Source organism: Mucilaginibacter sediminis, from assembly GCF_051903035.1.
Classification (GTDB): domain Bacteria; phylum Bacteroidota; class Bacteroidia; order Sphingobacteriales; family Sphingobacteriaceae; genus Mucilaginibacter.
The window spans coordinates 4,553,124-4,610,794 of the sequence record NZ_CP170602.1; the positions used below are offsets into that span (position 1 = coordinate 4,553,124).

At 43.5% G+C, this 57,671-nt stretch carries 52 protein-coding genes (2 of these 52 cut by a window edge); 28 read left to right on the forward strand and 24 right to left on the reverse strand.

Annotated elements, in window-relative coordinates:
- From glmS to ACFGVS_RS18560, 3 genes are all read right to left on the reverse strand, one after another.
- Nucleotides 1-1,750, reverse strand: partial view of a glutamine--fructose-6-phosphate transaminase (isomerizing) gene (gene glmS / locus ACFGVS_RS18550; protein WP_439695098.1) — the 5' portion only. Its footprint begins 86 nt before the window's first position; 1,750 of the gene's 1,836 nt are visible here — the first part of the coding sequence; its start codon is at nucleotides 1,748-1,750; its stop codon lies off the left edge, out of view.
- Between the two features lie 187 nt (nucleotides 1,751-1,937).
- Complete coding sequence (locus ACFGVS_RS18555; RefSeq protein ID WP_439695099.1) at nucleotides 1,938-3,344, reverse strand: DUF4270 family protein; 1,407 nt, start codon at nucleotides 3,342-3,344, stop codon at nucleotides 1,938-1,940.
- 15 nt (nucleotides 3,345-3,359) lie between these two features.
- A complete protein-coding gene (locus ACFGVS_RS18560; protein ID WP_090651609.1) occupies nucleotides 3,360-4,184 on the reverse strand; it encodes a glycogen/starch synthase in 825 nt (274 codons plus the stop codon).
- 154 nt (nucleotides 4,185-4,338) lie between these two features.
- Between ACFGVS_RS18560 and panC the strand changes: the two genes are divergently transcribed.
- From panC to ACFGVS_RS18575, 3 genes are all read left to right on the forward strand, one after another.
- Nucleotides 4,339-5,169 (forward strand): pantoate--beta-alanine ligase, encoded by an 831-nt coding sequence (gene panC, locus ACFGVS_RS18565; RefSeq protein WP_439695100.1) that lies wholly within the window; start codon nucleotides 4,339-4,341, stop codon nucleotides 5,167-5,169.
- A gap of 116 nt (nucleotides 5,170-5,285) precedes the next feature.
- Nucleotides 5,286-5,636, forward strand: coding sequence for an aspartate 1-decarboxylase (panD, locus tag ACFGVS_RS18570; RefSeq protein WP_090651607.1), 351 nt, complete (start codon nucleotides 5,286-5,288; stop codon nucleotides 5,634-5,636).
- Between the two features lie 32 nt (nucleotides 5,637-5,668).
- On the forward strand, nucleotides 5,669-6,637 hold the full coding sequence (locus ACFGVS_RS18575; RefSeq protein ID WP_090651606.1) for an energy transducer TonB: 969 nt from the start codon (nucleotides 5,669-5,671) through the stop codon (nucleotides 6,635-6,637).
- A 6-nt stretch (nucleotides 6,638-6,643) separates the two neighbouring features.
- Here ACFGVS_RS18575 and ACFGVS_RS18580 read toward each other — a convergent pair whose 3' ends face one another.
- Nucleotides 6,644-7,174, reverse strand: a complete 531-nt coding sequence (locus ACFGVS_RS18580) for a hypothetical protein (protein ID WP_274210625.1) — start codon at nucleotides 7,172-7,174, stop codon at nucleotides 6,644-6,646.
- A gap of 95 nt (nucleotides 7,175-7,269) precedes the next feature.
- On the opposite strand from ACFGVS_RS18580, the gene ACFGVS_RS18585 reads away from it, so the two are divergent.
- The 4 genes from ACFGVS_RS18585 (at nucleotide 7,270) to ACFGVS_RS18600 (ending at nucleotide 12,466) form a co-directional block, all read left to right on the forward strand.
- On the forward strand, nucleotides 7,270-7,839 hold the full coding sequence (locus ACFGVS_RS18585) for a Crp/Fnr family transcriptional regulator (RefSeq protein WP_090651604.1): 570 nt from the start codon (nucleotides 7,270-7,272) through the stop codon (nucleotides 7,837-7,839).
- A gap of 73 nt (nucleotides 7,840-7,912) precedes the next feature.
- Nucleotides 7,913-8,632 (forward strand): sterol desaturase family protein, encoded by a 720-nt coding sequence (locus tag ACFGVS_RS18590; RefSeq protein WP_090651603.1) that lies wholly within the window; start codon nucleotides 7,913-7,915, stop codon nucleotides 8,630-8,632.
- Nucleotides 8,633-8,797: 165 nt separating this feature from the next.
- Nucleotides 8,798-11,614, forward strand: coding sequence for a carbamoyl-phosphate synthase large subunit (gene carB, locus ACFGVS_RS18595; RefSeq protein WP_439695101.1), 2,817 nt, complete (start codon nucleotides 8,798-8,800; stop codon nucleotides 11,612-11,614).
- A gap of 162 nt (nucleotides 11,615-11,776) precedes the next feature.
- Entirely contained in the window at nucleotides 11,777-12,466 is a 690-nt protein-coding gene (locus tag ACFGVS_RS18600; RefSeq protein ID WP_439695102.1) for a hypothetical protein, read from the forward strand.
- A 65-nt stretch (nucleotides 12,467-12,531) separates the two neighbouring features.
- Here the strand turns inward: ACFGVS_RS18600 and ACFGVS_RS18605 are convergent, their stop codons facing one another.
- Nucleotides 12,532-12,996, reverse strand: coding sequence for a DUF4920 domain-containing protein (locus ACFGVS_RS18605; RefSeq protein ID WP_439695103.1), 465 nt, complete (start codon nucleotides 12,994-12,996; stop codon nucleotides 12,532-12,534).
- Nucleotides 12,997-13,252: 256 nt separating this feature from the next.
- Here ACFGVS_RS18605 and ACFGVS_RS18610 point away from each other — a divergent pair, with 256 nt between their 5' ends.
- Nucleotides 13,253-14,629, forward strand: coding sequence for an NHL repeat-containing protein (locus ACFGVS_RS18610; RefSeq protein WP_439695104.1), 1,377 nt, complete (start codon nucleotides 13,253-13,255; stop codon nucleotides 14,627-14,629).
- Between the two features lie 96 nt (nucleotides 14,630-14,725).
- Here ACFGVS_RS18610 and radA read toward each other — a convergent pair whose 3' ends face one another.
- Complete coding sequence (gene radA, locus ACFGVS_RS18615; RefSeq protein WP_090651599.1) at nucleotides 14,726-16,201, reverse strand: DNA repair protein RadA; 1,476 nt, start codon at nucleotides 16,199-16,201, stop codon at nucleotides 14,726-14,728.
- Nucleotides 16,202-16,669: 468 nt separating this feature from the next.
- Here radA and ACFGVS_RS18620 point away from each other — a divergent pair, with 468 nt between their 5' ends.
- Both ACFGVS_RS18620 and ACFGVS_RS18625 read left to right on the forward strand, forming a co-directional pair.
- Nucleotides 16,670-17,248: a Crp/Fnr family transcriptional regulator gene (locus tag ACFGVS_RS18620; RefSeq protein WP_439695105.1), complete on the forward strand. Its 579-nt coding sequence runs from the start codon at nucleotides 16,670-16,672 to the stop codon at nucleotides 17,246-17,248.
- A gap of 121 nt (nucleotides 17,249-17,369) precedes the next feature.
- A complete protein-coding gene (locus ACFGVS_RS18625; protein ID WP_439695106.1) occupies nucleotides 17,370-17,924 on the forward strand; it encodes an isochorismatase family cysteine hydrolase in 555 nt (184 codons plus the stop codon).
- A 41-nt stretch (nucleotides 17,925-17,965) separates the two neighbouring features.
- Here the strand turns inward: ACFGVS_RS18625 and ACFGVS_RS18630 are convergent, their stop codons facing one another.
- Complete coding sequence (locus tag ACFGVS_RS18630; protein ID WP_439695107.1) at nucleotides 17,966-20,272, reverse strand: hypothetical protein; 2,307 nt, start codon at nucleotides 20,270-20,272, stop codon at nucleotides 17,966-17,968.
- Complete coding sequence (locus tag ACFGVS_RS18635) at nucleotides 20,202-21,194, reverse strand: hypothetical protein (protein ID WP_439695108.1); 993 nt, start codon at nucleotides 21,192-21,194, stop codon at nucleotides 20,202-20,204. The genes ACFGVS_RS18630 and ACFGVS_RS18635 overlap by 71 nt, the downstream gene beginning before the upstream one ends.
- A gap of 491 nt (nucleotides 21,195-21,685) precedes the next feature.
- On the opposite strand from ACFGVS_RS18635, the gene ACFGVS_RS18640 reads away from it, so the two are divergent.
- Nucleotides 21,686-22,129, forward strand: coding sequence for a DUF1569 domain-containing protein (locus ACFGVS_RS18640; RefSeq protein ID WP_439695109.1), 444 nt, complete (start codon nucleotides 21,686-21,688; stop codon nucleotides 22,127-22,129).
- Between the two features lie 409 nt (nucleotides 22,130-22,538).
- On the opposite strand, the gene ACFGVS_RS18645 is transcribed toward ACFGVS_RS18640, so the two are convergent.
- Nucleotides 22,539-23,792, reverse strand: coding sequence for a hypothetical protein (locus tag ACFGVS_RS18645; RefSeq protein WP_439695110.1), 1,254 nt, complete (start codon nucleotides 23,790-23,792; stop codon nucleotides 22,539-22,541).
- A gap of 5 nt (nucleotides 23,793-23,797) precedes the next feature.
- The gene (locus ACFGVS_RS18650) at nucleotides 23,798-24,067 is read right to left on the reverse strand and encodes a hypothetical protein (protein WP_439695111.1); all 270 of its coding nucleotides are present in this window, start codon (nucleotides 24,065-24,067) and stop codon (nucleotides 23,798-23,800) included.
- A 307-nt stretch (nucleotides 24,068-24,374) separates the two neighbouring features.
- On the opposite strand from ACFGVS_RS18650, the gene ACFGVS_RS18655 reads away from it, so the two are divergent.
- Genes ACFGVS_RS18655 through ACFGVS_RS18670 form a run of 4 tightly spaced genes read left to right on the forward strand, consistent with a single transcriptional unit; the run spans nucleotide 24,375 to nucleotide 26,811 of the window.
- A complete protein-coding gene (locus ACFGVS_RS18655; protein WP_439695112.1) occupies nucleotides 24,375-24,713 on the forward strand; it encodes a hypothetical protein in 339 nt (112 codons plus the stop codon).
- A 34-nt stretch (nucleotides 24,714-24,747) separates the two neighbouring features.
- Complete coding sequence (locus ACFGVS_RS18660; RefSeq protein WP_439695113.1) at nucleotides 24,748-25,398, forward strand: hypothetical protein; 651 nt, start codon at nucleotides 24,748-24,750, stop codon at nucleotides 25,396-25,398.
- The gene (locus ACFGVS_RS18665) at nucleotides 25,380-26,159 is read left to right on the forward strand and encodes a sensor histidine kinase (protein WP_439695114.1); all 780 of its coding nucleotides are present in this window, start codon (nucleotides 25,380-25,382) and stop codon (nucleotides 26,157-26,159) included. Before ACFGVS_RS18660 ends, ACFGVS_RS18665 begins: the two co-directional genes overlap by 19 nt.
- A complete protein-coding gene (locus tag ACFGVS_RS18670; RefSeq protein ID WP_090651590.1) occupies nucleotides 26,152-26,811 on the forward strand; it encodes a response regulator transcription factor in 660 nt (219 codons plus the stop codon). Before ACFGVS_RS18665 ends, ACFGVS_RS18670 begins: the two co-directional genes overlap by 8 nt.
- 216 nt (nucleotides 26,812-27,027) lie before the next feature.
- Here ACFGVS_RS18670 and ACFGVS_RS18675 read toward each other — a convergent pair whose 3' ends face one another.
- From ACFGVS_RS18675 to ACFGVS_RS18695, 5 genes are all read right to left on the reverse strand, one after another.
- Nucleotides 27,028-27,642: a hypothetical protein gene (locus tag ACFGVS_RS18675; protein ID WP_439695115.1), complete on the reverse strand. Its 615-nt coding sequence runs from the start codon at nucleotides 27,640-27,642 to the stop codon at nucleotides 27,028-27,030.
- Nucleotides 27,635-27,949, reverse strand: a complete 315-nt coding sequence (locus tag ACFGVS_RS18680; protein ID WP_439695116.1) for a hypothetical protein — start codon at nucleotides 27,947-27,949, stop codon at nucleotides 27,635-27,637. The genes ACFGVS_RS18675 and ACFGVS_RS18680 overlap by 8 nt, the downstream gene beginning before the upstream one ends.
- 199 nt (nucleotides 27,950-28,148) lie before the next feature.
- Nucleotides 28,149-29,699 carry an Rne/Rng family ribonuclease gene (locus tag ACFGVS_RS18685; RefSeq protein WP_090651588.1) on the reverse strand — a complete coding sequence of 517 codons (1,551 nt, stop codon included), beginning with the start codon at nucleotides 29,697-29,699 and terminating at the stop codon, nucleotides 28,149-28,151.
- 232 nt (nucleotides 29,700-29,931) lie between these two features.
- Nucleotides 29,932-30,777 (reverse strand): tetratricopeptide repeat protein, encoded by an 846-nt coding sequence (locus ACFGVS_RS18690; RefSeq protein ID WP_439695117.1) that lies wholly within the window; start codon nucleotides 30,775-30,777, stop codon nucleotides 29,932-29,934.
- Nucleotides 30,778-30,786: 9 nt separating this feature from the next.
- Nucleotides 30,787-31,080: an HU family DNA-binding protein gene (locus ACFGVS_RS18695; protein WP_259093777.1), complete on the reverse strand. Its 294-nt coding sequence runs from the start codon at nucleotides 31,078-31,080 to the stop codon at nucleotides 30,787-30,789.
- Nucleotides 31,081-31,430: 350 nt separating this feature from the next.
- Here ACFGVS_RS18695 and mutY point away from each other — a divergent pair, with 350 nt between their 5' ends.
- The 3 genes from mutY to ACFGVS_RS18710 all read left to right on the forward strand — a co-directional run bounded on the left by mutY (nucleotide 31,431) and on the right by ACFGVS_RS18710 (nucleotide 34,557).
- Complete coding sequence (gene mutY / locus ACFGVS_RS18700) at nucleotides 31,431-32,477, forward strand: A/G-specific adenine glycosylase (RefSeq protein ID WP_439695118.1); 1,047 nt, start codon at nucleotides 31,431-31,433, stop codon at nucleotides 32,475-32,477.
- 24 nt (nucleotides 32,478-32,501) lie between these two features.
- Nucleotides 32,502-32,918, forward strand: a complete 417-nt coding sequence (locus tag ACFGVS_RS18705; protein ID WP_090651585.1) for a single-stranded DNA-binding protein — start codon at nucleotides 32,502-32,504, stop codon at nucleotides 32,916-32,918.
- Between the two features lie 145 nt (nucleotides 32,919-33,063).
- Complete coding sequence (locus ACFGVS_RS18710) at nucleotides 33,064-34,557, forward strand: serine hydrolase (protein WP_439695119.1); 1,494 nt, start codon at nucleotides 33,064-33,066, stop codon at nucleotides 34,555-34,557.
- Between the two features lie 66 nt (nucleotides 34,558-34,623).
- Here the strand turns inward: ACFGVS_RS18710 and ACFGVS_RS18715 are convergent, their stop codons facing one another.
- From ACFGVS_RS18715 to ACFGVS_RS18725, 3 genes are read right to left on the reverse strand one after another with little or no spacing between them, the layout of a single operon-like run.
- Nucleotides 34,624-35,229 (reverse strand): hypothetical protein, encoded by a 606-nt coding sequence (locus ACFGVS_RS18715; protein ID WP_439695120.1) that lies wholly within the window; start codon nucleotides 35,227-35,229, stop codon nucleotides 34,624-34,626.
- The gene (locus ACFGVS_RS18720) at nucleotides 35,230-35,607 is read right to left on the reverse strand and encodes a hypothetical protein (RefSeq protein WP_439695121.1); all 378 of its coding nucleotides are present in this window, start codon (nucleotides 35,605-35,607) and stop codon (nucleotides 35,230-35,232) included.
- A gap of 40 nt (nucleotides 35,608-35,647) precedes the next feature.
- Nucleotides 35,648-37,831: a S9 family peptidase gene (locus ACFGVS_RS18725; protein WP_090651650.1), complete on the reverse strand. Its 2,184-nt coding sequence runs from the start codon at nucleotides 37,829-37,831 to the stop codon at nucleotides 35,648-35,650.
- A 104-nt stretch (nucleotides 37,832-37,935) separates the two neighbouring features.
- On the opposite strand from ACFGVS_RS18725, the gene ACFGVS_RS18730 reads away from it, so the two are divergent.
- Complete coding sequence (locus ACFGVS_RS18730; RefSeq protein WP_439695122.1) at nucleotides 37,936-39,465, forward strand: serine hydrolase; 1,530 nt, start codon at nucleotides 37,936-37,938, stop codon at nucleotides 39,463-39,465.
- Between the two features lie 100 nt (nucleotides 39,466-39,565).
- Here the strand turns inward: ACFGVS_RS18730 and ACFGVS_RS18735 are convergent, their stop codons facing one another.
- Entirely contained in the window at nucleotides 39,566-39,847 is a 282-nt protein-coding gene (locus ACFGVS_RS18735; RefSeq protein ID WP_090651582.1) for a hypothetical protein, read from the reverse strand.
- 266 nt (nucleotides 39,848-40,113) lie between these two features.
- Between ACFGVS_RS18735 and ACFGVS_RS18740 the strand changes: the two genes are divergently transcribed.
- A complete protein-coding gene (locus ACFGVS_RS18740; RefSeq protein ID WP_439695123.1) occupies nucleotides 40,114-42,450 on the forward strand; it encodes an efflux RND transporter permease subunit in 2,337 nt (778 codons plus the stop codon).
- Nucleotides 42,451-42,691: 241 nt separating this feature from the next.
- Nucleotides 42,692-43,468, forward strand: a complete 777-nt coding sequence (locus tag ACFGVS_RS18745; RefSeq protein ID WP_439695124.1) for an SDR family oxidoreductase — start codon at nucleotides 42,692-42,694, stop codon at nucleotides 43,466-43,468.
- A gap of 191 nt (nucleotides 43,469-43,659) precedes the next feature.
- On the opposite strand, the gene ACFGVS_RS18750 is transcribed toward ACFGVS_RS18745, so the two are convergent.
- Nucleotides 43,660-43,857 (reverse strand): hypothetical protein, encoded by a 198-nt coding sequence (locus ACFGVS_RS18750; RefSeq protein ID WP_439695125.1) that lies wholly within the window; start codon nucleotides 43,855-43,857, stop codon nucleotides 43,660-43,662.
- Nucleotides 43,858-44,045: 188 nt separating this feature from the next.
- Here ACFGVS_RS18750 and ACFGVS_RS18755 point away from each other — a divergent pair, with 188 nt between their 5' ends.
- From ACFGVS_RS18755 to ACFGVS_RS18775, 5 genes are all read left to right on the forward strand, one after another.
- Nucleotides 44,046-44,531 carry a hypothetical protein gene (locus tag ACFGVS_RS18755; RefSeq protein WP_439695126.1) on the forward strand — a complete coding sequence of 162 codons (486 nt, stop codon included), beginning with the start codon at nucleotides 44,046-44,048 and terminating at the stop codon, nucleotides 44,529-44,531.
- 150 nt (nucleotides 44,532-44,681) lie between these two features.
- On the forward strand, nucleotides 44,682-48,086 hold the full coding sequence (ileS, locus tag ACFGVS_RS18760; protein WP_439695127.1) for an isoleucine--tRNA ligase: 3,405 nt from the start codon (nucleotides 44,682-44,684) through the stop codon (nucleotides 48,084-48,086).
- On the forward strand, nucleotides 48,087-48,470 hold the full coding sequence (locus tag ACFGVS_RS18765) for a TraR/DksA family transcriptional regulator (protein ID WP_090651575.1): 384 nt from the start codon (nucleotides 48,087-48,089) through the stop codon (nucleotides 48,468-48,470).
- A complete protein-coding gene (locus tag ACFGVS_RS18770) occupies nucleotides 48,471-49,076 on the forward strand; it encodes a lipoprotein signal peptidase (protein WP_274210638.1) in 606 nt (201 codons plus the stop codon).
- 354 nt (nucleotides 49,077-49,430) lie between these two features.
- Nucleotides 49,431-51,359, forward strand: a complete 1,929-nt coding sequence (locus ACFGVS_RS18775) for an LTA synthase family protein (RefSeq protein WP_439695128.1) — start codon at nucleotides 49,431-49,433, stop codon at nucleotides 51,357-51,359.
- 113 nt (nucleotides 51,360-51,472) lie between these two features.
- Here the strand turns inward: ACFGVS_RS18775 and ACFGVS_RS18780 are convergent, their stop codons facing one another.
- From ACFGVS_RS18780 to ACFGVS_RS18790, 3 genes are all read right to left on the reverse strand, one after another.
- On the reverse strand, nucleotides 51,473-51,997 hold the full coding sequence (locus tag ACFGVS_RS18780; RefSeq protein WP_439695129.1) for an AAA family ATPase: 525 nt from the start codon (nucleotides 51,995-51,997) through the stop codon (nucleotides 51,473-51,475).
- A gap of 154 nt (nucleotides 51,998-52,151) precedes the next feature.
- A complete protein-coding gene (locus tag ACFGVS_RS18785) occupies nucleotides 52,152-53,450 on the reverse strand; it encodes a M20/M25/M40 family metallo-hydrolase (RefSeq protein WP_439695130.1) in 1,299 nt (432 codons plus the stop codon).
- A 3-nt stretch (nucleotides 53,451-53,453) separates the two neighbouring features.
- Entirely contained in the window at nucleotides 53,454-55,325 is a 1,872-nt protein-coding gene (locus ACFGVS_RS18790) for a M61 family metallopeptidase (RefSeq protein WP_439695131.1), read from the reverse strand.
- Nucleotides 55,326-55,535: 210 nt separating this feature from the next.
- On the opposite strand from ACFGVS_RS18790, the gene ACFGVS_RS18795 reads away from it, so the two are divergent.
- Complete coding sequence (locus tag ACFGVS_RS18795; RefSeq protein ID WP_274210661.1) at nucleotides 55,536-55,904, forward strand: diacylglycerol kinase; 369 nt, start codon at nucleotides 55,536-55,538, stop codon at nucleotides 55,902-55,904.
- Nucleotides 55,894-56,619 (forward strand): DNA repair protein RecO, encoded by a 726-nt coding sequence (gene recO / locus ACFGVS_RS18800; RefSeq protein WP_090651568.1) that lies wholly within the window; start codon nucleotides 55,894-55,896, stop codon nucleotides 56,617-56,619. Before ACFGVS_RS18795 ends, recO begins: the two co-directional genes overlap by 11 nt.
- A 502-nt stretch (nucleotides 56,620-57,121) precedes the next feature.
- Here recO and ACFGVS_RS18805 read toward each other — a convergent pair.
- Nucleotides 57,122-57,671 carry the 3' portion of a DUF6438 domain-containing protein gene (locus ACFGVS_RS18805; protein ID WP_439695132.1) on the reverse strand. Its footprint extends 26 nt past the window's final position, so 550 of the gene's 576 nt are visible here — the last part of the coding sequence; its start codon lies off the right edge, out of view; the stop codon is at nucleotides 57,122-57,124.

The following is a 57,671-nucleotide window of genomic DNA, read 5'->3' on the forward strand; positions in this document are numbered from 1 at the left end:
GTAATGGGATAGTAGCAATAAGCGGCACAAATGCTTCGTGGGTTTGAGGTATCTCAATCACATAGTCGGCCATGTCCCTTACTTCGGTATCACCTTCGGTAACAATGGCTATTACGTGTCCTTTGCGGGCCTTTACCTCCTGTATGTTACTAATCACTTTTTCGTACGATGAGCTTTGGGTCGCAATAACAACCACCGGCATATCATCGTCAATTAGCGCTATAGGGCCATGCTTCATTTCGGCAGCGGGATAACCTTCGGCATGAATATAGGAGATCTCCTTCAGCTTTAAAGCACCTTCCAACGCTACCGGGAATGAGCTGCCCCTGCCCAGGAACAGGCAATTGGTTGAATCTTTAAATTTCGCGGCTATCTCTATAACGTGATCGTTGCATTTTAAAGCCTCCTCAACCAGTTGAGGGATCTGGTTTAATTCGGTCAAATATTCAACCAGCTTACTTTGGGTTATTTTACCACGTTGCTGGGCTATATAAAACGCTATCAGCGTTAAAACACTTACCTGGGCTGTAAACGCTTTGGTTGATGCCACCCCTATTTCGGGGCCGGCATGTGTATAAACACCGGCATGCGTAGTACGCGGAATGGATGCACCTACCACGTTACATATACCAAAAATGGTGGCGCCTTTTTCTTTAGCCAGTTCAATAGCCGCCATGGTATCGGCAGTTTCGCCTGATTGGGAGATGGCTATTACCAAATCTTTTTCAGTGATGATGGGGTTACGGTATCTAAACTCCGAGGCGTACTCCACTTCCACGGGTACGCGTGCGTATTCCTCAATCAAATACTCGCCAACCAGGCCGGCATGCCATGATGTTCCGCAAGCAATGATGATGATCCTGTCGACATTCTTCAGCTTCTCGGTGTATTCTTTAATGCCGCCCAATTGTACCTTACCTTGCTGCGGATAAATACGCCCGCGTAAACAATCGCGGATAGAACGTGGCTGCTCATATATCTCTTTTAGCATAAAGTGCTCGTATCCGCCTTTTTCCAGCATCTCCAGCTTCAGGTCGAGTTCCTGGATGTAGGGCGTTTGTACCGAGTTATCAATATTTTTTATCAGCAGACTATCCCGGTGTATGTAAGCAATTTCGTTATCGTTTAAATAGATCACGTTTTTGGTATACTCCACAATCGGCGTAGCGTCTGATGCTACAAAATACTCGCCTTTGCCCACACCTATAACCATCGGGCTGCCTTTACGCGCCGCTATTAACAGGTCGGGTTCATCTGCGCTCATGATAACAATGGCATACGCGCCAATTACTTTGGTTAAAGATACCCTTACGGCCTCCCGCAGGCCAAGCCCGGTTTGATCCATGATATCTTCTATCAGGTGGATTAACACTTCGGTATCGGTATCACTTTTAAAAATATGGCCTTTGGCAATAAGCGTTTCTTTGATGATGCCATAGTTTTCGATAATGCCATTATGTATTATCGTAAGCCTACGGTTGCCCGATGAATGTGGATGCGAATTGCGGTCGCTTGGCTCGCCGTGGGTTGCCCAGCGTGTATGGCCCATCCCTAATGACCCTTTAAGATCAATATCCTTTACAAATTTCTCAAGGTCATCAACCTTGCCGGCCTTTTTATAAACCTTAAGTTCTTTATTTAACAGCGCAACACCGGCGCTGTCATACCCCCTGTATTCTAAACGATGAAGCCCTTTTATAACGATGGGATAAGCATCCCGGTAACCTATATAACCAACAATTCCGCACATAGTAAATTTAATAAAGTGTAAATGGAGCAAAAATAATCAGCTATATAACACACTTCATAGCTTATTATTTTAATTATTTCAGAAAAACGGAAGGTTTTTAGATACTTAAAAAATAATTTTAAGAAGCCTTTTGGCCTTAAACAAAAAAATCCCCTAAGCGGGGATTCTTTTTATTTTAATTAAGCTTTTACAGCTTGGGTATCTTGGTATAAAAGATGTTCAGTTTAATGCGATAAGATGAATTATTATCGCTGCCAATCAAAATCGAACGGGCCGCAATTTGTGCGCTTGGGGTTATCCCGGTAGCCCCGGTGGTTGAATTTACTTCGGTAGCATCAATGGGCGCAATGTAAGTGCCATAATCTACGGTTTTTTTACGTATAAGATCCTGGATGTAGCTTGTAATTACAAAACGATAGGCTTTTACCGGCTCTTTGGTTGTGTTGGTGTAAAAGCCACCAAATATGCCTGCCTGGTAAAGCGGGTTTGATGCCGATGCATCCTGTATCAAAATACGCTGTTTGGCAATGTCCAATTGGTACATGGTCAGCTTAGGTAATGGCGCATACGGAATGCCGGAACCCTGAACGGGTGTTATCACCAATTCGGCCCGGTTTAACACTATCGAGTCGGGGTTGAGCTTGCTTATACCCGGGAAACCAACTTTTGCACGCAATGCACCCAGGCCTTGCAGATAAACTGTAGTTTGGGTAGTTCCCCCGGCTGTTTTGGCTTTGGTTACAGTTTCGCTGTACTGGCGCCTTATTTCGGCGGCATGAATCGGAAAGGTTAATGATACGCTTGCCGTATCAGTTGTAGTATCCTTTTTTGCCTTATAAAATACATCCAGATGCGAACCGGCAGAAGCAAGGTTTAGTTGCAATGTGCCGCCTGCATTTGTTGGCTGCGCCCTTTGTAAAGTAAGGTATAAACCTTTAACAGCATCCTGGAAAGCCGCATTGGAAGCCAAAGCAGTACCATTTGCATTAAAAAGATGATCATAAATAAATTGTTTGCTGAAAGGCACACGTAACTGAGGGGCCACTCTTTGCACAGTATCAACAGTATCTTTCCGTATCCGGGCGATGGTTAAACTATCGTGTGTGTTGGCAGTAAATGTTTTGGTTGCCAAAACAGTCCCTTGGTTAGCCCAGCGATTGGTACCGTAATAGGTTTGGTTAACCGGCTTGTCCTGTAACTGGTACACGTTTATCTTATACCGAGTCACAACAGAATCGCCATAAAACCCATCAGCATAACCCAGCACAAGCACGGCCGAATCTATAGTAAGTGTACCCGCCGGAACAGTATAAGGGGCGGTTGGCAACTGAATACCCAGTGCAACATTTGTTTTTGTTGTACCAAAAACAGGGTCAACAAACTCGCCAAGCGGTGTTTTGGTCAAACCGGATGTAACTACGGTTGCAGTATCTTCGTCAACAGTTTTAATGGTAACAGTAGTATCAACAAGCAAAGTGCCAGATGTTTGGGTTGATGTATCTACCCCTAAACCTATGCCCTCCTGGCGCTTACAGCTATTGAAAATAAAAAGACTTATTAACAGGGTCAATAAGTCTAATCTGAAAAATTTCATATATAATATTAAGTCTTATGCAACATGCACCAATTCGTCGTTGGTAATTTCGTCGTAAAAATTGTAATAATTTTCGAAATCTGCGGTAGAATCAAATTCTAAAACCGATTTATTGCTGTTTTTAACATTATTTAACACATCTGCATCGATATTATCGCTGCCTAAAACAATACCGTCTGAGTATTGGATTGCACCTGCATAAAGCGCTGTGTTGGTACCTTCTTTGTAAGCGTCAACGTGTGCTTCGGTCATGTTGCTCATGATTGCTTTTTGGGCAAAATCGGCACCAAGTTTATCACTAAAGTCATTTTCGTAAATCGAATAAATGATTTTTGAATGCTTAAAAGTTGGATCGTCTTTGTAAGTAGTTTTTAAATACGCAGGCACCAGGGCGCTTAACCATCCATGGCAATGGATAATATCAGGGGCCCATCCTAATTTTTTAACCGTTTCCAATGCACCTTTGCAAAAGAAAATCATGCGTTCGTCATTATCGGCATAAAACTTCCCGTCCTTATCACCAAACACATGTTTACGCTGAAAATATTCTTCATTATCTAAAAAATACACCTGCATACGTGCTGCCGGGATAGATGCTACCTTAATGATCAGCGGGTTATCATTATCGTTGATAATGATATTCATACCCGATAAACGGATAACTTCATGAAGCCTGTTCCTGCGCTCGTTAATATTGCCAAAACGCGGCATAAGGATCCGGATCTCGAACCCCTTCTCCTGCATTGCCTGCGGAAGTTGGCGTGTTATTTCAGCAATTTTTGTGAGTTCAAGGAAAGGAGACATTTCATGAGTTATAAACAATAGCTTAGATTTACCCATCACTTAATCAGTATTAAAAATATGTAAAGAAGTCAAAAAATTTGAGTTTGCAAATATAATCATTATTATATGAACTGTCAACGAATTGTGCAAGTAACTTTTGGTATTTTTTGCGTAAATGCACACCTTTACCAAATTTTGTAATTCAAAAGCATTGAAGATATTTACTACCAGGCAACAGGTAACCCAGCACTTTGCCAATAAAGCCAACAAAACCGTTGGCTTTGTACCTACAATGGGTGCGCTGCATAACGGCCATATATCGTTAATTAAACAGGCTCAGCAAATTAGCACCGAAGTGGTTTGCAGTATTTTTGTAAACCCTACCCAGTTTAACGACCCCAAAGACCTTGAAAAATACCCCCGCCCCATTGCTGCCGATATAGCCATGCTGGAGCAGGCCGGCTGCGATATTTTGTTTAACCCGGCGGTTGATGAGATGTATGATGATAATGAGAAATGGCATTTAGACATAGGTAGCCTGGAGCATTTGCTGGAAGGCAAATTTCGCCCCGGGCATTACCAGGGCGTAATGCAGGTGGTAAATAAACTGTTTAACATCGTGAAGCCCGACATCGCCTTTTTTGGCCAAAAAGATTACCAGCAGTTTATGGTAATCAGTAAAATGGTTAGTTTATTAAACATGCCCGTAAAGCTGGTAATGTGCCCTATTTTACGCGATGCCGACGGACTGGCCATGAGTTCGAGAAACATTCATTTAACTGTTAGCGACAGACAACACGCCCTCATATTATCAAAAACATTAACCTGGGTTAAAAGTAATTTCGGTAAAGAAAATATCCCCCAGCTTCAGCAGCAGGCCGAACAGATGATAAAAGCCGAGCCAGGCATAAACCTCGAATATTTTGAAATTGTAGATGGCGACACCTTGCTTCCGGCCAATTCAGACACAAAAACTGTAGTTGCCCTGGTGGCAGCCCGTGCAGGTAAAACAAGATTGATAGATAATATGTTGATGCTTTAGTTAATCGTTCATGGTACAGGCTGTTTATTAGGTACTGACTATGAATTAATTGTAATCTTTTTGGCCATGCACTATCAACTATGACCCATGAACAAAAAAGTTTATAACTTTGCGCCATGATTATTGAAATATTGAAGTCCAAAATTCACAGGGTGAAGGTTACTCAGGCGGAGCTGAATTATGTGGGCAGTATTACAATTGACGAAGACCTGATTGAAGCAGCCGATATTATCCCGAACGAAAAAGTTCAGATAGTGAATAACAACAACGGCGCCCGTTTTGAAACCTATGTGATAAAAGGCGAACGCGGCAGCGGCACAGTTTGCTTAAATGGTGCCACCGCCAGGCTGGCGCAGGTTGGCGATGTGGTTATCATTATGTCATACGCCTATATGGAGCGCGACGAAGCGAGAAAATATGAACCGATATTGGTATTTCCTGATGCCGATAATAAATTAATAAAGTAAATTAGTGCCGGTTTAACGCACTTGCTTTTTTAATGAAATCACTTTTAACCTTTACCTTTCTTCTTGTGGCATCGTTTTGCCTTGCCCAGCGCCAGAATGTTTATTTTTTAAAATATAACGGCAAATATGTCGATGTACGCGACAGTGCCGACTATATCAGGATAGTACGGGAGCCAGATAGCGGATCGGTGTATTACAATGTATTTGAATTTTATGTTAACGGCAAAAAAAAGCTGATTGGTAAATCTGTGACTATTGATCCGCCCAAATTCACAGGCCCGTGCGTAAGCTATTACGCAAACGGTTTCAGACAACGGGTAAGTAATTACAAAAACGGATCAAAAGTTGACGATGAAACAAACTTTTATCCCAATGGCAAGCTATACCAGCAACTATCTTACCCCGAAAACAGCGCCTTACGTGATGAAATCAGGGATGATTACCTGATAACCGCCAACCTTGATTCGCTGGGAAACCCGCAGGTTACCGACGGTAATGGCTATTACAAAGGCTATGATGATAAGTTTAAATACATTAACGAAGAAGGTAATGTAAAAAACGGAAAAAGAGATGGCCTGTGGAAGGGGGAGTTTAAAAACATTCATACCACATTTACAGAAACCTATGATAATGGAAAACTTATAAGCGGCACCGCTACAACCAGCGACGGAAAAATTACCACATATGCCCAGGCAAGAGACGTTATGCCGCAATTCAGAGGCGGCGTTGAGGGTTTTGGGCGATACCTCTCAAATCATATACAATACCCGGACTTCGCACGTGAAAGAAATATTCAAGGCCAGGTAATATTATCGTTCGTGGTAGAAAAAGACGGAAAGTTAACCGATATTAAAGTATCCAAATCAGTTGCTCCCATATTAGACGAAGAAGCCACCAGGGTACTTAAAAACTCACCAAAATGGATTCCGGGAACTTCTATGGGTTCGCCTGTAAGGGTATATTTCTCTGTTCCTGTCAATTTCGCTTTAAGCGGAAAGTAATAATAACTATCGCTCCCTTGGCTCGGCGCCTATGCTTAACGATACCTTGAGTTCCACATCGGTGCTAACTGCTTTACGTAGCAGGTAAACCATCCTGATGCGCGCGCTTGGCTCCCTTACAATTTCGTCTAAAAAATGCGAATTGTCTATGTCCAGCACAACACTATTACCAACATTGGCAGTAATATCTTTACGAATGGCAACCAGCACCTCATCACTACCATCAGCCTTGGCCATATAAATCCTTAATGCAGCAATATTACCAATGTTATAATCCGATGGGTTTTTTGATTGTAGCTTTGCCGATATAATACGAACTTCACTTATCCGGTTTGCATTATTGCCATCTTTGGTAAAATCCTGGTCGAAGCTGTTAGCCGTACTTATGGCGGTATGTGGCTGATCGACCGATGACGATGCCGGAATTACCAGGTTAGCCGTATAAGGAAAGGTAGATTTCATGATTGACTGCAGCATACCACAGCTCCCGAGCAGGAAAATAGCGGCAAACAGAAAAAATGTATGTTTCTTCATCATAATTTATCGCTGTAAGGTAATTGTACATTACTACAATTACAAGTTTAATTGGTTTTATAGGTAATTTATACCTTGTATAAATATATTAAGATTTTATGGAAACAAATGGTTTATTGCAAGTACTTAATAATATAAATATCCTAACACCCCAGATAAAAAGCCAACTTGAGTCATATCTGGTTGAAGACCATTATGCTAAGAAATCAATCCTGTTAAAAGCAGGACAGGTGTCGCAACGGATTTATTTTGTAAAACAAGGCTTTACCAGAGCCTACTACCACAAAGGGGGCAGCGAATTTACCAGCTGGTTTATGGGCAAAGGTGAAATTATAGTATCGGTTTATAGTTTCTTCTCCAGGAAGCCATCGTTCGAAAATATCCAGGTGTTGGAAGATAGCGTATTGCAGTCCATCAATTGGGATCAACTTCAAAATATTTATAAAAATCATCCGGAGTTTAATTTAACCGGCCGGCTAATTACCGAGCAATACTATATCCGCAGCGAAGAGCGCGCCATTAACCTGCAAACACTTACCGCAAAGCAGCGCTATGAAAACCTGTTATCCTCCTATCCCGACATTCTTCAGAAGGCATCTCTGGGGCAAATAGCATCATTTTTAAGTATTAAACAAGAAACCTTAAGCAGGATAAGAGCTAAAGGGTAACGTTTTTTGATATAAGTCAAAACTTATTGACCTGTTTGGCACCGAGATTTGATTTAATCAAAAACATAAAATTATGCTTTATATCATCTTAGCTTGTTTCGCAGTTTGTTTCATTATTGAAAAGCTTTCACCCGGGTGGAAACTCCCCCAGGTACCTACCTGGACCATCAGGGTGCTTGCTATTAATTTTGTTCAGTTACTTATTGTAGTTATTGCCGGTTATAGCTGGGAAAAATGGCTGTCAGGCTATTCTCTATTCTTCCTGTCGCACCATATGCCCAATTGGCTTGGCGGAGTGGTGGCGTATTTTATAGCAACTTTTATATTTTATTGGTGGCACAGGTGGCGCCATCAGAGTGACTTTTTATGGAGGCATTTTCACCAGATACACCATAGCGCCCAGCGTATTGAAGTGATAACGTCGTTTTATAAACATCCCCTGGAGATGACTGTGAACTCAGTAATAGGCAGTTTACTGGCGTACACGCTGCTTGGCTTAAGCCCCGAGGCAGGAGCTATATATACTTTGTGTACCGCTTTGGGCGAATTTTTCTATCACACCAATATTAAAACTCCAAAATGGATAGGTTACATTTTCCAGCGACCCGAGATGCACCGTATCCATCACGAGTACGAAAAACACAGCAATAATTATGGCGATATTGTTTGGTGGGATATGTTATTTGGTACGTACATCAATCCGCAAAACTTTACAACATCATGCGGATTTGATACCGACAAGGAGCTAAAACTCACCGAAATGCTAAAATTTAAGGACGTACATAAAATATAAATATTAATTCAAAAAAAAGATTAATTGTGTGCTTCAAAACTCTATCTTTGCACCCCGACACTGAGGTCGGGATTTCTCGCCTTCAGTGCATAGGAAAAATCGTTTACTGGCCTGCAAAAAGCCGGTAACTTTTGACTTAGAACTTTTGATTTAAAAAAAAGCCCTATGCCCAAAGATAATTCCATCAAATCCGTTCTGATCATCGGCTCTGGCCCCATCATTATTGGCCAGGCCTGCGAATTTGATTACGCCGGCTCGCAAGCCGCCCTTTCCCTTAAAGACGAAGGCATCACCGTTTCCATTATCAACAGCAACCCCGCCACTATCATGACGGATAAGGTTATTGGCGATCATGTTTACCTGCTGCCCCTAACCTGCGCAAGTATCGAGCAGATACTTAACGAGCGGCAAATTGACGCGGTACTGCCTACCATGGGTGGCCAAACAGCGCTTAACCTTTGTATCGAAGCTGATGAGCAAGGTATCTGGAAAAAATACGGTGTAAAAATTGTTGGTGTTGATATAGCAGCCATCGAAAAAACCGAAAACCGCGAAGCGTTTCGCCAATTGATGGTTGATATTGGTGTAGGCGTAGCCAAATCAAAAATTGCCAACTCATTTCTGGAAGGTAAAGAAGCCGCGCAGGAAATTGGTTTCCCGCTGGTTATCCGCCCAAGCTATACGCTTGGCGGTAAAGGTGCCGGCTTTGTACACAAAAAAGAAGATTTTGATGCTGCATTAAGCAAAGGCCTACAGGCATCGCCTACCCACGAGGTTTTGGTTGAACAAGCCGTTATAGGTTGGAAAGAATACGAATTAGAGTTGTTGCGAGATAATAACGACAACGTAATTATCATCTGCTCTATCGAAAACTTCGACCCGATGGGTATCCATACCGGCGACTCGATAACCGTAGCCCCGGCCATGACCCTGAGTGACCGCTGCTACCAAGATATGCGCAACCAGGCCATCCGCATGATGCGCGCCATTGGTAACTTCGCGGGTGGCTGTAACGTACAGTTCTCGGTTAACCCGGCCGATGAAGCCATCATCGCCATTGAAATTAACCCACGGGTATCGCGCTCTTCGGCACTGGCATCAAAAGCAACTGGTTACCCGATTGCTAAAATTGCTGCTAAGCTGGCCATAGGTTATAACCTTGATGAAATAGAAAACCAGATCACCAAAACAACTTCGGCTTATTTTGAGCCTACTTTGGATTACGTGATTGTTAAAATACCACGCTGGAACTTTGATAAATTCAAAGGCGCCAACCGCGAGCTTGGCCTGCAAATGAAATCGGTAGGCGAAGTTATGGGCATTGGCCGCAGCTTTATTGAAGCACTGCAAAAAGCCTGTCAGAGTTTAGAGATAGGCCGGGCAGGTTTAGGTGCCGATGGCCGCCAAAGCCGCAACCTGGAAGAGATTATGTACAGCCTGGAGCACCCAAGCTGGGACAGGTTATTCCACATTTACGATGCTTTGAGCCTTGGCGTACCAATAGAATCGGTGCGTAAAGTTACCAAGATCGATCGCTGGTTCCTAAACCAGATTATGGATGTGGTTAACTTAGAGAACGAGCTGCGCCGTTACTCACTGAATAATATTCCCGAAGACTTCCTGTTCACCCTAAAACAAAAAGGATTCTCGGATACGCAAATAGCTTACATTTTAGGTAACGTTACTGAAGAGGATGTTTACCAGCGCCGCAAAGCCCTGGGCATTAAGCGCGTTTACAAAATGGTTGACACCTGCGCGGCAGAGTTCCCTGCAAAAACACCTTATTACTACTCTACTTACGAAGGCGAAAACGAATCTGTCTCGTCAGATAAAAAGAAGATCATCGTTTTAGGATCGGGGCCTAACCGTATTGGCCAGGGTATCGAGTTTGATTACAGCTGTGTGCACGGATTATTGGCCGCAAAAGAATCGGGCTTTGAAGCCATTATGGTTAACTGTAACCCCGAAACGGTATCAACCGACTTTAACATGGCCGATAAGCTATACTTTGAGCCGGTTTATTGGGAGCACGTGCGCGAGATCATCGAACTGGAGAAACCTTACGGTGTAATCGTTCAGCTTGGTGGCCAAACGGCTTTAAAAATGGCCGAGAAAATGCATGAGCATGGCATTAAAATCATTGGCACTTCGTTCAACGATATGGACGTAGCCGAAGACCGCGGCCGTTTTAGCGATTTGTTGAAAGAACTGAATATCCCTTACCCTAAATATGGCGTTGCCGAAAGCGCTGAAGAAGCCCTTGAAGTTGCACACCACGTTGGTTACCCGGTACTTGTTCGCCCGAGCTATGTATTAGGCGGCCAGGGCATGAGTATTGTTATTAACGATGAGGATTTGGAGAAAGCCGTTGTCGGCCTGCTTAAAAATCTGCCCGGTAACCGCGTACTGATTGACCACTTCCTTGATCGTGCCGCCGAGGCCGAATCCGACTCAATAAGCGATGGCGACGATGTACATATTGTGGGTTTAATGGAACACATTGAGCCGGCAGGTATCCACTCGGGCGATTCATTCGCAGTATTGCCGCCTTTTGATTTGTCGGATAACGTAATCAGCCAGATGGAAGAATACACGGTTAAAATTGCCAAAGCACTAAACGTTCGCGGCTTGCTTAACATCCAGTTCGCGGTTAAAAACGACCAGGTGTTTGTAATAGAGGCCAACCCACGGGCATCACGTACTGTGCCTTTTATAGCCAAAGCTTATGATGTGCCATACATCAACATAGCGGCAAAAGTAATGCTGGGTGTTGCCAAATTAAAAGACTTTACCATCGAACGCAAGCTTTGGGGCTATGCCATCAAAGAACCGGTGTTCTCATTTGATAAATTCCCTGAAGTGAATAAAGAATTAGGCCCTGAAATGAAATCGACAGGCGAGGCTATCCGCTTTATTCCTAACCTGCAGGACCCATACTTCAGGCATCTGTACAAAGAGAAATCGATGTACCTGAGCCGGTAGTTTGTAGTCTTTAGTCGGAAGTTTTGAGTTCTAAATCGAAAAAGACGGAACACTTATGACTACCAGTTAAGTACTTATGACTAAAAAGTGGTTTAAAAGCTTATAGAATTTCTCTGTCGCTTAGGGGGCAGGGAAATTATGGTTAAATTTAGTTGCTATACTTTGAAAGTTAATTTGAATAATAACCAGGCGTTCAATCTTAATAATGTTGACCCTGAGGATTTAGGTGACGTTCTTGTAAAAATTGAAAGATCATTTAATATTAGTTTCGAAGATACATCTGTGCGGGATGTAAAAACCTTTGGTAAACTTTGCGATATTGTTGTTGAAAAGATAAAACATGTAAACAACGAAAGCTGTACCACCCAGCAAGCATTTTACAAAATCAGGAATGCCATTAACTGTACCATTACCGCTCCAAGGGAATTGGTAAAACCCCAAACCCGGCTCGAAGACATTTTTCCGCGCGATAACCGTATTGTAGTTATTAATGAGATTGAACGGGAAATGGGCTTTCAGCTTAATTTATTGCAACCCAAACAAGGTGTAATTGCCGCTTTTGCATTCATACTGGCAGCATCCCTGGCTGGCTTTTTCTTTCAGCCTATCGTAGCTGCTTTTGGCCTGGCAATTGCCCTTTCGGGATTTGCCCTTGCAGGCAGGTTTGGTAAAGAACTGAAAGTAAAAACCCTTGGCGACTTGGCCGAAAAAGTGGCAAGGGAACATTATCTTAAATGCAGGCGCGATGCTGCCACCGTTAACCGCGCCGAAGTAGCACAAAAAGTTAAAGAACTTTTAAGCCATGACCTGTTTCTTGAGCCCGCGGCGCTAACCCGCAATGCCAAATTTTAATTCAACTTCAATGTATCATATATTGAGAAAGGCCCGGTTAAGGGCCTTTGTTGTTTGTTAAAGGCTCACTTATCAATCAATAAGCCCTTTACCTCAAAAGTCACCCGTCGTTTAGGGTCTGTTTTTATCTTGTGTTGTTTTTTGCCGCTTACCGTATCGCCCGCCAAATGCTGCAGGTCATCAGCAATAAACATTTTTTCGGCCACGCCTTCCATAATCACGGTACGGCCAGCCAGTTGGGTTGGCAGTGTAACGTTGTAATTTTTAAAATGGGCTTCAATTATTTTACCGCCACCTGCATCTACATCAAACAAGCCGCCTTTTTCTTTAGTCACTTTTATGATCTTGCCCTCAACAGTGGTACTTATCCGTGTTTTTTTACCCATAAAGGCTTCCAGCTTATTGGCAGTTATCATGGCCATGGTATCTGGCTTTTGGCCGTAAACCATACCATGGGGTAGCGGTATGTGCTTTTGAGCAAATACCACTACGGGCATTAGCAGCATAATGAGTAACACGGATACTTTCATAGCAATTGCTTGTTTTTACTTAACACCATAACCTGCAAAAAGTTGCATACTTAGTTTACCGGCCTGTCACTGTTACATTTTGTGGTTATTAGCCGTATTATATTCACTTTAAACTCATTTATTTTTAGTCAATTTGCTGCCGGCCTTTATTTAAGTGTTAATGAATGTTAAAATATTAGTTTTAGGTAACAAGCTTTGCCAAGTTGTTTATTTTTACAGCTGATAATACCGTGCCCATTAATTCATATTATTTCAAATGAACAAAAATCTTACTAATTCCATTCTGTTTACGGCAGCGCTGTTTACTATATCGTTAACCCAAACAGGATGTGTTAAAAGCAATGATGCTACTCCTGGCGTAGTGCCCGTTATATCTACCATTGATGTGGTTAAAGATGCGGCCGATACCAGTGCCCATAGCGGCGGTTTTATTACCGAAGCACTTACTTATGCCGTATCAACCTATGGCGTATGCTGGAGCACAACAAATTCAACCCCGACTACTGCCGATTCAAAAACTGCCGATACTGTTAACTATTTAACCTATACCAGTAAAATGAAAGGTTTAAAAGTTAATACCAAATATTATGTACGGGCCTATGCAACCAATTCTGTTGGTACCGGCTATGGCAAAGTTGTAGAGTTTACCACCGGCGCCGATCTGACATCGAAAGTAGGCACCGTGAGCACATTTGTGGGTAACAGTAGTGCCGGCTTCATTGATGGGGACGGAACCGCAGCGTCTTTTTATAGTCCGCAAGGTATCACAATCGGCAGTACAGGTACTATTTATATAGCCGATGCTTTTAACAGCGCCATCAGGACTGTTACTACCGGCGGAACGGTAAACACGTTAACCGGTAACGGAGCTATTGGATATGTAGATGGCTCATTGGCCAACGCCCGTTTTTATGCTCCGCAAAGCTTGGTAACCGATGCGACCGGCAATATATATGTAGCCGATTTTAGCAATAACGTTATCCGGAAAATAACGCCTGCAGGCGTGGTAAGCACATTGGCGGGTAGCGGCAGCGCAGGTTATGACGATGGAACAGGCACAGCGGCCTCATTTAACAACCCTCGCGGCCTGGTGATTGACGGTTCGGGTAACCTTTACGTAGCCGACAGGGGCAATAACCTGGTTCGTAAGGTTACTGCGGCTGGTGTGGTAACCACATTTGCCGGCAACAGGACAGCTGCCTGGGTTGATAACACTACTGCCACCACTGCTTCGTTTAACAAGCCATCGGGGCTTGCTATAGATGCATCAGGCAATATTTATGTAGCCGACGCGCTAAATTATTCAATCCGCAAAATAACATCAGCTGGTGTAGTTAGCACTTATTTGGGCGATCCTAAACACCAGGTTATCGGTTCGCCATCGGCATTAACATTTGATGCCAAAGGAAACCTTTTTATAGCCGACCAAACAGGCCGTATTTTTGAAATTACCACCGATAAAGTATTACTGCCACTTGCAGGCCTTAGCGCCACAGCCGGCTTTGCCGAAGGCAGTGGTAAAAACGCACTTTTTGCATCGCCACAAGGCGTAGCCGCCGATGCAAGCGGCAACCTGTACATTGCAGATTCGGGCAATAACCGTATCCGTAAAATTGTATTGCCATCTTTATAGTAGGTGAAAGGATAAAGGCGAAAGGTGAAAGGTAGCTGCGTTAGCGCATGTCCCAACAAGGTGAAACAACCGGGCTTCACCTTTCACCTTTCACCTCTATCCAAACAATTGCCCAAATACCTCTTCGATGCTGCTTACTATTTTGATATCAATATCATAGCGGGATAAGTCCATACGTTTTTTGTCCTGCCCGCCGGATGGGAGGTTGTACTTGGAGATAAAGATCTGGTTAAAGCCCAGCTTTTGGGCTTCGGCAATACGCTGCTCAACACGGTTTACTGCCCTAATCTCGCCAGATAGGCCAATTTCGCCTGCAAAGCATGTTTTGAAGGGAATGGGCATATCTTCATGCGACGATATAATGGCTGCAGCCAGGCCCAGGTCAATCGCAGGGTCTTCTACCCTAATGCCGCCCGTAATATTCAGGAATACATCTTTAGCTGCCAGCCTGAAACCGCATCGTTTTTCTAATACGGCCAGCAACATGCTCATTCGTTTGGTATCAAAGCCTGTTGCAGTACGCTGAGGAGTACCGTAGGCAGATGCACTTACCAATGCCTGGGTTTCTATCAGCATGGGCCTCATCCCCTCTAAAGTGGCCGATATGGTGATGCCGCTCAGGGGTTCGTCGCGGTGCGATAGCAGGATTTCTGAGGGGTTAGATACCTCCCTCAGCCCTTCACCCATCATTTCGTAAATGCCCAGCTCAGATGCCGAGCCAAAACGGTTTTTTATCGTACGCAGAATGCGGTAAACATGGTGCCTGTCGCCTTCAAACTGCAGCACTGTATCAACCATGTGTTCCAGTATTTTAGGGCCGGCAATCGCACCGTCCTTGGTAATATGCCCTATCAGGAACACCGGCGTAGAGGTTTCTTTGGCAAAACGCAGCATTTCGGCCGTACACTCCCGTACCTGTGATACACTCCCCGGCGTCGATTCGATGTGCGATGAGTGCAGCGTCTGGATAGAATCTATTACCACCAGATCGGGCTCCAGAGCCTCTATTTGCTTAAATATGTTTTGGGTGGAGGTTTCACAAAGTATGTAAGAGCCCCCCCCGTCCCCTAAAGGGGGAGCCTCCGAATTAACCATCGCCGAGCTATTCCTTTTTGCTCCCCCTCCAAGGGGCTGGGGGGCTGTTAATCGTTCTGCCCTCATCTTAATCTGTCTTTCGCTTTCCTCGCCCGATACATACAACACCTTCAGGTTGGGCATATTAAGCGCCAGTTGCAGCATCAGGGTCGATTTACCTATGCCCGGCTCACCTCCTATAAGCACTAATGAGCCGGCCACTATCCCGCCTCCCAAAACGCGGTTAAATTCTTTATCGGGGGTAAGTACCCTATCCTCCTCGTTAAAGGTAATATCGGCTACCTGTACGGGCTTGTTGGCGCGTTGCTGGGTATTGGATGTTACCTTCCAGGTTGGTACGGCATTGCTGGTATTACCTTTTTCTATAATTTCTTCAACAAAAGTGTTCCATTGCTGGCACGATGGGCATTTACCCAACCATTTGGGCGATTCGAAGCCGCAGCTTTGGCAGAAATAGGCAATTTTAGTTTTGGCCATGGAGATTTGATGTGCAGATTTTAAATTTCAAATGTGCAAATGGTGGAATTTGCATTGTATACACAAATATGTGGATAAATTTTCTGACTTACTAATTTATTTAGCAATTGCCACTTCTACCCTTCATTTTTTATCTCAAAACAGACAGCACCTCAACTCGTTGAAAATCAAACATATAACAAATTAAACAAAACCAAAAATATATAATTAATTGAAAATGAACGAATTAACTATCACCCAACTTCACCTGCCGATACCCTCCGACACCCATAGTACATCCTTTCGGTACCTTTTGAATACCCTTTGCCCACCTTTTGGATACCTTTCTGCATCCCCGGCTTTTCGGAGATAAAATGAGTAGTCGGGGAGGGCTATATAAAAACTAAAAACCGGATGCAAAAGCTTAAAGCTGCTTATTTTATTTAAATTACAGTAGGGTGCCGGGTACCTTATTCTGTATCTTTGAAAATGGGTAATGCCAAACTGCTCGAATACCTCCATTTGCTGCTTCCCGAATCGTCGGAAACCGTGCCCCTTATAGCAGGGTATTTTGAGAAGAAGAACCTTAAAAAAGGTGATATCATTTTAAAGGCCGGCGAAGTTTGCCCAGCCTTTTATTTTGTAGAACACGGCCACCTGCGTACATATTACTGCAACGCCGAAGGAGCTGAAATCAATATTTACTTTCACCTGGAAGGTTCGGTAACATCCGATCATAGGAATGGCAAGGCAGGGATCCCGTCGGAATTTACCATCGCCGCAGGCGAGAAAAGCGAAATATGGGTATTAAACCGCAAAAAGTTAGAAGAACAATGCTACGCCAACTCCCAAATAATGGCTTTTGGCCGGCGGTTGCTGAGCAGCATGTTACTTGACTTAAATGCGCATAGTAACCTTTTCAAAATGTACTCGCCGGCAGAACGTTACCGGTATATCGAGAAAAACCAGCCTCATATATTACAGCGTATCACCCTCACAAACCTGGCCTCGTACCTGGGGATAAACCGGCGAACGCTTAGCCGGATCAGGGCGATAAAACGATTTTGAGACATTTGTCCCGGGCCGATCCTGCCGCAATCAGTTAATTTTACCGTTGTTTATAAAGTAATGCCGCTGAGAATATCGATTTAGCAAACCGAAGCATTTAACAAATTAAACCCGGTAAAACATGCAAAATAATACAGCTCTTTTAGTGATGGACATGCAGCTGCCCGTGGTAGCACGCCTGGGCAATCCTGAAACACTGCTTGGCAATGTGGCCAACGCTATAGCCAATGCACGCGCCGTGCAAATACCCGTTATTTATGTGGTTGTAGGTTTCAGGGCAGGCGGCCCTGAAATTAGCCGGCAAAATAAAATATTTGGCGCCACTAAAGACCGCCTTTCAGGGGTTAACCCCAACGAAATGACAAAAGTTCACCCTCGCCTAACGCCCGCAGCCAACGAGCTTGTTGTGGTAAAACGCCGTGTGAGCGCCTTTACCGGCAGCGATCTGGAAGTGATTTTAAGGGCCCAGCAAATACAACATATTGTATTAACCGGCATTGATACCAGCGGCGTAGTACTATCAACCCTGCGCGAAGCTGCCGATAAAGATTACCGCATTACGGTATTGGCAGATTGCTGCGGCGACGCAGATGAAGAAGTGCACTGTGTGCTGACTACAAAAGTTTTTGTTAGCCAGGCAGAGGTGATGACATTGGCAGATTGGGGTAAAAAATAAATGACGATATACCCTTTTTGTTGCGCCCTCCTTTTACCACGCTATTTCCCGCCCAGGTAACTTCTAAAATATCCGCACTCCTTAAGCACTTCTTTATAGTAAGCCGTTTTGCTGTAGTTGTTTTTTAACAGCGGGAAATATTTATTGTGGTACCTGGCAATTGAATCGGCAGGCAGTTCCCTGAAAACGCTGGTATCAAAACCATTATAAAAATCATTCTGGTCGCACTTGCTCAGCATAAAGGTGCAGCGGGCGCGTTGTTCGTTGGTTGCGGCATTGCTAAGCGCCAGGGTGTAATATTTGGTGGCGATAGCCATATCATAAAATTTATCGCCGGTTATATTTGGTGCGTCGCTGTTACCAGATGCATCACCAAATGGTGTGCCTGACGCGTCGATACCCAAATCTTCTGCCTGGTAAAATGCCCGGCCATTGCCATAATAAGTAATATTGTAGTAGGCATTGGCCAGCAGCCAGGCATTGCGGTATATATTTTTGCCGGCCTTTATTTCGGCTTGCAGGTTTTGCAGTGTTTGCACAAAAGTTAAAGGCGTAAATTTCTGCTTTTGCGGCGCGGCTGCATCGCAATCGTGGCAATCAACTATGCGGCTGTTGAAGGGGTTAGCGTAAAGTACAAATTCGCTGGGCTTCATTTTTTTAAGCAGCACTATCGCTTTACCTGTTTGCTCCTGGTAAACCAGGTTAAGTGCCTGGTGGTAGTAAAGGTTATCTAAAGTTACAGGGTAGTAACGTGTCATAACCTTTTCAAACGGCGTTTTACTGGCTTTGGCAAGCAGCTTAACCAGGTTTTCTACCTGTGCGCTGTCCTGATAGATACGATGGTTATTGTTAAAGCAGGCTTCCTTTAACAGGTTACCTTGCCGGTGATATATCCGCGCAATTGCCTGCATTACCGTTCCTTTGGCATCACTATATCTCAATTTATTTAATGCCGATCCACTCTTGCCTACAGTAGGTGCGGCCAGCCAGTTCAATGGCTCGGTTAATTGTTGCTCCGTAACAGCATCTATTTTCCCGAGCCTTTTTACCATCAGCAATATATCCAGCAATTTGCTTTGCGCCTGTAAACTGGCGTCGCCCGCCGGGAATTGTTTTTTGGCAATAGCGTAAAATTTACCGGCAGCTTTGTAGTTGCTATCCATGTAATTGATGTAGCCCGCGGCCAGGTTCCAAAAGTAAGGTTTGCCCGTATTGTTTTTAAGCGCAATACCTTCTATCATCCGCTTATTAATAAAGTGGCTTTTAGCGGCCGAATCACGGGTTTTAAAATTCCAGTTTTGCCTGCCAGCTTCCTGGCTGTTAACCATCCGGCTTAGCAACAAGTCAAGTTTTTCAGATTTTGGGTCAAGCGCTACAATCTCTTTCATCGCCCGGCCTTCGTCAAATTCAATACCCAGCATTTGCCAAAGTGTTATTTGCTCATCCTTGTTTTTTGCCATCCGCAGCGTAGCTTTCCAGTCGGTTTCATTCTGCGGATGAAAGCTCCAGTAACTGGGGATTTTTAACTCGTACGAGTAATTGTAACACAGGCTATACAGGTAATTGGATAGGGCATAGTTTTTTTGGTGGTAATAATAACCTGCAACATAACCAAGGGCGCGGTAATAGGTTAAATCTTTTGCAAACCCATCTTTATATTTATTAAATATCGCTACCGATTTGGCATTGGCAGCTTCATCGCCCCTGAAATAATAATACCTGACCAACTGAAACCACAACCGCGATTTGATAAATGGATCCGTTTCTTTCTGAAAAGCATTGGTCAACAATTTTTCGAGGTTGGCAGGTGCATGTAAGGGCTTTACTTTTTCCCATCCGTAATCGTTGGTGGTATTTACGGTAAATGTTTCGCAGCTTTTGGCCAGCTGCAGGTATTTAAAAAACGCTGTAACCTGCGCTTTATCGGGTCTGGCTTTACTGCTATCGGGATATGCCGCAGGTAAAGCATGCAAGGCACCAATGTAGTTTTTGTAAACCGTATCAATCATGCCCTGGCTTGCAGTGGTTAACAAAAACCTGAGCGATTTGCGGGCAAACTGCCCGTTAAAATGATGGTACCATTCATCGGTTACCTTTTCATTATACCATCCATTGCTATCGCCTGCGTAACCCAATCCGTAGTAAACCTCGTTGCCGGTATAAAAAAACGGCGAGTATTGCTTGTTTACAAAAAATTCTGGCGTAAAAGCCGAGTACTCCCATTCCTCCGAATCGGCACAAGCCCAGATTACCCCGGCGACGGCAAGCGTACAAAAACTAAAAACGATCAGAAACCTGGCGGATAGTTTCTGCCTGATATTCAGATAGGTTGATGTTGGCCAATTCATAATAGATGATTGTTCTGTTGAGTTGCTGCGACAGGTATTTAACCAGCTGCTTTGCCGCCGTGTTTAAACCGGCAGCGGTAGTTTCTTCAAGTTTAAAAATATCATTTTGTTTGATATAGATACCGGCTAAAAAAAAGCTATGCCTTGCGCGGTAATTATCAGTACCGGCTATCTTTTCAAAATCATCCCGGTTATCAAGCTGCTCGTGCCCTATTTTACCGTACACCTGGATCACTTTACCCTCCCTGATGTGGATGGCCCACCAAAACAGCGGTAATGCCACATCCAGTTTTAGTGGATACGATGTTACATAGGGTACATATTTTTCGGCATCGGCATCATTGTAAATAGAGTTTGGCTGCCGCAAATTGGCGTTCAGTTTACCCATATTGTAAAACATCAGCACCCCCTTATCAACAGGGGGTACGCCGGTACGCTCTTTAAACTTTACCTGGTGTAGCCTAATGGTTGCCTGCAATTGATGCCGGTTAAGCTTTTTAAAAGCCAGCAGAAAATTAAAATACCGTTGCCGGGTGGTCAGCGTCCAGTCGCAATCAACCTGCACGCTGTTATAATTAACATGTTGTTCGCCGACAAGGCTACCAAGCAGTTTATTGCAATTTACAGCCAGGTTATCAACGGCTGTATCGGGCATGCTTTCGAAGGTGCCGTTGGTGATGTAGATAACCGGTGTGATATTTAGTCCCGCCAGGTTATCGTTAAACTGTACCACCGCGTTTGGATACGCGTGGTGCCGGTCCTTATTCCAGTTTACATCAAAAAAGCGGAGGTATATTTTGTTGGTGCCAACTTGTTTAATCAGTGCTGCCTGCCCTGCACCGAGTTTAAAATTGGTTTTCCAATAGTAAAAAGCGGTTGAAGCGGTGCTTTTGTTTTTACCGCACGAACATGCAAACAACATGATAATCATACAATAAACAACTATCGAACAGGTACGGTTATATATAAAATTCATTTCTAAACACCTGCTGCTATTGTCGCATTTTACCTCTTGTTTGTCGCAACCAAAACTACAATTATTCATCAGTATCCGATAGTTTTGTTGGGCAACTTACCTCAACCAATATGATGTGTTTCGGATCAAATGAATATCGGCTTAAAACGCGGGCTACAACTCACCCCGGCTACGCTGCGCTGGCCGACCTTCTCTCCGGCTGCGCCGCAAAGAGGGAAAACCCCAATTTTTATTTTTTAGCCCCTCTATGCGACGCAGTCGGAGAGAGGGGGCAGACGGGCGCAGCCTCGTCAGGGTGAGTCGTAGCCGCCATGCGATATACGTCATTCCTACTTAACATTTCGCGAAATACCTCAACATAACGAGTTTGCCTACCTTTTATCATCGCAACTAATTAACTATTTTTAAACCAACCTAAAAGCGCCAATTACCCAGCCATGAAAACCATTTTTGACAACGCCACCCGTGCCGAACTTATTGCCCGTATAAATACCCTCGATGAAAACAGTACCGCGCAATGGGGTAAAATGACAGTTTACCAGATGCTGAAACATTGCAGCCTTTGGGAAGAAATGGTATTGGGTAAAACCACATACAAACAATCGTTTATTGGAAAGCTGTTTGGCAAAATGGCCCTGAAGGGTATGCTAAAAGACGACAGCCCTGTCAAAAAAAACATGCCTACTGTTCCTGGCTTTAACATAACCGGCACGGGCGATGTGAAAGCCGAAAAAGCCAAATGGATAAGCCTGATCCATGAAGAAGAAAATTTTGCCAACCACAATTTTGTACATCCTTTTTTTGGCAAAATGACCAAGGATCAGATAGGCTGCTTTGCCTATAAACATATCGACCATCATTTGAGGCAGTTTGGGGCCTAAAAGATGTAACCGATTGCCCCACGACCGATGACAGTGCCCTCACAACCATCTTTGTGATAGCCGGTGTGGCTAAAGGCGCTTTAGGAACAGCATTCTGTGGGAAACCAGACCGCAGGAGAGACATCATAGCCGCAGGGTGCGCCTAACGAAACAGGGCCGCAAAATTTCTTCTGTGGCCCTGTTTCTGTCGTTTAATCTTAAAAACCTGGATAGGCTATTCTACCAACCTCTCCGGATTCCGTGATGTATATAGAACGGAATAAAGTTGGTTTTGTTTTAAGAACGTGACATACAATTAAAAAAATTAACTGAAAGAAGATGCCAGGCTGACTAAAATAAGCCCTGCACACCGCCAAATAACCAGGTACGCCAATAACCGGAGTAATGCTAAACTAACGTTCAGATAAAGCTAATTGGTACCCGATGTTTTTGATTTAGCCCCAAGCCAGTCAAAGTTCGAGGTGATGTTCAGGAAGCCAAAAACCTTACCCGCCTTGGGGTCATATTTAATATCAATCGGTATCCACAAATCATCGGTAACCCTGAACCGCAAAACCCCGTCGGCAGTAAACCTGCTTTTTGTTTCGCCGGCATAAACGCCGCTCAATACATTGTCATAAGCTAACGCGGGCTTAAATTCCACATATGATTTCTGCGTGGTTTTATCTTTATAAATTATCCAGTTAATACCCGCCGATGCCGCAAATATATTACGATGAAAAGTTGTGCTCACTATAGTCGAATCGTAAATACTCAGGTTGGCTTTAATATCCAGTTCGAGGCCCATGCTGGTATTGTTTTTTGTGATCCCTTTCAGGTATTCCGAACTGAAATTGGTTCTCGAAATGAGCTTGCTTTTGTCGGCTGTTATCTGGGCCCCTATCGTCCAAAGGCTTTGCTGGGCCATTAGGGTATTGGCTATTTTATACATGTTATTGATGGATTCGCGGACGTTGTCGTATTTGAAAGTATCGGGCAAAGCAAACTCTTTACGCGCGGCTAATGAATCCAAAATATTTAAATACCGCTTAGGCAAGTTAGCTTTGGGGGTTTTGAGTTTAAGATCGTTAAAAAAAAAGTAGTTCGTAACCAGTTTGAGTTCGGTGGAGTCAATACTCTTTCCATCCATCATATATGTATTAAATGCCGTAAAGAACAGGTTATTTGCTGCATCCATCACTTGAGCCAACTTTTGTCCGTAGCCTAAATTGAATAGGTTTTTATCCCTATTATTGATAATGGCGTACTTGACATTCACCGCTGTTGACTGGAATTTAAAATCCGAATTTGCCTTAACATCTATCCCCAAAACAAAATTACGGGCAAATACCTGCTTTTTGTAGTTAGTGTCAATCCATAAAGTACTATCTGTTTTGGCCTTAATGGCAAAAAGCGAAGAATTAAATTGAAAGTGTCGTCCGTCCTTCAAGTCGGCAAAAGCCAATTTAAAAAAACTGCTTAATACATCCTGGCTCGCGCCGCTTTTTAAGTTTGCCGCTGTTCTTATAAATTCCTTGTTGTTTACCGCCGCCCGCTTCTTCTTTGCCGTATCAGTCTTCAACGAATCGGCAACCTTTTTGGGGAGAGACGTAGTGCCCTTGGCTTGCGCGCATACTATACTGGTACCCAGACCGAGTATAACCATCAAAATAAGCTTTTTCATGACAATTATACGGTAAAATTTATCGTGCCACCGGCAACACCAGGAGCAAGCGTTGCATGGCCAAGCTGTTTCGTCCCATCGGTTATAGTAATTGATCCGCCGCCAACCGGAGAGGCTGTAGCCACCAGATACGTAAGGATATATGGACCCAGGTCGAGGTTAAAATCTCTTGACCCTGTTCCATCCATAATCCATTGGCTGTAATGTGTTGGGGAGATGCCTATGCTGCCGTGCCCGCTAACATTAAATACTACAGTAATTGTGATCTTTTTCATGTTTTTAAGTTTTAAGTTTTACAATAATTCCCCATACGATGTTGTATGCCGTTGTAAAATTAGTTGGGCATGTGGCATGCCACCAGCGTACAATGGCGGTAACTTGCTACCGTATTTTTACGGTGACGAAAGGGTATTTAATACGATTGACCGAAGTTCATTGTAATTGCAACTTGCATATGTGTTAACACAAAATACAATCAACCCATTTTTTCACAATTTAAAACCCAAAACCATGTCAGTAAAACTTAATCGCGAGTTATCACCCCTCGCAGCATTGCAAACCCCCTACTCAGAAATTAAAAAAATGAAAGACAAATTTGAAAGCACATTGCCGCCAGGATCAAGAGAAACCCGCTCGGGCTGGGTGAGCTCCAAAGAAGTAGCCGCATTGCTTGCCGACAACCTTGCCAACGGCATCAGGATTTATCTGGGTCGCCATGAAGATGATGACGTTGAATATCCCGGACAGCTTAATATGATACTTGTAGCAACAGTTGACAAAGTTAACCCCGATAATCCGACAACATTTAATAGCGTAGATCAACTGAACGTGAATGCTGTGGCCGGCCTTGTAAACACAGTTTCTTATACGGGCATGGGCGATGATCGTGTGCCGCTGTGCCCACCTAATTGTCCCGTATGAAAAAATACTTATATTTAAGGCTTAACCACCTTAAATGCAAGATCTTATCATCGCCACAATACCGCTGCTTATAGCGTTAACCATTTCATGTTTCAGGTACCATCGGCTGGAGCCTCGCTGGCTCCGGCTTTTTACCTGGTTTTTAATGGTTACTTTTATTATACAAACGTCGGGCTACTTTTACTCGCTGGCCTTTAAAAAAAGTAACCATTTTATATTTAACCTTTATACGCTTATTGAATACACTTTTTACCCGTATATTTTTAGTAAAACAGTTAAGGCGGCTTTCACCAAAAAGCTGATAAAAATTGCTTTGCTGGCTTTTGTTCTGTTTTATATATACCAAATATTTTTACAGGAGCAGTTTTTTATATACAACTCGCTTACAAGCAACATAGGTGAGTTTTTAACCCTCATTTGCTGCCTGTGTTATTTTGCCGATTTGCTGATGGATGATGAATTAATAGTTTTTTTTAACACTCCAATGTTTTGGATAACAACGGGCATTATGTTTGCCACCGTGGGCGATTTTTTGTACATGAGCTTTTTTAACTATATCATGAACAACAACCTGGACCAGGATGGCCATATATACAGTATTATGGAAACCGCCCTGAGTATTATTGAGTATAGCTTTTTTTGTATTGGCTTTAGTTGTAAAAAAACATGGATAAAAGTGAGTTGATTTTGGCCATATGTTTGGTTACGCTATTGGTTTTGCTGTTAACCGTGTTTATGCTGTTTATGTTGTTTTGGCAGCGGGCCAAAAGCAACAGGTTTATTAACGAGCGGGAAACAATGAAGGCGAACTTTAACGAACAGCTGCTAAAATCGCAGCTGGAGATACAGGAACAAAGCTTCGATACCATCAGCATGGAAATTCATGACAACGTTGGGCAAACGCTAAGTGTATTAAAAGTGCAGCTGAATATAATGGACCAACAAGAGGCCATGAATAAAACCTTGCTGGCCGAAGCCAAACAAAACGTTAGCAAAGCCATGACCGATTTGCGTGATATTGCCAAAAGCCTGAACCCCGAGCGTGTTTTGTTTTCAGATTTACCGGAGATGGTAAAGCACGAATTACAAAGAATAAGCCAAACCGGTGTTATGCGGGTTTCGCTTAATAGCACCGGGGATGAACGGGCTATAAAAAACGAAAAAAAGCTCATTTTATTCCGCATGATGCAGGAGAGTTTTCAAAACGTGATCAAGCACGCCAATGCCACGGATGTAACCGTTGATTTTACTTATGATACTGATAATTTGAAAATTGAAATAACCGATAACGGAAAAGGATTTGACAGCCAATCATCAACCTGTAAACAGCATGGGCTTGGCCTGCAAAATATTGTAAAGCGCGCGGCAATTATAGGTGGTAAAGCCATAATTGAGAGCGGGGCAGATATAGGGACAACAATCACCATTATTACACCTTATGAGTGAAAAAATAAAAATAGCAATAGTTGATGATCATGCGCTTTTCAGAAAAAGCCTTACGGTTTTGATCAATCTTTTTGCAAACTATCATGTTTCATGTGATGCCTCAAACGGCAAGGATTTTATAGCACAATTAAAACCGGGCAACCTGCCGGATATTGTTTTAATGGATATAAACATGCCCGTTATGGATGGATATGCCACCACGGCCTGGCTACGGGCCAATTATCCTGCAATAAAAACACTTGCACTTAGTACAATGGATGCCGAATCGGCGATTATTAAAATGATTAAAAGCGGCGCAAAGGGATATGTACTAAAAGATGCCGATCCAGCCGAATTAAAGCTGGCTTTTGATGAACTAACCACCCGGGGATACTTTTACAATGAACTGGTAACACGCAAAGTCATGAACTCGGTAATGCAATTAACCGAAGCAAAAAACAGCGCCGGCCTTTTTGCAAAATTATCCGACAGGGAGATTGAATTTTTAAAACTTACCTGCACCGAGCTTACTTACAAGGAAATAGCCGACAAACTATTTGTGAGCGTACGCACTGCAGAGGGTTACCGCGATACACTTTGCGAAAAACTGGAACTTAAAACGCGGGTAGGGCTGGCCATGTATGCCATAAAAAACAACCTGGTTACTTTATAAAGCTTCAATCGGGCTTAATATTAAGCTTAAACCGACAGGGAAATTGTGTTGATGTTTTTCAGGATAAAGCTCCCGCTTGCTGTTCAATTGTGTAAGTTGATAAGTTTTGGGGACTCAATAACGGATAGTTAAAATTTAATGACGATGGATTAAAGCCAATTATGGTTAACCGTTGTACTATAAGTAACGGCCTTTTTTGCATTTACAGTGGCTTGCTTATAATTTTTCTATTTCCTCAGTCGAAAGCCCTGTGAATTTTTCGATCTGGGCAACCGGCATGGCTTCTTTTTTCATTTCACGGGCAATGGCTATAGCTTTTGCTTTTTCACCTTCATTTCTGCCTTTTCTCTCACCCTTTCTCTCGCCTTTTTTCTCAGCCCTGTCTAATAAAAGTTCTTCGATGCCCATGGTGTTGCTCCTTCCTGTTAAAATTTCTACCTGTTGCTCAAATTTAGTGTTTATATCCTGATTTTCAAAGCGTATGTAATACCTCAAAAAATTCATCAGTACCCTTATCTTTTCTTTCGCTATCTGTTTGGCCAGTAATAGCCTGGTCAGGTTAAGCTTTAAGTTCAGCAATAGTTCATCACGCTCCCTGCTGCTTTTCAGGTCTTTGCCTGCAAGCGCCGCTTTTGCTGTAAGCACCACCAGGGCAAAAGGGTTATCGCTCGCTTGCAGCGCTTCATCGCTTTGGCTGGCTATTTTATAAGTGTTAAACGTATACCGTAAGCTTGTGCCCATAAAGTCTATCGCAAAATGATCGGGCCTTACTTTTGTATTGGCTTCGGTAAATATGGCGTAGGCAACTATTGGCTTTTGATATTTATCCAATATGCGGTAAAAAATAGGTGTACATGCGGCTGGCAAAATCTTTTTGATATTGGCCCTGCACTTCCACGTGCACCAAAATCCACTCTTCTTTGCCTGCTTTGGTAAATACCTTAACCAGCTTATCGATCACCTTTGGCGAGTACTCGTTGTTTTCGGGCGGGAAAACCTGTTCCAGCTCTTTATCCAGGAATTCGAAACCTTTATCAAAGTCGAAAACCTCTGCAGCTTCAGGATTAAGAAAACACAAAAAATCGTCAAAAACATCTTCAAGGATCCCTTTCCAAAGAATGTCGTCTTTTCTTCTCATTAAGCAATAATAAAAATAAAAAGCCCGGTTTATTAAAACTTAATAAAGGAAAACGCGGTCCCCTGCTAAATTTAAAGCTTAAACAGAGGCGCCCTCCCCAAAAAAAATGTGCAGGTGTTTTATCAACATCTGCACATCTGTAACCGGCCTTTCATCTCTCAAACATCTGCACATTTGAAATCTGAAATCTGCACATTTTTTATAATTTGATCTCTTCGTCTTTTGAGGAGAAGAAGTGAAATTCGGTAATCTGGTAAGCAGGATTGCTTTTAACCTTAATCCACTGTCCGTATTTCAGGAACCATTTCATTTGGCGGGTATAAATACCCTGTTTAATATAAGCTTCAATATATGGGTGCACAGATAGGGTGATGCCCTTTTCGTTTTGCTCGTCCAATATATAATTGAAGTTATTTTCAATGTCGTCCATCAGCAAAATGGTTGGCCTAATGGTACCGGTACCATTACATGTAGGGCACACTTCGCTGGTTACAATATTCATTTCGGGCCTTACACGCTGGCGGGTAATTTGCACCAGTCCAAATTTACTCGGCGGTAAAATGGTATGCTTTGCCCTGTCAAGCTGCATTTCGGCACGCAGGTGGTCAAACAGCTCTTTGCGGTTTTGCGGCTTGTGCATATCAATAAAATCGATAACAACAATACCGCCCATATCGCGCAAACGTAACTGGCGGGCAATTTCTTTAGCCGCTTCTTTGTTCACCTGGTAGGCGTTCTCTTCCTGGTTTTCCTTACTGGCTGTGCGGTTACCGCTGTTTACGTCGATAACGTGCAATGCTTCGGTATGCTCAATTACCAGGTAGGCCCCACCGGCAAGGTTTACGGTTTTACCAAAGGCCCCTTTAATCTGCTTATCAACGCCAAAATGCTCAAATATGGGCTCCTTATGCTTATGCATACGCACTATACTTTCCATATCCGGCGAAATCTCGTGGATGTACGACCGAATTTCTTCGAACATACTGTTATCATTTACGTAGATGTGCTGAAAATCGGGGTTCAATATATCCCTAAGGATAGTTGATGTACGCCCAATTTCGCCCAAAACCTTTTTAGATGGTTCGATAGACGGCAACCTGGTAATAAATGCTTCCCACTTTGATATCAGATCAAGCAAGTCTTTCTGTAATTCCTCAACGCCCTTGCTTTCAGATACCGTACGGATAATTACGCCAAAATGCTTTGGCTTAATACTTTCAACAACCTTGCGCAAGCGGTTACGCTCTGTGTTACTTTTTATTTTTTTGGAGATAGAGATGGCTTCCGAAAACGGAACCAGTACTACATATCGCCCTGCGATAGAAAGATCAGAACTTAAGCGCGGCCCTTTGGTTGATATAGGTTCTTTGGCTATTTGTACAGGTATAAGCTGGCCTTTTGTCAACAGGTCAGAAATCTTTCCGCCCTTATTGATATCGGCTTCCAGCTTAAAGCCGTCCAATAGCTTTGACTGATATCCCCCGCTACGTACTTGCTTGGTTAGCTTAAGCAGGCTTTGCACCTGCGGCCCCAAATCAAGATAATGCAAAAAGGCATCCTTCTCGTAGCCTACATCTACAAAAGCGGCATTTAAACTGGGCATTATTTTTTTAATACGCCCAAGGTAAATATCACCAACAGTATAATTGTTGCTGATTTGCTCTTTATGAAGCTCTACAAGTTGTTTGTCCTGTAATAATGCAATAGTAGCCCCATTGGGGGATGAATCGATAATTAATTCTTTTATCAACTGCTACTCCATTTCTTAAAACGGTAAACACCGTATGTAAATAAGAGGGTAAAAAACACTCATAATAAAAAGTACCCACCTTTAAAAAAGGCGGGTAAAATCTGCTTTGGTTATCGCAGCCTATTTCTTTTTATGTCTGTTTTTTCTCAAACGTTTTTTACGTTTGTGGGTAGCCATTTTGTGTCTTTTACGTTTTTTACCGCTGGGCATAATAATAATTTTTAAATGTTGATTACTTCTTTAATTCGTTTATATCGTCATCAATACGCTGCACAAATGCTTGATCCGGCACCATACTTTTGCACTTTTGGTAAGCCTCAATGGCTTCCTTTTTCATGCCCAGTTGCTTATAGCTTTCGGCCAGGTAAAACTCCGGCTCAAGCTCTGTTTTTTGGGCAAGCAATGTTTTAAACCTTGCAACTGCTTTTTCAAACTGGCCCGATTTCATGGCAAACATTCCTAAATTAAGGTTGGCGCTCCAGTTATTCGGGTCCTTTTTTACTACTTCAAGCAGCAAGGCTATCCCCTGCATAGGTGCGCCTGCGCCATTTACGTACGCTACGCCTAATCCTGTTTTGCCTGCAAGGCTTTCAGGTTGTAACTTTAAGGCATTTTGAAAAGCCTCGGCAGCGTTGCTTACAAAAGCGGGCTGCAATAAAGTATCCTGTGTAAGTTTGTATGCATCGTTAAAACGGCCACCTGCATTTAACCAATCCTCGGCTTTGTTATTTTTCCGGGCCAGGGCCTGGTAGTAAAACGCCGCGGGTGCGGGTTGGTTATCATCGTCCCACTGTTTGGCAAGTTGCAGCTGCAACTTATCGGCATCAGCGCCCGATGCAGTTTTCAATTGCCCTTCAAGGTCATTTATCTTTGCTGCCAATGCTGCCCCAATTGCTGCTTTGGCGGGCTCAGATACCATATCAACCGTTACCGTTGCAACAGCTTTACGGCTGTTAAGTACCGTTGTTTTATCGCTTTTGGCCTCTTTAGGTTTTATTAAACCTTTAACAGGTAAATAATACAAATAGCCCATAACAGCAACTATTGCTACACTAACGGCTATTTGTTTCTTATACATATCTTAAAATTATTTGGTGGTTTTGTTGCCTGTTTTCACTTTTTCAACAAAAGTTTTTGCTGGTTTAAAGCTTGGCACAAAATGCTCTGGAATAATGATGGCAGTATTTTTTGAAATGTTACGTGCTGTCTTTTTTGCTCTTTTCTTTACTACAAAACTACCGAATCCTCTGACGTAAACATTTTCGCCACCTACCATTGAGCTTTTAACAACTTTAAAAAACGCCTCAACAGTTTCCTGCACGTCTACTTTCTCGATACCTGTCTTAGATGAGATTTCAGTTATAATTTCTGCCTTAGTCATGTCTAATTTTTCTTATTTAATTATATAAATACTTAACTGTTTTGGGGTTGCAAAAGTATCGCTTTAATATTTAAGTGCGAAATATTTAACAGTTTTTTTTTACCCAGTACCTAAAACGCACATTTTCGTTACAAAGTATAGACAATCAAGGGCAAAAGGCTTTATTTTTAGGTGAAAGGCGAAAGGTAAAAGGCGAAAGGTTTTTAAGCCCGTTACCCTCTCAACCGCAGATACCTTTTACCCTTCGCCTTTTCCTTTTCCCTTTATTCTCCCCCTCAACCGCAGATACCTTTCGCCTTTATCCTTTCACCTTTATCCTCATTAACTTTATCCTCCCTACCTTTACCCCAATGAACTTTACCGACGAACTGGTACAATGGTACCTTGCAAACAAGCGCGACCTGCCCTGGCGTAATACTACCGATGCTTATACCATATGGCTGTCAGAAATTATTTTGCAGCAAACCCGGGTTGAGCAGGGTTTGCCATACTTTAACCGCTTTGTTGAAAAGTACCCAACAGTGACCGATTTTGCGGCCGCCAGCGAGGATGAAGTGCTTAAACTTTGGCAGGGCCTTGGCTACTACTCGCGTGGCCGTAATATGCTTAAAACCGCACGGCTTGTACAGGAAATGTACAATGGCGTGTTCCCCAAAACCTACAACGAATTAATTAAACTAAAAGGCATCGGCGAGTACACAGCCGCCGCCATTGCCTCCTTTTCATCAAACGAGGCCAAGGCCGTTGTTGATGGTAATGTGTACAGGGTGCTGGCGCGATATTTTGGAATTGATGAAGCCATTAATTCCGCCGGCGGTAAAAAAACTTTCCAGTCGCTTGCAACAGATTTGCTTAATAAGAAAAATGCAGCATTGCATAACCAGGCCATGATGGAATTTGGGGCGATGCTTTGTAAACCTAAAAACCCGGCCTGCGGCGTTTGCCCCGTACATATGGGATGCGCCGCTTTTTTAAACAACACAACTACAGCTTTGCCGGTGAAATTAAAAGCCGTAAAAGTGCGCGAACGCTTTTTTAATTACTTTTTAATCACCGATGGCCAAACCGTTTTAATGAATAAAAGAGGCGATAAAGACATATGGGCCAATATGTACGATTTGCCCATGATTGAAACCGCATCATTATTACCGGCGCACGAACTGGCAAAACTACCCGGGGTGACCGGTATTTTTGGCGATAAACTGAACATTATAGAAGATACCCCCGTAATAAAACACATCCTTACCCACCAGCGGTTATTTGTGCGGATGATTAAAACCGATAATTTCCCATCCGTATTGAACCAAAACTGGGCTTATATCCCCGTGAAAACCCTGCATGAATTGGCACTTCCGAAGGTCATTTTTATATTAATAAAAAATATTTTTAATTTATAAAAGAATTTTTCGTTATTTTATGGCATGTCTGGAATTAATAAAGTTATCCTTGTCGGCCATTTAGGCAAGGACCCTGAATTGCGTACATTAGATGGCGGAGTATCGGTAACAAGCTTTCCGTTAGCCACTTCTGAAACATTTAACAAGGATGGCCGTAAGATAGAGCAAACCGAGTGGCACAATATTGTAATGTGGCGCGGCCTTGCAGATATGGCTGCAAAATTTTTACAAAAAGGCAAACTGGTTTATATTGAAGGAAAACTGCGCACACGCTCGTTTGAAGATAAAGACGGCATTAAAAAGTACACTACCGAAGTAGTTGCCGAAAACTTTACCATGCTTGGCCGCAAAAGCGATTTTGAGGCCGAGGGGCCAAAGCCTGTAAAACACGGCGAACAGGTAACTTACGCAGACGGCGACGACCTGCCAGCTGCTTACTAAAATCAACATTCAAGTCAAATTATAATCACAACCCTTTGCACTTACAGCAAGGGGTATTTTTTGTGCCTTTTATTTAGATAGCAGGAGCGGGGCCAAGTTATATTTTATCGCTATATTGAGTGCATAAAACCTTTAGCCCAAAATCATGAAACTCTTAAAATGCCTGCTATTTATATGCCTTGCCCCCGCCATAGCGTTTGCACAAACCAATCCGAATATTCAGGAGTTTGACAACTACGTGCAGCAGGCCGTTACCGACTGGCATGTGCCGGGCCTGGCCATAGCAATAGTTAAAGATGGCAAGGTAGTATTTACCAAAGGCTATGGCGTACGTGAACTGGGCAAGCCCGATAAGGTTGATACACAAACTATTTTTGCCATTGCATCAACAACCAAGGCCATGACCGCCGCCTGTGCCGCCATGCTTGTTGACGAAGGTAAACTGCACTGGGATGATAAGGTAACAGATTACCTGCCCGGTTTTCAGCTAAATGACCCCTACGTAACCCGCGAACTAACCGTACGCGATTTATTTTTGCACGATACCGGCGTAGGCAATACAGATTATTTATGGGCCTACATGAACATTCCTGCTGATGAGATGCTTCGCCGTTTGCGCCTGGTAAAACCAGAATATGGCTTCAGGGCCGGCTTTGTGTACCAGAACATATTTTATGTAACCGCCGGTAAAGTAATTGAAAAAGCCAGCGGCATACCCTGGGAAGACTTTGTGCAGAAAAGGATTTTTACACCGCTAAAAATGACGCGCTCTGTTCCTACCTTCAGCAAAATCAAAGGGGTACCTAATCAATCATCAGCCCATATTAAGGTTGATAGCAGTATTGTTGTGGCCCAAAAGGATGTTACGGATGCCATTGGCCCGGCGGGTGGCGTATGGTCGAGCGTAGAGGATATGGCCAAATGGGTTAATTGCATGCTGGATAGCACCAAGTATAACGGCAGCCAGCGCCTGCTTAAACCCGAAAGCTGGGCCATGCTGCTTAAACCGCAAACCTTTGTCCCCGAGAGTGAATTTTACCCCACAGCCCGTGTTACAAAACCCCATTGGATAACTTACGGACTGGGCTGGTTTCAGCAGGATTACCAGGGGCAAAAAGTTGATTTTCATACCGGCAGCTTAACCGGCCTGGTTGCCATAAACGGAATGATTGTAGATAAAAAGGTAGGCGTATACATACTGGCCAATCTTGACCACGCCGAACTGCGTCACGCCCTGATGTTTAAAGCCTTTGATTTTTTTGCATTAGGCGGCAACCGCGACTGGAGCAAGGAATTCTTAGCACTTTATGGAGATATCCTTGCCAAACGGCAAAAATCAACCAAAGAATATGAAGCCAGGCGGGTGATGGGCACCCATCCTACACTTGACTTGAAAGCCTATGCCGGCACCTACTCCGATCCGCTTTACGGAACAGTAGTAATAACCGCCACCGCCGATAAACTAACATTCAACATCAATAATTTTATAACCGCCGAAGCCACCTGCTGGAACTATGACACCTTTGTTGGCTCATACGCACGCAAGGAGTACGGCAAAATTGGGGCAACGTTTAACATTGATGAACTGGGTAAAGTGAGCACGGTTAATGTGGATGGGATGTTACTGACGAGGCGGTGAAGATGATCATTTGAAGGCAGAAATTTTGCTAAAATGAGAAACTGTTGATTTACTGCATCTCATAATTTATTTTTTCAATTTCAACCGAAATTGTTTTGCCCATTCAGGCAATTCAATTATTTCCTCCACGATTTCGCCTCCCACAACAGTCATTAAAGGTGTCATTTTTATTAATTCGCCTGGTGCCTGAAAGTTCTGATAAAGGTGAACAGATGTAAAACTCTTATAAAAAAGGCCGAGGTTTAGAAGGCTATATTGGTAATTATAATTTATATTTTCAACGCTAACACTGTGTCCGCCTTTTGCTACTCTCAAATTTACCCGATCAATACTTGCTTCCACCGAGTCCAGGCCCATAAATATAAGCCTTGACTCGTATCCTTTAACTGCAAATTGTTTAACGGAGTCTATTACTTCGGCAGTACGGAAATTTGTTTCAAAAGCTGCGTCAGCACCTTTACTTATAACTTCAAGCTTCCATGCGGGAAAAATATTATCATTGACCGACATCCGGATATAATCTTCATCAAGGTCATAAAAGGTTCTTTTTAATTTCAGGAATTCGACATCTCCATCGAAAATACTCGTCCCAGGAGCTATCATTTCTGCAGACAAGCTACTTTTGCCGGCTCCATTTGGCCCGGCAAAAACATATAGCTGCGGTTTATTCACTTAAGAAAATGTTTTAACAGTATAAACCTTACCTGTTTGGGAGTTAACCCGGACTAACTCTTTACGATTATGATATTCATGAATAAGCAAGTCGTTACTAACACAAAGTTCATCGCGATAGCTATTATACAGCCCAAGATTTAAATTCTCTCGTTGTATATTTTTAATTTGCTTTTTCAGCAATGAAGATTGTTCCGTTAGCGAACGCTCAAAAATTGGTTTAAACTTCCCCATGGCTCTAAGAGTTTTTATTGTTAAGCTAAGCCAATCAAAATTACAAATAAAAAAACTAATTTCAATATCGATATGCCCCTTGCGCATGAGGAAATACCCCAAACAATCAAACTTATAAAACAAAACGCCAGGTAACAAAGCCATTAAACATGTAACCCGGCGTTTTTAATACCAAACCTACATCCTATCTCCCACCCGGCGGGCAATGCTCTTTCAAATATTTGGTGAACATGGTGTGCAGGTGCAGGCTGGTGCCCGGGCCTTCAAAAATACCGTGGGTACGGTTGGGGTATGCCATTAGTTCAAACTGGCGGTTGTATTTAACCAGCTCGTTAATCAATTCTTCGGCGTTTTTGTAATGTACGTTATCATCGCCTGTGCCATGTATGTACAGCAGGTTACCGCGCAGGTTCTTGGCATAAGTAATTGGCGATCCTTTGATAAATGCCGCCCTGCCTTCGTCATTAACCGGTACGCCCATGTAGCGTTCCTGGTAAATGTTATCATAAGTTAACTGGTCGCCTACCGCTGCTACAGCTATCCCTGTTTTGTAAATCTCGGGGTATTGGAACATCAGGTTAAGGGTTGATGAACCGCCGCCGCTCCAGCCGTGTACTGCAATGCGGGAGGAATCAACAAACGGCCATTTCAGGATCTCTTTGGCTGCCATGGCCTGGTCGCGAATGTTGATGATGCCAATATTTTTATAGATAGCCTTGCGCCATGCCGTGCCTTTTGGGGCTGGTGCGCCACGCCCTTCAACAGACATGTATATGTAGCCATCGTCGGCCATGCTGCCTACGTATAAGCCATTACGGCCGGTGCCCCAGGTATCAGTTACTGTTTGGCCGGCGGGCTCGCCGTAAACGGTAAATACAACCGGGTATTTTTTATTCGGATCGAAGTTGGTTGGCTTCATCATCCAGCCGTCCATTTCAATGCCATCAACCGTTTTCACTTTAAAAAACTCAGGTTTATTTTTAGCGTCTTTATTAACAGCAATCACGTTGCCGCCAATATGCTTGTGATTGGGCAGGCTTACCACTTCGCTTGCAGGCGGGGTATAGCTATTGCTAAAATTATGCAGCGCCACTTTTCCGTTAGGCGAAATATCGTAACCATGGGTACCTGGCTGATCAGCAGGCGAAACACGTTCGGCCTTGCCACCGGCCAGTTTTATGCGGTATAAATATTTCTGGGTAGCATTATCCGGCGAAGCCATAAAATAAATATAGCCACCGGCCTCGTCAATCAGGCTTACGGTAATTACATCATAATCGCCCTTGGTAAGCAGGGTTTCTTTACCCTCGCGGCTCACGCGGTAAATGTGTTTCCAGCCGTCCTTTTCGCTTACCCATAAAAAGTCTTTGCCTTTGTTTATCCATTCCCAGCCAATTGGGTCGCCATTGTTCCAGCGCTCTTTACCGTCAATCCATGAGTTGCTTTTTTCCTCACGGATAAGGCGGGTTGTGCCGTTTGATATATTGCCGATAAATACGCGGCTTTCGGTTTGGGCGCGGTTCAGTTGCTCAACAATAATTTCGTTGGGGCTTAAAGTCCATTCCATACGGGGGATATAGTGCTGCACGTTATCGCCGGGAATATCCATCCATTTGGTGGTAGCAGTGCTGACATCAACCACCCCAATTTTTGCCGAACTTGGGTCTTCGCCCGCCACAGGATATTCTACCGGTACCACAAACGGATATATCGAGTCGGTTGTGTTCAGCATATAATAGCTTTTAATTTTGGTAGCATCTATCTTCCAGTAAGCTATATTGCGGCTATCGGGCGACCAGCGAAAACCATCGCGGCAGCCAAACTCCTCTTCGTATGCCCAATCAAAAGTACCGTTAATAACGTGGGTACTACCATCGGTAGTCAGTTGCTTAACATCGCCGCTGGCCAGGTCTTCTACATAAATATTATGGCCGCTTACATAAGCAGCTTTAGTTGCATCGGGCGATAGTTTGGCAAACATCAATGACGATTCGGGCAGATTTTTCCCTAATTGCCATAGTTTTTGCGTGCCGGTATCAAACACCCAATAATCGCCACGGGTATCATAGCGCCATACTTTTTTGGTATTGGTGTTAATGAGCACTTTTTTTCCATCGTCAGATATGGTAAACCTTTTTACACCAATAGGTGTTTTGCCTTTGGGTGTAAGCATAGCAGCACTTATCCAAACTGTTTTTTTGCTGCTGTCGCGGGTATCGTAAACGGTAATCTCGCCGCCCGTTGTTTTATAATACTGATAGCCATCATTGGCCCAGTGTGTAGGTGCGCGTTGCGCTTTAGCCAGGTTATTGTTTAAAATAAACAGAACGATTAACAGGAACGACCAGCCTGAACGGTAAAATTTCATATAAAATACTTTGAATAATGAATGCGGCATTATTTTAAAAATAAGCAATGCCGCCGTAAATTTTGCGTTAAATTAGCACATTCGCCAAGCATAAAACCAGTGTAATGAAAAAAATACTTCTACTTATTGTTCTCTTTGTTTCATTAGTTACTGTTACCCAGGCCCAACGCGCCAACCGGAGCAAGTTTATAAGCGACAGCCTTGACCTGTATGTAAGCCGAGCCCTAACCAACTGGCGCATCCCGGGCGTAGCTGTATGTATTGTTAAAGAAAATAAGATTGTGCTGATGAAAGGTTACGGCATTAAGGAACTTGGCCTGCCAAACCTGGTGGACGTAAACACCTTATTTATGATAGGCAGCAATACCAAAGCCTTTACGGCTACTGCCCTGGCCATACTGCAAAGCAGCGGCAAACTTTCGTTAGATGATAAGGTAACCAAATACATCCCGGAGTTTAAGCTTGATAATAAACTTGCCGGCGAGCAGGCCATTGTACGCGACTTATTATGCCACCGCCTTGGGCTGCAAACCTTCCAGGGCGATTTTACTTTTTACAATACCAACCTTAGCCGCGAAGAAATTATTCAAAAGCTGGGGCAAATTAAGGCGCCTTATCCTTTCCGCACCAAATGGGGCTATACCAATTCGGCATTTTTAACGGCCGGCCAAATTATCCCGAGAGTAACCGGCAAACCCTGGGAAGTTTACCTGAAAGAAAACATTTTTGCCCCGCTGGGCATGAGCAACACCCTTGCCCTTACGGCCGAAATGCCCAAATCAATAAACCGTACCGTACCACATACCTTAAATGATGGCCGGCTAACCGCTATACCTTATTGCCAGATAGATGGGCTTGCGCCGGCCGGTGCTATCAGCTCGTCGGTAAATGACATGAGCAAGTGGGTTATGGCATTGCTGAATGACGGCAAAGTTGGCAACAGGCAGGTAATTCCGGCGGCGGCGATACAGGCCACCCGGCAACCACAGGATATTGTAGGCAGCGAACACCACCTAAATGGCGAAAACAATTTTGAACTATACGGGTTGGGCTGGTTTATACAGGATTACTCGGGCCACCGGCTGGTGATGCACGATGGCGGGGTAAACGGATATTTATCTTCGGTGACATTATCTCCGCAAGACCACCTGGGCATTGTCATTTTAACCAATACCGATCAGAACCAGTTTTTTGAAGCCCTGCGCTGGGAAATATTAGATGCTTATTTTGGCCAGGGATACCGCAATTATAGTGATACTTACCTGGCTAATTACAAAACCCGCGCCACTGCCGACCAGGCCACAGATAAAAAGCTGCGCGATTCGGTGTTGTTAAACCTGCGCCCTGCCTTACCCGCCGAAAACTATACCGGCAAATATACCAACAGCCTTTACGGCAGCATGACTGTAACCCAGGGCGAGAATAACGACCTGGAGATGCGTTTTGAACACCATCCTAAAATGTTTGCCAAACTGCAACCTTTAGGTGGCAACCGCTACTACGTAACCTTTTCAGATCCTACTTTAGGCAAGGCGGTGTTCCCCTTTACCGTTCAAAACGGCCGGGTAACCGGCGTACGGGTTAAAGTAGCCGATTTTGTGGAGCGTAATCCTTATGATTTTAAGAAGGAGTAGTGTGGTGAATGGAGAGCGCGGTGAGTGGTCAGTGGTCAGTTGTGAGTAGAAGTTACATTATAGGCTCACTACTCACTGTTAACCATTGACTACTCACCACCTAAAACTTCAAATTCGACTTAAGCCAAACCTGTACATCTTCCTGGGTAAATATTTCGGCGGGCAGTTTATCGTGAATAAGTTTTTCCATTTTGTTGCCCGTATTCGCAAAACGGTAATCCCACAATATCATCAGTTTGTTTATCAGGTAAACAACTTCGTTGCCTTCATCTTTTGCAAACGGGGTTGCATCTGGTTTGCCGTTTACGCGTGGATCATTTTGGGTATAATTAGTCCATTTGTAATCAGTATAATGCAGGTTTCGCTTCGAAAAAAGGATCATGAGCTTAAAGAATTTCTTTAAAGGTACGGATAATTAACCCGGTATTTGGCGATAGCCCATTTTATATGCGCCTAATCATTAAAATAAAGTTAACAAATTGCGGTAGTACACAGCTTATAGTAACGTCGTTAGCAAGCTTTAACAGGCGGTAACATTATTTCTTGCATTTTAAATTTTGGATACCTCCCTATTGTCATAAAGTCAATATCTTCAACGGGGGGTTAAATCTAAATTCGTAGTTTAGCGGCGGTCATAATTTACTGTTCATGTTCTGGAAAAAAACAGCATCATTTATTCTTAAAAACAGGCTTCTTGTGTTGATAAGCGTTGTGGCGTTAAGTGTTTTTATGAGCTATGAGGCATCCAAAGTAAAAATAACTTTTAATGGCGGCAAGGTGTTGCCCGTTACCGATTCGGCCTATATCCGGTATAACCAGTTTAAAAAAATGTTTGGCCAGGATGCATCGTCCATGGTTATCGGCATCAAATCGGATAAAATTTTTGACAAGGATGTATTTAACGATTGGTTCCAGATCGGCAACGATTTGAGGCAGGTAAAAGGCGTTAAAGCAGTTATTTCGGTAGCCAATGTTTATAACCTGCAAAAGGATACCGCCCAACATCGTTTTATCATCAAACCATTGGTTACCGGCATGTTGCCAACAGCACAGGCGGTTGATAGTATAAAACAAAAGCTGGCCAGCCTGCCATTTTATAAAGGGGTGGTATTGAGCAACGATGGCAAATCAACCCTGATGGCTATCACTTTTGATGATAAAATCATCAACACCCCGTACCGTGTACCTATCATCAACAAAATAAAAAAGCTGGGTGCAGCATTTGAACAAAAGCACGGCATTAAAGTGCACTACTCGGGTCTGCCGCTTATCCGCACCGTGGTTGGCGATTTGGTGGCGCATGAGTTTTCGATGTTCCTGAGTCTGTCGGTGTTAATTACCGCTATCATACTGCTGGCGTTTTTCCGCTCGTTTTTCCCGGTGGTGTTCCCCATCATCATTGTTGTGCTCGGGGTGATTTGGAGCCTGGGCACACTGGTACTGATGCATTACGAAATGACTATCCTTACCGGCATCATTCCGCCGCTTATTGTGGTTATCGGCATTCCCAATACCATCTTCATCCTTAACAAATACTACCACGAATATGAGTTGTGCGGCGATAAAATGAAAGCGTTGCACCTGGCTATTGAAAAAGCCGGCATAACCACCTTTATTGCCAATATTACAACCGCCATAGGTTTCGGCGTATTATGCTTTACCAACAGCGAACTGCTTACCCAGTTTGGCCTGGTAGCCTCTATCAGCATTATAGCTACTTTTGCTTTAAGCTTAATTTTAGTACCCATTATTTTCAGCTACCTGCCATCGCCTAAACCACAAAAGGCCGGCATTAAGGATAGCAAACTGATGGCCAAAGTACTTAGCGGTTTAGATAAGCTGGTGCATAACAAACGCAAAACTATTTATATAGGCACGTTGGTATTAATTGCCATATCGTGCGTAGGTATTTATCAAATAAACATTAACGGCTTTGTGGTTGACGACCTGCCCCAGCATAACAACACGCTGGAAGACCTTAAATTTTTTGAGGCCAACTTTAACGGCGTATTGCCCTTAGAGGTAAGCATTGATACCAAACGTAAAAACGGCGTGGTAAACCTGGGCGTAATCCGCAAGGTAGAGAAGCTTGAAAAACTAATTTCGTCGTACCCGCAGTTTAGTCGGTCGATATCGCTTATCCAGGTTTTAAAATTCAGTACCCAGGCTTTTTACGGCGGGGCGCCCGAATATTACCGGCTGCCCGATGGACTGGAGCAAAATTTTATCCTGAACTATGCAGGCAACTCTACGGGGAAAGGCACCAGCGCGTTAAACAGTTATGTAGATAGCACCAAACAGGTTACCCGCGTAACGTTTGAGATGGTTGATGCAGGGTCAAAAAAAATGAATGTGGTGCTGGCCGAATTGCAACCGCGCATCGACTCTATCTTTAACCCTAAAAAGTTTCATGTAGAGCTTACCGGCAGCAGCATCATATTTATTAAAGGCACCAATTACCTGCTTATTAACCTGTATGAAAGTTTGGCCTGGGCTATTTTCCTGATTGCCATTGTAATGTGGATATTGTTTCGAGGTGTTAAAATGATAGCTGTATCCCTGGTACCCAACCTGGTACCGCTTATTATTACAGCCGGCATTATGGGGTTTTTTGGCATTCCGCTTAAACCCTCAACTATCCTCATCTTCAGTATAGCCATGGGTATTTCATCCGACCAGACCATTTATTTCATCACCCGTTACCGCCACGAACTGCGCAACACCCGCAAAAGCATATCGGTAATTGTATCCGATACCATCCGCGAAACCGGGGTGAGCATGATATTTATAGCAACAGTACTGTTTTTTGGCTTTGGTGTTTTTGTGGTATCAAAATTTGGCGGTACACAGGCCCTGGGCATCCTGCTATCAATTACATTGTTAGTAGCGATGATCAGCAACCTTACCCTGTTGCCGGCATTTTTATTAACGCTTGAAAAAGGGGTGGACAGGAAAAAAATAAAGGGGCCGGATATAGAGGAGTAGGCCTCACCCTGCCTTCTCCAAAGGAGGAGGTTCGCTTTAATAATGACATGTCGAACGAACGAACCGGGGCAGGGCTTGGGCGCAGCGGTGAGGAGAAATCTTATACCCCCCGCATTCGAACTTTGCCTCATGGGATGCAAGGCGTATAAGATTTCTCTTCGCACCACTCCACTTTGGCCTCCCTGGCTCATTCGAAATGACATTTTCCTTTTAGAATTTAACTAAACGAAGAACGTTTAACATGGATCTTAAACTCAACAACAAAGTAGCCCTGGTGCTGGCAGCCAGCAAAGGGTTAGGCAAGGCAATAGCCACAGCGCTATCTGCCGAGGGTGCCAAGGTAATTATCGGCTCGCGCGATGAGGCAGAGTTAAATAAAACTGCCGGGGAAATCAGGAAGCTAACCGGTAACGAGGTTGTGGTTATTCCTGTTGATGTTTCCAGCGCTGATGAAATTGATGCCTTTGTTGCCAAAGCAGCAGCCACATTTGGCCGGATAGACATTTTGCTGAACAACGCCGGCGGGCCACCCTTTGATAAGTTTGAGAACTTTGACGATGAGCAATGGCAAAAAGCATTTGAGCTTAACCTGCTTAGCGTTGCCCGTTTTAGCAAACTGGTATTGCCCCATATGCAAAAAACCGGTAGCGGCCGAATCATCAACATCATCAGCGGATCGGTAAAGGCGGTGCTGGGCAATTCTGTACTATCTACTACCATGCGCATGGGCGTTGTGGGTATGGCCAAATTAATGGCCGACGAATTTGGCCCTTACAATATCACCGTAAACAATGTGGCTCCCGGCTTAATCCTTACCGATCGTATTAAGCACACTTTCCCTAAAGATGTCGACCCGGAACAAGCTATAAAAGACAAAGCAAAAACCATCCCCCTTGGCCGCATTGGAAAACCCGAAGAGCTGGCAGCCCTGGTTGCATTTTTAGCATCAGAACAAGCAGCTTACATTAGCGGGACTACAATACAGGTTGATGGCGGGGCGAATAGGGCTATCTTTTAACAGGATTTAGAGATTTTGCAGGATTGACAGGATTTTTTTTGTCTGAACTCGGATTAAGCGGATTTATCAGATTATAAAGGATTTTGTTGACTGTCCGGGGCGGGCAGGAGAAACAATTCATATTCCAATCAAGGATCTGCAAATCACAATCAAAAAATCCGATAAATCTGCTTAATCCAAGTTCAGAACCTCTATTTACTCTCCTTCAAATTATCAATAATCAAAGTAATGATACTCACTATCGCGGCCATAATTAAACCGGTGGCGGCACCCTGCATGTAAACTTTCCAATTGGAGCCTTGTAAAGCCGGGATTACCATTGTTGCCGAAAACAGGATCACGGCTACTAACAACATTAATATCGTGCGCTTTACTTTATTATTTTTCACCCGTCTAAATTAAAAAAAACCTCAGCAATTTTCAGTTATTATAATTAACTAAAAAACAACAAAATACAATTGCGAGCGCTACGACCTTCTACCTCGACATCGACGTTTCCTGCCGTGGGTATACCAATCCTCATTATTCTTTTATATGATTTTTAAATGCGATATTAGCGGTATAATTACTAAACCTTATGATAAAAAATAAAGCCGCAGCGATCCTCTTTATATTTTCATTTTTTTTAGGATGCAAAAAAGACAACAGCCCCGCGTCGCCCCCGGTTAATAATACCTGGACATTTGATAACATAACCAATGTAGTAACATCTACATCTCGTATAGATGCCTTTTTGGGAAAGAAAGCGATAGTGTTTTATGCAAGTGAACAAGGTAGTAAAGCGAAATTGTATGCGGTTTTTAAATCGCTCCCAACGAAATCTGATAATTACCAGATTGTTGAATATAGTGATGAAATTGACGATAACAAATGTTTACTAGAAGGCACCGACAGTGCTGGGAATCCTTTTTCACCTTATCTTTATAATGACCCGAAGCCACCGGTTTTAACCGTGACTTTAAAAGCAAACAACAAGATTGCGTTATCGATACCTGAGATTAGTGTTTCCTTTCCACAACCAAGCTTTGTATTTAAACTGAAAGGCTCTTTGTACGAACAATAAACGCGTTTATTTGAGTATCTGACACCCTGGTGGCTAAGGATAATGCGATTTTTCTATTCCTCAAATTCAGATGGTTCTGCTTTTTTAAATATAAATTTCCGTATTTTTGCAACCTCTTAAAAAAGAGGTGATAAACGGTAGAATATATACATGTACAAGGAATATAAGCAGTTAAACTTATCGCAAACAGGCAAGGAAGTACTTAAATTTTGGAAAAAGAATAACATTTTCGAAAAAAGTATCAGCAATCGCCCGGAAGATAACCCATACACTTTTTACGAAGGGCCGCCGAGCGCTAATGGTATGCCCGGTATTCACCACGTAATGGCGCGTTCTATCAAGGATATTTTTTGCCGCTATAAAACTTTAAAAGGTTACCAGGTTAAGCGTAAAGGCGGCTGGGATACTCATGGCCTGCCCATTGAGTTGGCTGTTGAAAAAGCTTTGGGAATAACCAAAGACGATATCGGCAAAAAAATCACCGTTAAAGAGTACAACGATGCCTGCCGTAAGGAGGTAATGCGCTATACCGATGTGTGGAACGATCTGACCGAAAAAATGGGTTACTGGGTCGACCTGGAAGATCCGTACATCACCTACAAAAACGAATATATTGAAAGCCTTTGGTGGATACTGAAGGAATTTTATAAAGCGGGTTATTTATATAAAGGGTACACCGTACAGCCTTATTCACCAAAATCGGGTACCGGTTTAAGCTCGCATGAACTTAACCAGCCGGGCACTTACAAAATGGTGAAAGATACCACCATTGTTGCTCAGTTTAAAGTAAAACGCGACCAGGATTCGGCCTTTTTGTTTGAGGGCGTAAATACCGATGTGTTTATACTGGCCTGGACAACCACCCCCTGGACACTGCCTTCAAACTGTGCCCTTGCCGTTGGCGAGAATATCACCTACGTTAAAATAAACACGTTCAATCCCTATACTTTTGAACCAATTTGCGTTGTTTTAGCAAAGGACCTGGTAAAAAAATACTTTAAGGCCGAAGGGGAGAATGCTTCCTTTGATGATTACAAAGGCGGCGACAAGATCATCCCATGGACGTTAGCAGCCGAATTTAAAGGAAGCCAGTTATTAGGCATCCACTACGAGCAGCTGATGCCTTATGTAACCAATGACGACCTGGAGAAAAACGCTTTCCGTGTTATCCCTGCCGATTTTGTTACGACAGAAGACGGTACAGGCATAGTACACACCGCATCAGTTTTTGGCGCGGATGACTTCCGGGCCTGTAAAGAAAACAACGTACCATCGGTAATGGTGAAAGACGAGAATGGCAAGGAGGTTCCTTTGGTAGACAAGCAGGGCCGTTTTGTTGACGAGGTTACCGATTTTGCAGGCCAATACGTTAAAGAAGAATATTATACCGCCGAAGAGCGTGCCGTGGAAGGTTTCAGGGCCACCGACGTGCAGATCTCGATTAAACTAAAAACTGAGAACAAAGCCTTCGACGTAAAAAAATACGAGCACAGTTACCCGCACTCCTGGCGTTCTGACGAACCTATTTTATACTATCCGCTGGATAGCTGGTTCATCAAAACTACTGCCGTTAAAGATAAAATGGTAGCGCTCAACAAAACCATCAACTGGAAACCCGAATCGACCGGTACCGGCCGTTTTGGTAACTGGCTTGAAAACCTGGTTGACTGGAACCTGTCGCGCTCCCGTTACTGGGGAACCCCGCTGCCTATCTGGCGCGAGGAAAATGGCGGCGAAGAAAAATGCATTGGATCGATTGCCGAACTTAAAGCCGAGATTGAAAAATCAATAGCAGCCGGTTTTATGCCTGCCGGCTTCACGCTGGAAGATATGCACAGGCCTTATGTAGATGATGTGATATTAACCTCATCAACCGGTAACAAAATGTTCCGCGAGCCCGACCTGATTGACGTTTGGTTTGATAGCGGCGCCATGCCTTACGCGCAATGGCATTTCCCGTTTGAAAACCAGGAAGAATTTGCGAAGGCCTATCCTGCCGATTTTATTGCCGAAGGCGTTGACCAAACCCGTGGCTGGTTCTTCACCCTGCATGCTATAGCCGTAATGCTGAGCGAGTGCAGCGATGAGGTAAAAGCCGTTAACGAAAAAGTAGGCAATGGTGGCGTTGCCTTTAAAAACGTGATCTCGAACGGTTTGGTGCTGGATAAAAACGGCAACAAAATGTCTAAACGTTTAGGCAACGGTGTCGATCCGTTTGAGACTATCGAACAGTTTGGCGCCGATGCGCCGCGCTGGTACATGATTAGCAATGCATCGCCATGGGATAACCTGAAATTTAATGTAGAAGGAATCGACGAAGTCCGCCGCAAGTTTTTCGGTACGCTTTATAATACCTACTCATTCTTTGTGCTGTACGCCAACATCGATAAGTTCACTTACAGCGAGGCCGAAATTGAGATCAGCAAACGCCCGGAGATTGACCGTTGGATTATATCCCTACTAAATACCTTAACCCAGGAGGTTGACGGTTTTTATGCCGACTTTGAGCCAACCAAAGCAGCCCGTGCCATACAGGAATTTGTGGATGCGCATTTCAGTAACTGGTTTATCCGCTTAAGCCGCCGCCGTTTCTGGAGGTCGGATAATTCGGATGATAAGTTATCGGCATATCAAACGTTATATACCTGTTTAATCACCATCAGCAAGCTGATGTCGCCTATAGCACCTTTCTTTGCCGATAGGTTATACAGCGATTTAAACAGCGTTACAGGCAAAGAAGCTTATGAATCTGTTCACCTGGCTTACTTCCCTGAGTATAACGCCAACCTGGTTGATACCGACCTGGAAGAGCGTATGAAACTGGCCCAGGACGTTTCATCTTTGGTGTTATCATTACGTAAAAAAATAGGAATTAATGTAAGGCAGCCGCTAAGTAAAATCCTTTTACCTATATTAGATAAGGACTTTAAAGCACACGTGGAGCTGGTTAAGGAATTGATATTATCTGAAACCAACATTAAGGATATTGAGTATATTACCGACACTGCAGGCTTCATCAAAAAGAAGATAAAGCCAAACTTTAAAGCCCTTGGGCAAAAGGTAGGCAAGGACATGAAAGCAGTAGCCGAGGCGATAAATAACTTTACAAATGAGCAGATAGCCGAGCTGGAAGCGAACGGGAGTATTGATTTAGAAGTGACTGGCGCCAACGCACTCACTACTCACTACTCACTACTCACCACTGACGTAGAGATTATCGCCGAAGACGTACCCGGCTGGCAGGTTGCAAACCAGGGCAAACTAACCGTTGCTTTGGATGTTACTATAACCAACGAGTTAAAACAGGAGGGTATAGCGCGCGAATTAGTAAGCCAGATACAACGACTTCGCAAGGAAAAAGGCCTTGAAGTAACGGATAAAATAGATATTAAGCTTTTTGACCACCCTTACATCAGCGAAGCGGTAAAAAATAATTTAACCTATATTTGCGCCGAAGTTTTGGCCGTGGGTATAACACTTGATACCCAGTTGAATGAAGGCGATTTAATAGCCATTGACGGACATGAAATTTTGATTGTAATTAGTAAAATATAAATGAAAGTAGAAAACGAAAAAACCAGATATTCTGAGTCAGACCTGCAGGAATTTAAAGCGCTAATCCTGGATAAACTGCGTATTGCTAAAGAAGAATTAAACTCGCTTGCAACATCATTAAGCTCGCCAAACGCGAACGGCACCGATGATACCGCAGGCACCTATAAAACATTGGAAGATGGCTCGGCCACACTGGAAAAAGAACAAATTAACCAGTTGGCAGCCCGTCAGAAAAAATTCATCGATCAGCTGGAAGCTGCATTGGTGCGCATTGAAAACAAAACCTACGGTATTTGCCGCGAAACTGGTAAACTGATCCCTAAGGAGCGTTTGCGCGCGGTGCCACACACCACCATGACGATGGAAGCAAAAATGAGGCAATAAATGAAGGCTGCTTACACCAAACCTTTTTTTACCGCTTTCATCATTATCCTTGCCGATCAGGCTATTAAAACCTGGGTACGCAGGTATATGTACATGGGCGAAGAAATTCGTTTCCTGGGCAGCCACGGCATGCTGCACTACACCGAAAATAACGGCATGGCATTTGGCATGGAGTGGGGTGGCGATGCCGGTAAGCTGGCGTTAACCCTGTTCCGCATAGCGGCGGTTGTAGGGATTGTATACAGTTTGGTTTACCTCATTAAACACAAATACCATCGCGGGCTGATCATGAACGTGGCGCTTATTTTAGCCGGCGCCGTAGGTAACATTATCGACTCTACCTTTTACGGCATCCTGTTTCAGCATGGCAAACTGTTTCATGGCCGCGTTGTAGATATGTTTTACTTCCCCTTGTTAAAGGGTACTTATCCAACCTGGTTCCCGCTGTGGGGAGGTGAATCGTTCGAGTTTTTCAGGCCGGTATTTAACCTGGCCGATTCGGCAATATGCGTGGGCGTTATCATGATCCTGCTATACCAAAAGCGCTACTTCAAACACGAAGTACCTGAGGTAGCAAGCCCCAACAGCGAAATGGTTGAGGAATAATGAACAACTAATAAAATATGCAAAAAAGCCGCTTAATGCGGCTTTTTTGTTTTCAGCACTTTTGGCATTTGAGAGGACACAAACGCCTTCCCAGATGCCTGCCGTTCTCTCGGAATAGCTGCCAGTAAGGGTACAGGCTACCGGAAATATTCATAATTTTATAACACTAACTAAACTCACAAGTTATTTTAAATTATGACAAAAAATCAAAGCAAGGTTTTTGCTTATTTATTACATTCGTTGCTTTTACAAGCGCCCCTGCATTTAAACGACGATAAATTCACAATTATTCCTTAACCGGGAATAACCACCTTTCGCCTTACACAATTTGGGGGTAGCCAAAACAATACTTTCATGGAAGATAAATTTAGGTTATCCGAATATAAGGTTCTTATATATCGCCTGTTTTTAGGCTACCTGTTCTACTTTATAGCCCGGGTTTTATTTTTTGCCTATAACACGCATCTGCTGGCCGTTGATAATCTTTCCACGCTGTTAAAACTTTGCTATTACGGGATGGCTTTTGATACCACTGCCCTACTGTACGTTAACAGCTTATTTATTTTATTAAGCATACTGCCTTTAACCGTAAACACCCGGCCGGGCTATCAAAAAGGCATTACCATTTTATATTTTGCGACCAATTTTTTGGCCTATGCCACCAATTTTGTCGATATCATTTACTACCGCTTCAGCCAGGTACGTTCAACCAAAGCGGCACTTGATGTATTGGCCGATGAAACCAATAAAAAAGCACTGTTCGAGCATTTCACCTGGGCCTATTGGTATATCCTGGTGATATACATATTGTGTTGTATTTGCTGGGTTTGGATGTACTCCCACGTAAAAGTTAAACCGCGGCCTGTAAAGCATTTGCAGCCCTACTTTATAACATCGGTAGTTTTGCTCCTTGTTGCTGTGGCGCTGGTTATCGGCGGTATCCGGGGCGATTTTGCACACAGTACCAGGCCTATCAACATGGTTGATGCCTATAAACACGTTACTGTGCCCAACCAGGGCGATGTGGTTTTAAATACCCCCTTCGCCATTATCCGCACAATCAGCAGCAACAATTTTAAGCTTCAGCATTGGACAACTACAGATTATATTAACGCCAATATTAAACCAATAAAACAGTACAACAGTAAGCCAGCTGCAAAACCCAACGTGGTGATCATTATTTTAGAGAGCATGGCCAAAGAGTATTGGGGTAGTATGAACAGGGGCGCCAATATACCAGGCTTCGTATCGTATACACCGTTTTTAGATTCGCTGTCTGGCAACAGCCTGATATTTACCAACGCCTACGCCAATGGCCGCCAGTCTATCCATGCTATGTCGTCGGTTTTGGCGGGCATTCCTTCGTTTCAAACAGCTTTTACTTCGTCGCCTTTTGCCAAGCAAAAAATCGAATCTATCGTGTCAGTATGTAACAGCATGGGATACCAAACTTCGTTTTTTCATGGCGCGGCAGATGGTTCGATGGGCTTCCAGGGCTTTGGCAGCATTTTAGGGTTTAAAAATTATTACGGCAGAACAGAATATAATAACGACAGGGATTTCGACGGCATCTGGGGCATTTGGGATGAGCACTTTTTTCAGTTTATGGGCAAAACACTCAGTACCCAAAAACAGCCCTTTATGGCCACTTTGTTCAGCCTGTCATCGCATGACCCATATCAACTGCCCGAAAAATATAAGGCCAGGTTTAAGGGTGGCCCCCTCGCAATTGATAAATGCGTTCAATATACTGATAACGCGCTGCGGATATTTTTTAACTATGCCAAAACCCAGCCATGGTACAGCAACACGATTTTTGTAATAACTGCCGACCACACCAGCCAAACGTACTATCCCGAATACAGTGAGGGCGTTAACCGTTTTGCTGTGCCGATATTGTTTTATAGCGCCAATAATGCCTATGGACTAAATGGCGTGCGCACCGATCTGGCCTCGCAAATGGACATATACCCATCGGTTGCAGATTTAATAGGCTACAACAAACCCTTCAGGTCGTGGGGTCGAAGTTTGATTAACCCTGCACCTGCCGAATTACCAAGGGTAATCAACTCCACCGGCAATATTTATCAGCTGATGCAGGGCAATTACACCTATTTGTTCGACGGGAAAAATATTACCGGGATATACGCCGTTGCCGACAAAGGCCTGAAAAAAAACCTGATGACTAACAACCCGAATCCCGAAATGAATACCGGCATAGCCGATTGCAAGGCCTTCATCCAGGATTATGCCGACAGGATTGTAAATAAGAAGCTGAATTGAGGCGGAACGGCGATCACATTAAGAATGTGCAGATTTCAAATTCCAGATGTGCAGATTGAATTTGTACATCTGAAACGGCGACGCCCTCAACGTAGTTAACCTGCACACCTGGCTCATTTCGCCATAAACTTGTCTATTGCTTTTACGGCGCTTTCATACCTATCTGTGCCGATGCCTGATATCACCACATAATCAGCATTAAGGGCACGAAGTTCTTTATGCCAAACATCCATGAAATACTCCCGTTTGGTAGGGAAATTGCGTAACGGATCATCCTGCCAGGGCAGATCTATGTTGAGCAGGAGGTATAAATCGTAAGGGTGCCGCGGCAATTCGTCCAATACTTCCTGTGGCGAGCGGCCAAACATTTCTTCGCTCCATATTTTTACGGTGATAAAAGTGGTATCGCAGATCAGTATTTTATTGGCCGTGGGCAGCAACTGTTCTTCCAAAGCCAGCTGGCCGTAAAACATATTGATCTCGTCCTGCCAGGTGCAAGGCTCTGTCAGTTTTTCGCAATAACCACGCGCGTACTCAGGCACGGCAATGGTTTGATAATGCGCCGCCAGGTAATCAGACATGGTTGATTTTCCTGTCGATTCGGGACCTACTACTGCTATTTTAGGGATGTGGGGCATGAGTTTAAAATTTCAAATGTGCAGATATGCAAATTTCAGATGTGCAGATGATGTATTGACTTCGTCTTGCACATTTGTTAATAGCTAATTGTTTTTGATTTCATCTGCACATTTGAAATCTGAAATCTGCACATTTACTCCATCTGCACACCGGCTATCGCTCCAGCTTTGCTATCCTTGTTGGTGTATCTGTACCGGCAACAATACTGCGCGAGCTTAGCGCGATAGCCCTGATGGTTGATGTAATATTACTTACATCTAAGGAGCTAAACTCGTCTTTAACGGTATGGTATAGTTTGTCAATATCTATCTGATCGGTTGATATGGTGTGCGCCGGTACGCCAAGCCTGGCCAGTGTTGCATTATCGCTGCGGTAAAACAAATCCTGCTCGGGGTATGGGTCGGGGTAAAATTTAAAAGCCGTGCCATCCAGGTTTTTTTGCAGGATCTTGCCGAAATCCGAACGCTCATAACCGGTTATAAATGCCGAGTTTTGGCCAAATTTTGATGCCTTGCCAATCATTTCGATATTAAACATGGCAACCGTTTTATCGGGGTTTACCTGGCCTGAGAAGTATTGCGATCCGTAACCGCCAATTTCTTCGGCACAAAAAGCTACAAAAATGAGGGTGCGGGCGTTGTTTTTTAGCTTTTTATAATATTTAGCCAACGATATTACCGCCGTTGTGCCCGATGCATCGTCATCCGCGCCGTTGGCAATGCTGTCGCCTTCCATCGGTTTAAGGATACCCAGGTGGTCATAATGGCCCGAGAATACTACAAACTCATCCGGTTTGGTTTTACCGGGTATCATGCCGGCAACATTAAACAAAGGAAGTTCTTCGCTTTTGATTTCGTAGCGCACATCAAATGCGGTTACTTTATCAAAACTCCCCAGCACAAATACAACAGGCGGCGTTGTTTTACCTTTAAATATTACACTGCCCCTGCCGGCAAACCCGCGTACGCGTGTAAACAAATCTTTAAATTTAGGGTCTACCAGCACCAGCGATTTTTTGCCGCTACGTGTAATGGCGCCGTACTCCTGCCTGAAATTTTTATCGTCGGTTACCTGTACCACCTGTACATCGGCATTGGTGGCCCAGCTAAATGATTCGCTTCCGGTTGCAAAAGCGCTGTCAGCCGCAATACTTTTGCCGTTAATGCTCAGCGTTAATTTAACGGGGGTAGAACGGATCATTTTAAAATCCTGCCTGAAACCGGTGTTACCTGCCAGCGGCGTTAAGCCAATGCTTTTAAACTCGCCTTCAATAAATTTGGCGGCTTTTTCGATGCCTGGGGTAAATGTCGCGCGGCCCTGCATATCATCTGACGATAGGGTTTTAATAATGCGGCCTACATTTTTTTCTTTAATCAGCTTATTTACATTTTGGGCAAAGCCCAACGCGGTAATTGCTGATAATGCTACGGTTACTATAAAAATCTTTTTCATTGATTATTTAACTTTTGATTGCAACCAATTGTTGCGGAATGTTTCCTGTTCTTTTGATAATGGCTTGCCTGCTTTTTCAAAGGTAACTACTTCAAAATTAGGATTTGCCTCTAATACTATGGTTGTTTCGTGGCTGCCGGTGCGGTTTTTATAATTTATGGTAAGCTTATCGCCCGGCTTTTTATCTGTAAGCTGGTCGTCAAAACCTTTCTGGTCTTTAATATCAGCGCCGTTTACCTTTAATATCACATCACCAGCATCCAGCCCTGCCTTATAAACCGGCGAGCCGATAATGGTGCTCGATAGTATAGGCAAACCTTCGGCATTACCCGCACGAGGCTGGCCTGCCCTGCCACGGCCTGCGGTGGTTGCCAATGAACCTGCCCAGCCTTTTTCGGGGTTAATTTTGCGTAAAGCCAAACCAGCTTTGGCCAATAACTCTTCGTAATTGTTTTTATCAATGCCGGTAATGTATTTCCTAAAAAAATCGGCAGCAAATTTGGGGTTGGTTATTTTGCCCAGGTCGGTTTGCAAATCAGGAATGATATAAGGTTTCATTACCTTGCCGCGGCTTAGCCAAACCTGGCGCATATAATCGTCAAGCGTAATATTGAAATCGCTGCGCAAGCGTAAGTCAAGCGCGAGGGCAATGGCGCCGCCATAGGTGTAGTAACTGGTAAAATCGTTGGCGTTGTTGTTCGGGTCGATAGAAACACCCGCATCTGCGTATACCGAATAACGGCTCATTTGGGTTGCGGGATATTTAGCAGCGGCAGGGGTGTTTAATACCTGGTTTACCAGTCCTGCTACGGTGCCGGTATAATCATCAAGATCAATAAAGCCTGAGCGTACCAGCAGCAGCTCACCATAGTATTGGGTAAAGCCTTCGGCAAACCAAAGCTCGCTGCTCATGTTGGCATGCTCAAAATTGAAAGGCTCCAATGATTTTGGGCGGATGCGTTTCACATTCCAGCTATGGAAGTATTCGTGCGCATAAACTCCTAACAGCCTTTTTTCCAAACCTTCAACCTTAGGGGCAGGTATGGTGATGCAGGTTGAATTACGATGCTCCATTCCATCGCCTGACGTGGTGGGATGAATATCGCTGATAAAAGTATATTCGCCATAATCGTAGGCCGGAAATTCGCCAAATACGGCTTTTTCTTCCTGTACCATCCGGGCAACCATTTTGCCGAAATTATCTATCACGGCCTGGCTATCATCGGAGTGAACGGTAAGGTTTATCTTTTCTTTTTTATTGTCATAATTAACCACATCCCAGCTGGTAATTTTATAATCAGACAGTTCCGTTGGGCAATCCATCATGTATTGCAGGCTGGGAGAGCTGTACACATTTTTATCCTCATGTTTTAGCTGAGTAGCCACATGCCAGCCATATTTATCCAAATCGTTAAATTGGAAGGTAAGCGGCCTTTTATCCTGTCCAACAACCCACATAAAAGTGGCAGGCATGTTCAGGTGGGCGTGGCTTGGGTCGATGCTTGCGTAAGTGCCGTCTGTCCAATTGCCAAAAAGGGTGTAGCTTACTTTAACGGTTGATGGGTGCTCCTCTATCGAGTAAACATCGCCTTCAACCTGCTTCAATTCAAGGGCCTTGCCGTTTACATCGGTAGCGGCAACATTATAAATATTTTTACCAAACTCATGCGTGGCATAGCGGCCGGCAGATGAACGGCTCATCCTAAGCAGCAAAGGGCCGGTTGGGGCCTGCGGAATGGTGATGGTAATCTCGGCCTCGTGGTGGGCAGCATTAGGGAACGATATGGAATAATAAATAGCTTTTGGTGCATCCTGCTGGGCCATGGCAGCGGCCGAAAACAGGGAAGCAAGCGCGAGTAGTAATGTTTTTTTCATGTATTATGATTAGCAGCGATGAAATTACAACTAATCGGCCAATTGTAATATATCAATATTATTACAGATGTTGCAGGGCTCCAATATTGTATTTTAAAGCAAAGAGGCAAAGCCGCCAGGAGTTAAGCCTTTTTACGCTGAACCTTTTCTGGCTTTGCGCGAAACAATCTTTAATATATCAGTTACACCAATTACACGTATTTTTGAATTATGAAAAGACTGATACGCAGTTTTGGTTTTGCTTTTAAAGGATTAAGGTATGCTGCGGCAACGCAACCTAATTTCAGGATACACCTGGTATTGGCTTTCATTGCAGTTATGCTGGGTTTTGCGCTCCATATTGCCTTTGCAGAATGGCAATGGATTATGCTGGCCATTGCCCTTGTACTGGTAATTGAGCTTTTAAATACCGGGATTGAAACGTTAACCGACCTGGTATCGCCGGATTATAATGAAATGGCAGGCAGAGTTAAAGATGTTTGCGCCGGCGCAGTGGTAATAGCGGCCTTATTTGCGCTTATAACAGGCATCGTAATATTTTTACCAAAACTTATTTTACTGGTAAGGCATGCTGCATAAAACCCGTGGTATAGTATTTAAAGCCACCGATTATGGCGAAAGCAGTGTAATTGTGCAAATTTTTACCGAGAAGTTCGGCTTGCAATCATACATCATAAACGGGGCCAAAAAGCCAAAGGCAAAAATAGGCCGCAATATGTTGCAACCCCTGCACCTGCTTGATTTGGTTGTTTATCATAAAAATACCGGCAGCGTACAACGTATAGCCGAGCTTAAAAATTCGCCTGTATTACAAAGCATCCCTTATGATGTGATTAAAAGCTGCATCGCTATTTTTTTAAACGAGGTACTATACAAATCCATCAAACAGCAATCGGCCGAAGAGAATATTTTTGATTTTGTTTTTAGCGCGATAGAGTGGCTGGATCATCAGACAGGCAACGTAGCCAACTTCCACCTGTTGTTTTTAACCCGGCTTACACGGTACCTGGGGTTTTATCCCGACAGGGCGCTGATTGATAACGCCGATTACTTCGACCTGAAGAACGGCACGTTTAGCAAATATAAGCCGGATACGGTAATGTACCTTTCGCCGCCGCATACGCAAAACTTTAGCCTGCTGCTTAAAAGCAGTTTTGACAGCATGGATGAGCTGAAACTAACCAACGACGAGCGGCGTTACCTGATCCAAAAATTAATGGAGTATTATGCCCTGCATATTGAGGGTTTTGGCAATATCCGGTCGGGCGATGTGCTGGAGGAGGTTCTTTCTTAAGCCTTGAATCGGAAGTCTTAAGTTCTAAGTCAAAAAAAGGCCTTCTTTATAATCCAATGCAGTTGAGTTGAAAGTTCTTTTCTATCCTAAAAGATGGGTTATGATATGGCGTTGGTGAATATTATTATTGCTGGTTGGATGCTTTATTTAAGTATAAATACAGGCCTAAAATAAAAAAAGAGATAGCCAGGTGGCTCTCTCTTTTTTTTTAAGTTGACTGACCTCATTATTTACCATAAAGAACTAATTGGTTAGATCGATAATAACAATTAGGACAAATATAAGCACTATAGGGTTAGTAGACTAATTTTTGGCAAAAAAAGCTTCATTTTTATGAAAAAACGCCATATTTTGATTAAAAAGGCGTGTTTTTTGAAAAAAAGGCCCTTATTTTGCCATTTTTTCAATCAAAAATCACAAAAATGACTCTCTTTTAACTGCGGATCTCAGTGGTCTTTCCCCTTCAACCTATCATTGGCCGGGGTGAAAAATGGCAGAAATATTATTTTATTTGCTTAGTTGGTGGCAGAAATTTAATACCCCCCACACGGAGGTATTGCAACGTTACATCAAATCTGATGGGGGCTTTGGTCGGCGTGATCTTGACGCTTTTGTATTTGTCGGCCAGCCAATAAAAAACCTTATTAACGCTATCTGGCAAACTAACAGACTGGGCCGTGATGCGCTTTACCTTTCCCTGGTAATAAATAATCAGCTCCAAACTTTGATCGTCGGCGCTATTGTCATAGTGGCTGGCAAGTTTTTTATAATGAATAGCTTCCAGCTTCATGTTCAATGTATCCCAGGTTTGTTTGCTTATTGTACCCGAATAATAACCTTTAATAACTTTCCTTTTCTTGCCCGGCAAAAGCTTACCACCATAAAATTTAAAGCTGAGCGAACTATCTATACTTGTAGCAGTGAACTGGCAGGGGCCAAAGCACTCGCCTGTGGCAATTTCTATTTTGGTTATCTCGTTGTTCCTGGGGGCTAACGGCTTATTGCAGGCCATGAGCAATCCCACTAAAAACAGCACCAGAACAATACCATTA

What these genes read in the sequence shown, in the direction of transcription:
- ACFGVS_RS18735 (WP_090651582.1), bottom strand. Translation starts at nt 39,847, where the DNA reads ATGATCCTTTTTTCGAAGCGAAACCTGCATTATACTGATTACAAATGG.
- ACFGVS_RS18640 (WP_439695109.1), top strand. Translation starts at nt 21,686, where the DNA reads ATGAAAACCATTTTTGACAACGCCACCCGTGCCGAACTTATTGCCCGT.
- ACFGVS_RS18560 (WP_090651609.1), bottom strand. Translation starts at nt 4,184, where the DNA reads ATGGGTAAATCTAAGCTATTGTTTATAACTCATGAAATGTCTCCTTTC.
- ACFGVS_RS18555 (WP_439695099.1), bottom strand. Translation starts at nt 3,344, where the DNA reads ATGAAATTTTTCAGATTAGACTTATTGACCCTGTTAATAAGTCTTTTT.
- ileS (WP_439695127.1), top strand. Translation starts at nt 44,682, where the DNA reads ATGTACAAGGAATATAAGCAGTTAAACTTATCGCAAACAGGCAAGGAA.
- ACFGVS_RS18575 (WP_090651606.1), top strand. Translation starts at nt 5,669, where the DNA reads ATGAAATCACTTTTAACCTTTACCTTTCTTCTTGTGGCATCGTTTTGC.
- ACFGVS_RS18655 (WP_439695112.1), top strand. Translation starts at nt 24,375, where the DNA reads ATGAAAGACAAATTTGAAAGCACATTGCCGCCAGGATCAAGAGAAACC.
- panD (WP_090651607.1), top strand. Translation starts at nt 5,286, where the DNA reads ATGATTATTGAAATATTGAAGTCCAAAATTCACAGGGTGAAGGTTACT.
- ACFGVS_RS18710 (WP_439695119.1), top strand. Translation starts at nt 33,064, where the DNA reads ATGAAACTCTTAAAATGCCTGCTATTTATATGCCTTGCCCCCGCCATA.
- ACFGVS_RS18785 (WP_439695130.1), bottom strand. Translation starts at nt 53,450, where the DNA reads ATGAAAAAGATTTTTATAGTAACCGTAGCATTATCAGCAATTACCGCG.
- ACFGVS_RS18795 (WP_274210661.1), top strand. Translation starts at nt 55,536, where the DNA reads ATGAAAAGACTGATACGCAGTTTTGGTTTTGCTTTTAAAGGATTAAGG.
- ACFGVS_RS18705 (WP_090651585.1), top strand. Translation starts at nt 32,502, where the DNA reads ATGTCTGGAATTAATAAAGTTATCCTTGTCGGCCATTTAGGCAAGGAC.
- ACFGVS_RS18630 (WP_439695107.1), bottom strand. Translation starts at nt 20,272, where the DNA reads ATGAATTGGCCAACATCAACCTATCTGAATATCAGGCAGAAACTATCC.
- ACFGVS_RS18755 (WP_439695126.1), top strand. Translation starts at nt 44,046, where the DNA reads ATGATAAAAAATAAAGCCGCAGCGATCCTCTTTATATTTTCATTTTTT.
- ACFGVS_RS18790 (WP_439695131.1), bottom strand. Translation starts at nt 55,325, where the DNA reads ATGAAAAAAACATTACTACTCGCGCTTGCTTCCCTGTTTTCGGCCGCT.
- carB (WP_439695101.1), top strand. Translation starts at nt 8,798, where the DNA reads ATGCCCAAAGATAATTCCATCAAATCCGTTCTGATCATCGGCTCTGGC.
- ACFGVS_RS18775 (WP_439695128.1), top strand. Translation starts at nt 49,431, where the DNA reads ATGGAAGATAAATTTAGGTTATCCGAATATAAGGTTCTTATATATCGC.
- ACFGVS_RS18610 (WP_439695104.1), top strand. Translation starts at nt 13,253, where the DNA reads ATGAACAAAAATCTTACTAATTCCATTCTGTTTACGGCAGCGCTGTTT.
- ACFGVS_RS18690 (WP_439695117.1), bottom strand. Translation starts at nt 30,777, where the DNA reads ATGTATAAGAAACAAATAGCCGTTAGTGTAGCAATAGTTGCTGTTATG.
- ACFGVS_RS18635 (WP_439695108.1), bottom strand. Translation starts at nt 21,194, where the DNA reads ATGTTGTTTGCATGTTCGTGCGGTAAAAACAAAAGCACCGCTTCAACC.
- recO (WP_090651568.1), top strand. Translation starts at nt 55,894, where the DNA reads ATGCTGCATAAAACCCGTGGTATAGTATTTAAAGCCACCGATTATGGC.
- ACFGVS_RS18665 (WP_439695114.1), top strand. Translation starts at nt 25,380, where the DNA reads ATGGATAAAAGTGAGTTGATTTTGGCCATATGTTTGGTTACGCTATTG.
- ACFGVS_RS18720 (WP_439695121.1), bottom strand. Translation starts at nt 35,607, where the DNA reads ATGGCTTTGTTACCTGGCGTTTTGTTTTATAAGTTTGATTGTTTGGGG.
- ACFGVS_RS18740 (WP_439695123.1), top strand. Translation starts at nt 40,114, where the DNA reads ATGTTCTGGAAAAAAACAGCATCATTTATTCTTAAAAACAGGCTTCTT.
- ACFGVS_RS18730 (WP_439695122.1), top strand. Translation starts at nt 37,936, where the DNA reads ATGAAAAAAATACTTCTACTTATTGTTCTCTTTGTTTCATTAGTTACT.
- ACFGVS_RS18725 (WP_090651650.1), bottom strand. Translation starts at nt 37,831, where the DNA reads ATGAAATTTTACCGTTCAGGCTGGTCGTTCCTGTTAATCGTTCTGTTT.
- ACFGVS_RS18745 (WP_439695124.1), top strand. Translation starts at nt 42,692, where the DNA reads ATGGATCTTAAACTCAACAACAAAGTAGCCCTGGTGCTGGCAGCCAGC.
- ACFGVS_RS18780 (WP_439695129.1), bottom strand. Translation starts at nt 51,997, where the DNA reads ATGCCCCACATCCCTAAAATAGCAGTAGTAGGTCCCGAATCGACAGGA.
- ACFGVS_RS18660 (WP_439695113.1), top strand. Translation starts at nt 24,748, where the DNA reads ATGCAAGATCTTATCATCGCCACAATACCGCTGCTTATAGCGTTAACC.
- ACFGVS_RS18590 (WP_090651603.1), top strand. Translation starts at nt 7,913, where the DNA reads ATGCTTTATATCATCTTAGCTTGTTTCGCAGTTTGTTTCATTATTGAA.
- ACFGVS_RS18670 (WP_090651590.1), top strand. Translation starts at nt 26,152, where the DNA reads ATGAGTGAAAAAATAAAAATAGCAATAGTTGATGATCATGCGCTTTTC.
- ACFGVS_RS18680 (WP_439695116.1), bottom strand. Translation starts at nt 27,949, where the DNA reads ATGAGAAGAAAAGACGACATTCTTTGGAAAGGGATCCTTGAAGATGTT.
- ACFGVS_RS18625 (WP_439695106.1), top strand. Translation starts at nt 17,370, where the DNA reads ATGCAAAATAATACAGCTCTTTTAGTGATGGACATGCAGCTGCCCGTG.
- ACFGVS_RS18650 (WP_439695111.1), bottom strand. Translation starts at nt 24,067, where the DNA reads ATGAAAAAGATCACAATTACTGTAGTATTTAATGTTAGCGGGCACGGC.
- ACFGVS_RS18695 (WP_259093777.1), bottom strand. Translation starts at nt 31,080, where the DNA reads ATGACTAAGGCAGAAATTATAACTGAAATCTCATCTAAGACAGGTATC.
- ACFGVS_RS18605 (WP_439695103.1), bottom strand. Translation starts at nt 12,996, where the DNA reads ATGAAAGTATCCGTGTTACTCATTATGCTGCTAATGCCCGTAGTGGTA.
- ACFGVS_RS18580 (WP_274210625.1), bottom strand. Translation starts at nt 7,174, where the DNA reads ATGATGAAGAAACATACATTTTTTCTGTTTGCCGCTATTTTCCTGCTC.
- ACFGVS_RS18770 (WP_274210638.1), top strand. Translation starts at nt 48,471, where the DNA reads ATGAAGGCTGCTTACACCAAACCTTTTTTTACCGCTTTCATCATTATC.
- ACFGVS_RS18620 (WP_439695105.1), top strand. Translation starts at nt 16,670, where the DNA reads ATGGGTAATGCCAAACTGCTCGAATACCTCCATTTGCTGCTTCCCGAA.
- mutY (WP_439695118.1), top strand. Translation starts at nt 31,431, where the DNA reads ATGAACTTTACCGACGAACTGGTACAATGGTACCTTGCAAACAAGCGC.
- ACFGVS_RS18585 (WP_090651604.1), top strand. Translation starts at nt 7,270, where the DNA reads ATGGAAACAAATGGTTTATTGCAAGTACTTAATAATATAAATATCCTA.
- radA (WP_090651599.1), bottom strand. Translation starts at nt 16,201, where the DNA reads ATGGCCAAAACTAAAATTGCCTATTTCTGCCAAAGCTGCGGCTTCGAA.
- ACFGVS_RS18645 (WP_439695110.1), bottom strand. Translation starts at nt 23,792, where the DNA reads ATGAAAAAGCTTATTTTGATGGTTATACTCGGTCTGGGTACCAGTATA.
- ACFGVS_RS18765 (WP_090651575.1), top strand. Translation starts at nt 48,087, where the DNA reads ATGAAAGTAGAAAACGAAAAAACCAGATATTCTGAGTCAGACCTGCAG.